The sequence below is a fragment of the Nitratireductor aquimarinus genome (assembly GCF_017255295.1).
GTDB classification, from domain to species: Bacteria; Pseudomonadota; Alphaproteobacteria; order Rhizobiales; family Rhizobiaceae; genus Nitratireductor; species Nitratireductor aquimarinus.
In genome coordinates this window covers 1-54,716 of record NZ_JAFKDE010000009.1, presented here as the reverse complement: position 1 = coordinate 54,716, position 54,716 = coordinate 1, and the positions used below count along the sequence as shown (strand labels likewise).

Genomic DNA, 54,716 nt, shown 5'->3' with positions numbered 1-54,716 from the left:
GATCAGCCCGTCAGCGCCCTTTTCGATCGCCTTGCGCGCATGGCGGTCGTGAATGATGTCGTGCAGCACGATGCCGCCATAGGAGTGGACGGCCTGGTTCACTTCCTCGACCGCGCCCAGCGAGGTGATGACGATTGGCACCTTGTGGTCCACGCAGACCCTCAGGTCATGCTCCAGCCGGTCATTGGACCGGTGAACGATCTGGTTGACCGCGAAGGGGGCGGAGGGACGATCCGGGTTCTGTGCGTCATGCGCAGCCAGTTCTTCGGTGATCTGCGAAAGCCACTCGTCGAGCTGCTCCTTGGGGCGGGCGTTGAGCGCGGGAAACGAGCCCACCACGCCGGCCTTGCACTGCGCCACCACCAGCGGCGGATGCGAGATGATGAACAGAGGCGCGCCGACCACGGGCAAACGCAATTTGTCGAAAACGGCCGGAAGCGCCATTGGCTATCTCCTCAATTGACGTATTCGTAAACGTCAAAACTTCTACAGCATCTCACCCCTTGTTGGGAACCCTTGATCTTGCGGGCTCCCGAAGCGTCCCGGGAACCCTTGTCGCATTTTTTGCGCCGGGCGTCTCCTCACCCGGCCGCAACACCGTTGTGACGGCGTTCGAGAAAGGCCCGCATCGCGGTCAGTCCCGCGTCGATGCCCCGGCGGCCAAAGCCGATGCGGAAGCGTCCGGCCGGCGCATCCATCAGCTCCGAGTGATAGACCGAGGCGGGCAGAAGCAGCACGCCCTGCTCTTCGACCAGATCGCGGCAGAAGGCTTCCACGCCGTCGGCGCCCCTGTAACGCGGATAGGCCACGCAGCCGCCATCGGGCCGTGTCCAGTCGAACAGGTCGGCATGGTCGGCGAAGAACGCGTCCATCTTCTCCAGGTTTTCGGCAATCAGCGCGCGGTTTCGCTCAAGAATGCGGTCGCTCACCGAAAGCGCCATCACCGCCAGACGCTCGCTGGGAGCGGAATTGCAGATCGAGAGGTAGTGCTTGTAGCGCTCGAATTTCAGCAGGAGCGCCGTGTCCGGGCTGGCGATCCAGCCAATGCGCAGGCCCGGCAGGCCGTAGGCCTTGGACATCACATTGAGCGAGATGCCTTTCTCATAGATCTCGGCGGCCTGCGGCAGGCGCTTGCTCTCGTCGCGCTCCAGAAGCCGATAGACCTCGTCGCTGAAAAGATAGAGATCATGCGCGCGGCAGATCTCCACCAGTTCCGCAAAATCGTCCTGCGGCATCAGCGCGCCGGTCGGGTTGTTGGGCAGGTTGACGGAAATGAGCTTTGTGTTGGGGCGGATCGCGGCGCGCACTGCGTCGAGGTCGAGCCGCCAGTTCTTGTCTTCCAGAAGCGGCACGCCGGTAACGGCGCACAGGCCGAGCGGCACGGTCTCGGCCGCCTGATAGTTGGGCACCGAGACGATGGCGTGGTCGTCGGGCGTGAGCATCACCCGCATGGCGGCGTAGATGCCTTCCTCCGCCCCGGCGAAGCAGAGAATGTTGCTGGCGGAAAGTCCGTCATAGGTGGCGGCGATGGCCTCGCGCAGATCAGGCGCGCCCCAGGTTTCCGTGTAGCCGAGCCAGAGACTGTCGAGCTGTTCGCGCGCCGCCGGCCCTGCCATCTGCGTCAGTTCGCCGAGCGTCATGCTCTCCATGTCCGAAGCGGTCATGTGATGCCGGGCATTGAACTCCCAGCGGGAAAAATGAACTTCGAGCGCGAAATCACGCATTTCAGTCTCCTCCGGCCTTGTTTTGAGCGGTTTGTGAACCGTTTTCCGCGCGTCGCGCCGGAAGGATGGATTGTTCACACCTTGTTATCACCGTTGATTGCATACTCACCAACGGTTAACCATGGGGCAAAGCAGGCAAAGAGGGCAGCCAGCCTTGGACGCAATAGAAAAAGCCATAAGAAAGGCGTTCGAAAAGGGCGACGCAGACAAGCGGTCCTTTCGTGAGAAGGTCTACCGCTCGGCGTTTGCCGCGCTGGAGCGCACGCTTGAGGCACGCGAGGATCTCTCGGACGAGGCGAAACTCGCCCGGCGTGAGAACCTGAAGGCGACGATCACCGAAATCGAAACGGAATTCGTTCCCGCAGCCGCGCCCCGTCGCCCGGCCGCGCCGGAACCCGAAGCGCCACAGCGGCAGGAGCCGAGGCCCGCGCCGCGTCAGGCGCCTTCGCCTCAGGTGACGCCCGAGGTGGCGCCCCAAGTGGCGCCCGAGCCGCGTCGCGCACAAGTGCGGCGCGCCGAAAGCGATTTCACGCCGCAGATCGACCGCGCAGACCGGCCTTCCGCACCCGACCAGCCGTCGGATGCGGAAACCAAGCGCCGCATTCGCGCGGCCCTGCCAAGGCAGCGCCGCCCCTACGCCATGCTGTTTCTCGTGGCGACCCTGGTGGCCTTTGTCGCCATGGGGCTCTGGTGGACGTTTTCCAGTGGCATCCTGATGTCCAGCGCCGAACGCGACACCAGCGTTCCCAATCCGCCGCTGGCGCTTGAGGAAGAAGAGTTCTCGACGGGCAGCGACGAGACCACGGGCACGCAGGGCGCATCGGGCACAAGCCGCGCTGCGGGCGAGTGGATCACCGTGTTCGATCCGACCGACCCGACGACGGTCGCCGCGTCCAATGGCGGCAATGTGGATGTCATGCGCAATGATGATCGTGTGTTCCTGCGCATCAGCACGGCGGGCAATGCCGGCGTCACCTTCGATGTGGGGCAGGGCATTCTCGAAACGCTGGCAGGCCGCAGCGCGATCTTCAGCATTGAGGCGCGTTCGCAGGATGGCGAGGAAACGCAGCTTTCGCTGTCGTGCAATTTCGGCGCGCTCGGCGGCTGCGGACGCACCCGCTATGTGGTTGGCCCCTCACGGGCGGATTATCTGTTCGAGGTCACGCTGCCGGATGAGCGGCCCAATGGCGGCGGCACAATCACCATCGTTCCCGATGTGACGGGCGGCGGCAAGGCGCTCGACATCTTCGCGATCCGGGCAGCGGTCGCAACGCAGTGACTGCCCGCTAGTCCGCCAAAAGCGCCATAAGGGTTTCCAGCCGGTCGGCCTCGGCCGCCGGCTTGTCCCAGCGCAGGCGCGAGATGCGTGGAAAGCGCATGGCGACGCCCGATTTGTGGCGCGTCGAGCGGTTCAGCCCTTCAAAGGCGACTTCGAGAACGAGGCCATGGCCGGGCTCCGCGCGCACCGAGCGCACGGGGCCGAAACGCTCCACCGTGTTGTCGCGCACATATTTGTCGATCAGCTTCAGTTCTTCATCGGTAAAGCCGAAATAGGCCTTGCCGACCGGCACCAGTTCGGGTGCGTCGTCCGGGCCTCTCCAGACGCCGAATGTATAGTCCGAATAATAGCTTGACCGTTTTCCATGGCCGCGCTGGGCGTACATCAGGACCGCATCGACGGTGAACGGATCGCGCTTCCATTTGAACCACGGCCCCTTTGGGCGACCCGGCACATAGGCGGAATCGCGCCGTTTCAGCATCACCCCTTCGATGACGGGATGCGGCGGATTGCGGCGCTTTTCCTCAAGCTCCTCCCAGCCTGAAAAGCCGACCATGGGAGACAGGTCGAACCGGTGTTCTGAAAGCGCCGGCAGTTCGTTTTGCAGAATGGCGCGCCGCTCGGCAAAGGGCAGGGCGCGCAGATCATCATCGCCGATCTGGAGAAGATCGTAGCAGCGCAGAAAAACGGGGTATTCGGCGAGCATCTTCTTCGAGACCGTCTTGCGATTCAGGCGCTGTTGCAGATCTGAAAACGTGCCGGTTTTGAGGCCCGGATTTCCGACCAGAAGTTCTCCATCCAGCGTCATTTCGGCATCGAATTCCGCCAAAAGATCGGGAAATGCGCCGGAAATATCGTCGCCCGTGCGCGAATAAAGCCGTTTCACACCGTCTTCGCACGCCGCCTGCACACGGATGCCGTCCCACTTCCATTCGGCGGCATAGTCGCCCGGATCGAGTTTTTCGAGATCGCCCTCGCCGACCGGGTGGGCGAGCATGACCGGGCGGTACAGCGCCCGTGCGGCGCTGACCGGCTTTTCGGCCTTGCCCTCAAGCCAGGCGAAAAGCGTTTCATAGGGCGGTTCGAGCCCGTGCCAGAGTTCTTCGATCTCACCCACATCCCTGTCGCCAAAGGCGGCAAGCGCCTGTTTGGCAAGCCGCGCCGAAACGCCGATCCGCAAGCCCCCGGTCGCCAGTTTGATGAGCGCGAAACGGGCGGAAGGGTCGAGCCGGTCGAGCAGGCCTGCAATGACCGTTGGCGCTTCGGCGCGGCCAAGCCTTGCGAGGGTTTCGACGATCTCGGAGAGCGCCGGCGGCGGGGTCTCACTGTCGTGGGAGGCGGGCCAGACCAGCGAAATGGTTTCGGCGAGATCGCCCACATAATCGTAGGAATAGGCGAAAAGCACCTCATCCATGCGCTCGGAAATCAGGGTGCGCAGCATGGCGGGTTTGACCGCCGGAAAATCCAGACCGCCCGTGAGTGCGGCCAGCGCGTAGCCCCGGTCGGGATCGGGCACGGTGCGGAAATAATCCGCCAGAAGCCGCAGCTTGCCATTGCGCGACGGTGTGAGGACGAGACGGTCGAGGAGATCGGCGAAACGCTGCATCATTCGGCCTCGTCTTCATAGCCGACAAGGTTGAGCGGGCGCGCGGCGATGCCGTTCAGCTCGCACCAGCGCACGATGGCTTCTTCGCGCCCATGGGTCACCCACACTTCGCCCGCCTCCGTTTCGCGGATGGTGGCGGTGAGTTCGTTCCAGTCGGCATGGTCGGACAGGATCAGCGGAAGCTCGACGCCGCGCTGTCTGGCGCGCTGGCGAATGCGCATCCAGCCGGAGGCGAAGACATTGAGCGGGTCGGCGAAACGGCGCGTCCAGCGTTCGCCGAAAACCGAAGGCGGGGCGACGATGATCTGGCCCGCGCCGCGATCGACAATGCCTTCCTCGTCGGTGGCCGGGGCGAGTTCGCCGAGCTTGATGCCCTGACCCTGATAGTAGTTGCAGAGCTTGGCCAGTGCGCCGTGAATGAGGATCGGCGCATCATGGCCAGCAGCGCGCAGGAGCCCGATGACGCGCTGCGCCTTGCCGAGCGAATAGGCGCCGACAATGTGGGCGCGCTCGGGGAACTGGGCAAGCGAGGCGGTCAGCCTGCGGATCTCGTTCAGCGGATCGGGATGGACGAAGACGGGGAGCCCGAAGGTCGCTTCGGTGATGAAGACATCGCAGCGCACCGGCTCGAATGGTGCGCAGGTGGCGTCTGGATGGCGCTTGTAGTCGCCGGAGGCGACGATGCGCAGCCCGTTGGCCTCGACCGCGATCTGCGCCGAGCCGAGCACATGGCCTGCGGGGTGAAACGAGACGGTGACACCATCGATGGAAAGCTTCTCGCCATAGGCAAGGGCCTGCCGGCTTTCGGCAAAATCCGCGCCGTAGCGCAGCTCCATGATGTCGAGTGTCTGCCCTGTCGCCAGCACGTGGCGATGGCCCGCGCGGGCGTGGTCGGCATGGCCATGCGTGATGAGCGCCCGCTCCACCGGGCGAACGGGATCGATGTAGAAATCGCCGGGCGGGCAATAAAGCCCTGCCGGACGCGGGTGGAGCAGATCGTGCGGCTTCATGGAACCACAAGATAGGATTTTTTTCTGATGGTGAAAGATATGCTTGTCAGGAGAGATTTCCGGGAGCATAAACGCCCACCGCCCGCGTGGGTCCTGACCCAGGGCACCCCGGAAAAATTCAAACTGTATGAACCCATTCATCTTCACCTCGGGTAACCTCCTGGCCGATCGCCGGGCGGAGTACGCCGAGATGTTGCTGGAAAACGGGGAGTTTGCAGCGGCAGCCGGCCTGATGGGCGAGGCGCTGGAACTCGCGCCGGACTGGATCGCAGGGCATTATCGACATGGCGAGATGCTGGCCGAGGCCGGCGAGATCGCGGCGGCGGTGGACGCCTGGCGCACGGTGCTGCGGCTTGATCGCGAAGACAGGCTGGGCGCGGCGCTCAAGCTTGAGCTGCATGGCGCGCTGGACGGTCTTGAAGCCGCTCCTTCCGCCTTTGTCGAAACGCTGTTCGATCAATATGCCGAAACCTTCGACGCTTCGCTGGTGGACAAGCTTGGCTACCGCGTGCCGCAATTGCTGGAAGAGGCGCTTCTGCGCCTTGGTCGCGACAGCTTTGCCCATGCGGTCGATCTTGGCTGCGGCACCGGCCTCATGGGCGAGCGCCTGCGATCCCGCGTGAGCTTTCTGGAAGGGCTCGATATCTCCGCCGAGATGCTGAAGCGGGCCGGGGGAAAGCACATATACGACCGTCTGGAGCGGGCCGATCTGGCAGCACTTTCGACCCTGCCGCGCAGGGCCGACCTGGTGACGGCGGCCGATGTGTTCATGTATCTGGGCGCGCTGGAGCGGCTTTTTGCGACGGCGGGCGCGTCGCTTGCGCCGGGAGCGCTCTTCGTCTTCTCGGTCGAACATCACGCGGGGCCGGAGGCAATGGTGCTGCGCGCCTCGCGCCGTTATGCCCATTCCGAGCCGCATCTGCGTGCAGCGCTGGCGGAAGCGGGGTTCGAGCCGGTCCTTTTGGAGAAGGCGGCGATCCGGATGGATCGCGGTGAGCCCATAGAAGGGCTGATCGTGGTGGCGGAGCGAACCGGGGCGGCGCGCAAGCTGGGCGATGCGGCGCTCGTTCCGGGTGCAAAACAGCGGCCAAGAGCGCATTGATCACGGGAGTGGAATGGCCGGGAGCGGGTGCTCGACCGGCCATTCCTAAGCCAGATTACTCGGCTTCGTCGGCAGAGCCGGCGTTCAGCTGGCCGTATTTGGCCTCGCCGATGGTCTCAAGAAGCTCAAGCTGGGTTTCGAGGAAGTCGATATGGCCTTCCTCATCGGCCAGAAGCTCTTCAAACAGTTTCATGGATACGTAGTCGCCGGCGGCGTTACAGTCGTCGCGGGCCTCTTTGTACAGCTTGCGGGCATCGTGCTCGCCAGCCAGATCGGCTTCGAGAACCTCTTTGAGGTTCTGGCCGATGCGCAGCGGTCCAACGACCTGCAGGTTGGGATGACCTTCAAGGAAGATGATGCGCTCGACCAGCTTGTCGGCGTGGTGCATCTCCTCGATGGATTCCTCGCGTTCCTTCTTCGCCAGTTTGGTGAAGCCCCAGTCTTCCAGAAGGCGATAGTGCAGCCAGTACTGGTTGACCGCCCCGAGTTCATGGGTGAGGGCTTCGTTAAGCCGCTCGATAACCTTTTTGTCGCCTTTCATTAAACCTGCTCCCGTAGCGCTCGCGCAGGGCGCGAACCTGGTCAAGATATGTCACGACTTCAGCGCCTTCGCTTTCGGCGTGACGGTGGTGGTATTCTTCCGTTACACGGATGATCGTTTCCACCACATTTGGGAAGCAGCCGCAACAGCGACCTCGTTTGGAAAGCGTGTGATAGACCTTGGCCGGCACGATGAGCTGCCAGGGGTCTTCGTCCAGCATCGAAACGATGGTGTCCTCGACCTCTTTCTGGGTGATCAGGTTGCACTGACAGACGAGCATGGCGACGTCAAACGCTCCGTGGCTTTGCAAGGTCAAGCCCACAGGCAAGGGTTGAACCTTCGTGCCGGAGTGTGTCGGAAAACGCGCCCGTATCAGCGAAAGACTGCCGGCAGGTTTTGTGGCAGGCAGGGCTTGCGGGCGACGACAGACGTCCTGCGATCGAAAGGGTTAAAGGCCCCAACACCATGGACGCATCGCGCAGATGCAGGCGCATAGAACACGCGGACGGGCGTTCCTGTCAATAAAAACATGACAATCATATTCAGGGAAAACTGCGACCCGTTGGCGCGGCGATGAGAGCATCGGACCGGAAAGCGATAACCGGCTTCCGGTTTCTCCGATGCTCCATCAATAAATCGGATCTTCTTTTACGCAATTCCGGACGGAAAACCGGTTCCCGCTTTTCCTGGAATTGCTTTAGCCGCCGTGCTTTTCCAGGAATTCCTCCGCGTTCAGCGAGCGGAAGTCGTCCAGTGCGGCGCGCAGCCGGTCATGGTCCCAGTCCCACCAGGCAAGCGCCTGATAGCGCTCGGCGGTTTTGCGGTCGAAACGCTCGCGGATCGGGCGGGCGGGAACACCGCCGACAATCGTGTAGGGCGCGACATCCTTCGACACGACCGCGCCTGCGCCGATCACCGCACCATCGCCGACGGTGACGCCGGGCAGGATCGTGCAGCCATGGCCAAGCCATGTGTCGTGACCGATCCGCACCATATTCTCCCGCCGCCATTCGAAGAACTGGGCGTCATGCTCGGCATCCGGCCAGTAATCGCCGGAGCGGTAGGTGAAATGGTGCAGGGTCGGCCGCCATGTGGGGTGGTTCGTGGCGTTGATGCGCACGGCGGCGGCGATGTTGGAGAACTTGCCGATCTGCGCGCACCAGACGCTGCAATCCTGCGTCATGTATGAGTAGTCGCCGAACGCCGTTTCCTGCACGCGGGACCGCTCGCCGATTTCGGTGTAGCGGCCGAGCGTGGATTCTACGACCTTTGCGGTGGGGTGAATGGCCGGCTTTTCCGAGAGCTGTTTCATGCCGCTTTCCTGCCTGGTGCGAAGTCGGTGACGTCGATGATGCGGTCGGCGACGATCTCGCGCACATCCTGATCGTGGAAGATGCCGAGAAGGGCGACGCCCGCCTTCTTCTTCTCGTCGATCATGGAAACCACGATTTCGCGGTTTGCCTTGTCGAGCGAAGCGGTCGGTTCATCGAGCAGCAGAACGGGGTGGTCGGTGATGAAGCCGCGGGCGATGTTCACGCGCTGCTGCTCGCCGCCGGAGAAGGTGGCGGGCGGCAGATCCCACAGGCGCTCGGGCAGGTTGAGGCGCTCGAGCAGCATCTCGGCCCTGCCGCGGGCGGTTTCCAGAACTTCGCCGCGCGCGATGAGCGGTTCGGCTACAACGTCGCGCGCGGAAACGCGCGGCACGGCGCGCAGGAACTGGCTGACATAGCCAATCGTGTCGCGGCGGATGGCGATGACGGTGCGCGGATCGGCGGTGGCGAGGTTCACCAGATTGCCGTCATGGCTGACGATCACCTGACCGGTGTCGATGGCGTAGCTGCCATAGATCATCTTGAGGATGGAGCTCTTGCCGGCGCCCGAGGGGCCGCCAAGCACGGCGCATTCGCCGGCGGAGAGCGAGAAGGAGACATCGGACACCACGGGCAGGCGGATGCCGCCCTGGAGATGCATGGTGAAGCTCTTGCAGACTTCGGAGACGACGAGGGGCGTTGCCATGATCACACCTGCAGGATGGAGGAAACGAGAAGCTGGGTGTAGGGCGCCTGCGGATCGTCGAGCACCCGGTCGGTGAGGCCGCTTTCGACCACGTGACCGTCCTTCATGACGATCATGCGGTGGGAGAGAAGGCGGGCGACCGCGAGGTCGTGGGTAACGACGATGGCGGACAGGCCAAGTTCGTGAACGAGGCCGCGCAGGAGATCGAGCAGGCGGGCCTGCACCGACACGTCGAGACCGCCGGTCGGCTCATCCATGAAGACGAGGCGCGGGCCGGTGACGAGGTTGCGGGCGATTTGCAGGCGCTGGCGCATGCCGCCGGAAAAGGCGCGCGGCTGGTCGTCGATGCGGTCGCTGGAGATCTCCACACGGCCGAGCCAGTCGGTGGCGGTGGCGCGGATGTCGCCATAGTGGCGCTGGCCCACGGCCATCAGCCGCTCGCCGACATTCGCGCCGGCGGAAACCGTCATGCGCAGACCGTCGGAGGGGTTCTGGTGCACGAAGCCCCAGTCGGTGCGCATCAGGAAGCGGCGTTCGGCTTCGCTCATGCGGTAGAGGTCGTGGAAGGCCCCGTCGCGCATGCGGTAGGACACGGTGCCGGAGGTCGGCAGGAGGCGGGTGGAGAGGCAGTTCAGGAGGGTGGTCTTGCCCGAGCCGGACTCGCCCACCACGGCCAGAACCTCGCCCGGCCACAGGTCGAAGGAGATGTCGTTGCAGCCGATACGGTTGCCGTAAAATTTCGAGATGGAGCGAACGCGAAGCAGCGGTTCGTCAGTCATTGGATTTCTCCGCGAATTTTCAAAAGTTTGCGCAGCCCCTCATCCGCCTGCCGACGCCTTCTCCCCGCCGACGGGGAGAAGGAGGAGGGCCGCGATCCGGGCGCTGTCATCGATGCGCTGTCGTTTCTCACGTTGCAGCCTCTTCGCCGGACAGATGTCCGCGATGGCCTTCGGCGCGGCGCGCCTCGCAATTGTCGGTGTCGGAGCAGACGAACATGCGCCCGCCGCGATCATCGAGAACCACTTCGTCGAGATAGACATCCGTGCCGCCGCACAGCGCGCAGGGCTCATCGAAGGTCTGCACCTCGAAGGGATGATCCTCGAAGTCGAGGCTTTCGACCCGCGTGTAGGGCGGAACGGCATAGATGCGCTTTTCGCGGCCTGCGCCGAAAAGCTGGAGCGCCTTCGACATGTGCATTTTCGGATTGTCGAATTTCGGCGTCGGCGAGGGGTCCATCACGTAACGCCCCTCGACCTTGACCGGGTAGGCGAAGGTTGTGGCGATGTGGCCGTGCTGGGCGATGTCCTCGTAGAGCTTCACATGCATGAGGCCGTATTCCTCAAGCGCATGCATCTTGCGCGTCTCGGTCTCGCGTGGCTCGAGGAAGCGCAGTGGCTCGGGGATCGGCACCTGATAGACGAGCACCTGACCGGCATTCAGCGGTTCCTCGGGGATGCGGTGGCGCGTCTGGATGATGGTGGCGTCGGCGGTGTGGGTGGTTACCTCCACATTGGCGACCTTCTGGAAGAAGGCGCGGATGGAGACGGCATTGGTGGTGTCATCCGCGCCCTGGTCGATGACCTTGAGCACATCGTCGGTTCCGATCACCGATGCGGTGACCTGCACACCGCCGGTGCCCCAGCCATAGGGCATCGGCATTTCGCGGCTGGCGAAGGGTACCTGATAGCCGGGAATGGCGATGGCCTTGAGGATCGCGCGGCGGATCATGCGCTTCGTCTGCTCGTCCAGATAGGCGAAATTGTACTGGGCGATGTTGTCGGTGTGGGCGTTCATTCGGCGGCCTCCCGGCGCTCGGTGTCTGCGGCTGCGCCCTCGCGGCGCTCCTCGTATTCGCGGCGCATCTGGCGGACCAGACCGAGCTCGGCCTGGAAGTCGACATAGTGCGGCAGCTTCAGGTGCTCGACGAAGCCGGTCGCCTGCACGTTGTCACAGTGCGAAATGACGAACTCCTCGTCCTGCGCCGGTGCGGTGATGTCTTCATCCAGCTCGTTGGCGCGCAGCGCCCGGTCGCACAGCGACATGGCCATGGCCTTGCGTTCCGACTGGCCGAACACCAGCCCGTAGCCGCGGGTGAACTGCGGCGGCACTTTCTGCGAGCCCTTGAACTGGTTGACCATCTGGCACTCGGTGACGCGGATGCGGCCGAGCGTGAGCGGGAAGTCGAGTTCCGGCACGTCGATCTCCACATCCACCTCGCCAATGCGGATCTCGCCGGCGAAGGGGTGGTTGCGGCCATAGCCGCGCTGGGTGGAATAGCCGAGCGCCAGAAGGAACCCCTCGTCGCCACGCGACAGGGCCTGAAGGCGCTGGTCGCGCTCCATGGGAAACTCCGGCGGCTCGCGGGTGATGTCGCCGGGCTCACGGTCTTCCGGCAGGGAGCCGTCTTCCTCGATCAGGCCTTCATTGGCGAGAATGTCGGACACGCGCGGCATGGCTTCTTCGGCCTCGCTGCGCGCCTCGGGCGCTGCCGGTTCGGCGTCTTCGGCCAGTTCCGGGTCAAGCAGACGGTGCGTGTAGTCGAAGGTGGGGCCGAGAAGCTGCCCGCCGGGCAGATCCTTGTAGGTGGCGGAGACGCGCCGCTCGACCAGCATCGCTGCCGTGTCGACGGGGCGCGTATAGCCGAAGCGCGGCAGGGTGGTGCGGTAGGCGCGCAGAAGGAAGATCGCCTCGATCATGTCGCCGCGCGCCTGCTTGACGGCAAGTGCCGCGAGGCCGGTGTCGTAAAGCGAGCCCTCGGACATGACGCGGTCGACGGCAAGCGAAAGCTGGCTGGCGATCTGTTCGAGCGTGATGGCGGGCAGGTTGCGGTCGCCGCGGCGACGGTCGGCCAGAAGCCGGTGCGCGTTCTGGATGGCGGCTTCGCCGCCCTTGACGGCTACATACATGGCTCAGGCCTCCTGGCTGGTAATGCGGGTGGAGCGGGGCAGGGCCGCAAGGCCCTCGCGGCTGACCAGGATCAGGTCGATACCGCGCGGAAAGCGGGCGTGGTTCTGCGCCCACTGGCGGGTGAAATGACGCGGCATGGGACGGGGCGCGAGGCGTGCCTCGTTTTCGATGCCGGGGCCGTCGAGAACCAGTTCCTCGCCGCCGGAAAGGTCGTTCACCTGAAGAACGAGTGTGGCCGAGCGGTCGGGATATTCCTGCGAGCCCTGGGCAAAGTTCTCCAGCCCGATCAGGTGCTCGGGATCAGCCGCCAGGATGAAATGCGCATCGGCCGGCGTGTTGGCGAGCGGCGCGCCGGTGTGGAAGGCGAGCCAGGCGCGGACCGCCTCATCGCCCGCAAGCGCGGGGTCGAGCCAGATCGGCGTGTCCTGATCGCAAAGCGCCAGCGCGACGGCTGCGGCCTCCGGCGTCAGCGGTGCGGGCGGTTTGGCGAGCGCAATGCCCTTATGGATCGTGCCGGGCTCGGCCATGGCCTGCATGACGGCGCGGAAAATGGTCTGGGCGTCGAAGACCGGGTTCTGGAAACCGCCTTCGATGGCGATGGAATCGAGCGTCATCAGTCCTCTCCGCGAACCATGGTGAAGAAGTCGACCTTGGTGGCTGCCGTTTCGGCGCGACGGATCGCGTCAGCCTCGATGCGGCGGGCGCGCAGCGGTGCGAGGATCTTTTCCTCGATCCGGGCTTCAAGGTCAGGTTGCTGGCGCAGCGCGTCGATGAGGGCGGCAACCCGCACCTTCATTTTCTCGCGGCCAAGCGCATAGGCGTGGCCAACCTCGCCGCCGGGAAGCTTGACGGTGGCGCGCGTGACGGTGGCTTCGCCGAAGTTGAACGGCGCGCCGCCGCCGCCCATGCGGCCGCGAACGGTCACAAGGCCGGTTTCAGGTCCGCGCAGCGTTTCGGCCTCGTCGGGCAGCCCGGCTTCGTTCCAGAGCTGCATGAGATCGGCGCCGCTCGCCATGGCCAGCACCGCCATTGCTTCGCGCCGCCGCTCGGTGACCGCCTGTCTTTCCTGTCGTGAGACCATGATGTCTCCTTCCTTGTTCGCCAATTTGTCTATTGTTCTAGACAACCAAACATATTATGGGTTTTGCCTAACGGGTGTCCATGACGCGTTGATGACAGCGCAGCCGGGGAGAACGGGATTTTGGCGCAGGCGAAGAAAAAGGAAGCGGTGATCGAGCGGCGCAGCGGCGTTGCGCTCTGGCGGCAGATCGCCGACCGCATGCGGCGCGAGATCAGTGAAGGTCTTCTGGGGCAGGGAGGGCGCATGCCGCCGGAAGTGGCGCTTGCGGAGCGCTTTGGCGTCAACCGGCACACGGTGCGCACGGCGATTGCGGCGCTTGTGCAGGAAGGCGTTTTACGCGCAGAGCAGGGGCGCGGCACCTTTGTCGAAGGACGCAGGCGGCTGGCCTATCCCATCCGCAGCCGTACGCGTTTTTCGGAAGGGCTGGCGGGGCAGTCGCGCGGGCTCGCCGCCGATCTGCTCGATCATGCGGTGGAGCCCGCGAGCCTTGATGTTGCAAAGGCGTTGTGTCTTTCGCCCGGCGCGCCGGTGATCCGGCTGGAGACGCTTTCGCATGCCGATGGACGGCCCGTTTCCCGCGCCCGTGGCTGGTTTGATGCGGAGCGCTTTGCGGGCATGGCGGAAATTTTTTCGCGAACGCGCTCGATCACGGCCTCGTTCCGGGAACTGGGCCTTGCCGATTATCTGCGCCACAACACCACTGTAACAGCCCGGCACGCAGAAGCGGGCGATCTGAAAGACCTGCAGCTTTCGCCCGGCGCGATCGTTCTGGTGACCATTGCCATCAATGTGGATGCGCAGGGACAGCCCGTGCAGTATTCCGAGACCCGCTTTGCCGCCGACCGTATCGAGTTGCACATACCCGGCGCGGACGAGACCGGCTGAGAGCGCACATCACCCACAACTCACCGCGAAGTGACCGCAACGCGAGGTGGTTTGCGTTGATTTGATCCGCCCTGACGTGCTCTATCCCAACGGGTTTCAAACAAGGGCAAAAGGGGTTTCGCTTGCGCGCACTGCTATTTTCGACTGCACTTCTGGCCATTGGCGCGGTTTCAGCCGCCGCCGATACGACGCAGCCCGATCCCTCGAACTGGGATGCGGTTCTGAAGGATGCGCGTGGCGAAACGGTCTATTTCAACGCCTGGGGCGGTTCGCAGAACATCAACGATTACATCGAGTGGGCGGGTGACGCGCTGAAAGAACGCTACGGCGTCACGCTCAGACATGTGAAGCTTGAGGATACGGCAAGCGCGGTCGCCACCGTGGTGGCGGAAAAGGCCGCCGGTCGCGATGCGGGCGGAACGGTCGATCTCATCTGGATCAATGGCGAGAACTTTGCCGCCATGAAGCAACAGGGGCTGATCCTCTCGCCGGGCTGGGCGGAAAAACTGCCGAACTGGGCCTTTGTGGATGTCGAGAACAAGCCGACCATCCGCACCGACTTCACCGTGCCGGTGGAAGGGCTGGAAAGCCCGTGGGGCATGGCGAAACTTGTCTTCTTCTACGACACCGCGCGCATCCATGTGGAAGACCTGCCGCAGGATGCCGACGGGCTGTTGAAATGGGCGCAGGAAAACCCCGGCCGCTTCTCCTATCCGCAGCCGCCGGATTTCATCGGCTCTTCCTTCCTGAAGCAGGTTCTGGCCGAAACGGTCGAAGACCCGGCAGTGTTGCAAAAACCGGTCGATGAAAGTGCGTTCGACCAGGTGGCAAAGCCGCTTTTCGACTATCTCGATGCGCTGAACCCGGCCATGTGGCGCTCCGGCCGTGCCTATCCGCAGAATTACCCGGCGATGAAGCAGCTTCTGGCCGATTCCGAACTCGACATCATCTTCGCCTTCAATCCGGCTGAAGCCTCGAACGCCATTGCCAATGGCGAGCTGCCGGACACGGTGCGTTCCTTCACCTTTCCCGGCGGCACGCTGGCCAACACCCACTTCCTGACCATCCCCTACAATGCTTCGGCAAAGGCGGGGGCGCTGGTCGCTGCCAATTTCCTGATGTCGCCCGAGGCACAGGCGCGCAAGCAGGATCCAGCCATCTGGGGCGATCCGACGGTGCTCGCGCTCGACAGGCTGGATGTGGATGACCGCGCCCGCTTCGACGCCATCGATCTCGGCGTCGCAACGCTGCGGCCCGACGAACTCGGCCCGGCGCTGGACGAGCCGCATCCGAGCTGGATGGAGCGCATCGAAACCGAGTGGAAACGGCGCTATGGGGTTGGAAATTAGCCAAGGCATGGGACCAGCCTGATGCTGACGCGCCTCGGTCCCTTTCTCGCCATCGGGCTTCTGACCGTTCCGGTCGCGTTCGGGCTGGCCGGCACATTGTTGCCGGCCTTCGGCTATCTGCCGGCGCTGGGTGGCATGGAGTTCGGGCTTGCGCCCTTCGCCATGCTGTTTTCCGAGCCGGCCATTTTCATGTCGGCGCTGATGAGCCTCGTCAGCGGGCTTGCGACGGCGGCGATCTCGCTTGCGGTGGTGATGCTTTTCACCGCCGCCTGGGGCGGCACGCGGCACTTTGCACGCATCCAGCATCTGATTTCGCCGCTGCTTTCCGTGCCGCACGCGGCCAGCGCCTTCGCGCTCGCCTTTCTCATCGCGCCATCGGGCATGATCGCGCGGCTGATCTCGCCGGGGCTGACCGGCTGGGAGCGCCCGCCCGACCTCCTGATCGTGCATGATCCGTTCGGCCTGTCGATGATGGCGGGCCTGATCGTGAAGGAAATCCCGTTCCTGCTTCTCGTCACGCTGGCCGCACTGCCGCAGGTGAAGCCGGCGCGCATGCGGGCACTCATTGCGTCAATGGGATATGGGCGCATCTCCGGTTTCGTGTTCGGCCTCTGGCCGTCGATCTATCCGCAGATCCGTCTGCCGGTTTTCGCGGTCATCGCCTTTGCCACATCGGTGGTGGATGTGGCCGCCATTCTGGGCCCGACCACGCCCGCGCCGCTGGCGGTTCGGCTGGTCGACTGGATGAACGATCCCGACCTCTCCATGCGCTTTCTGGCGTCGGCGGGGGCGGTGCTTCAACTGGGCGTCACGGCCGCCGCAATCCTGATCTGGATCGGCTTCGAGAAGCTCGGCGCGCGGCTGCGCGACCGGTTTTCCTGCGCCGGGCGGCGCTTTCGGCGTGACCGTGTTCTGCGCTGGGGCGCGCTGGCCGCGATGCTTGTGTCTGCCTGCGCAATCTTTGCCGGGCTTGTGGCGCTCGGCCTGTGGTCGGTGGCGGGCCTCTGGCAATATCCCGACCTGCTGCCGGCGCGCTTCGATCTGCGCAACTGGATGCGGGTTCTGCCCAATCTGGTGGAGCCGCTGGCAACCACGCTGTTCGTGGCGTTCATCTCCACATTCGTTGCGGCGGTGATCGCCATATTGTGTTTCGTGCGGGAGGATGAGATGGGGCATCCGCCGGGGCGGGGCGCGCTGGCGCTTCTCTATCTGCCGCTTCTGGTGCCGCAGGTGGCGTTCCTGTTCGGGCTCCAGCTTCTCTTCATCCTGACCGGTGTGGAGGCGACGCTGGCGGCGCTCGTCTTCGCGCATCTCGTCTTCGTGTTGCCCTATGCCTGGCTCGCCCTGAAAGACCCCTGGCGGGCCTTCGACCGGCGCTACGACCAGATTGCGGCGGGGCTCGGCAAGGGGCCGGTGCGGCGGTTCTTTCAGATCCGCCTGCCGATGCTGGCGCGGCCGCTTCTTGCCGTTGCGGCCATCGGCTTTTCGGTGTCAGTGGGGCTCTATCTGCCCACGGTGCTGATCGGCGCGGGGCGGCTGACGACGATAACCACAGAGGCGGTGGCGCTCGCCTCGGGTGGCAATCGCCGCGTGATCGGCATCTATGCCTTCATGCAGATGGTGCTGCCGGCCGCCGGCTTTGCCGTTGCCACAATCGTACCGGCGCTGATATTCCGCCGGTATCGCGACATGCATGTTTGAACGGACACGGGATTTGACGGAAGCCGGACTCTTCATCGACCGGGTGACGATTGCCCTTGAAGGGCGCGAGATCGTTTCGCTGACCAGACGGGTTGCGCCCGGCGGGGTGCTGACGGTCATGGGGCCGTCTGGTGCGGGAAAATCCACGCTGCTCGCCTATATTGGCGGGTTTCTCGATCCGGTGTTTTCGGCGCGTGGCAGGGTTTTCGTCGATGGAACCGAGGTAACGGCGCTGAAGCCTGAAGACCGGCATGTGGGCGTGCTTTTTCAGGATCCGCTTCTGTTTCCGCATATGAGTGTGGGCGGCAATCTGATGTTCGCGCTGCCGGAGGCGGTGCGCGGCCGCGCGGCGCGGGCGGCGCGTGTCGCACAGGCGCTTGAGGGCGTGGGCCTTGCGGGGCTCGAGGCGCGCGATCCGGCAACGCTGTCGGGCGGGCAGAAGGCGCGTGTGGCGCTGGCGCGTGTGCTGGCCTCTTCGCCGCGCGCCCTGCTTCTGGATGAGCCCTTTTCCAAGCTTGATGCTGAATTGCGTGCACAGACCCGCGAACTGGTGTTCTCCAAGGCGTGCGATAGCGGGCTGCCGGTGCTTCTGGTGACGCATGACGAGGCTGACGCGGAGGCCGCCGGCGGCGACATCGTGCGGATTGGCGCGTGATGGAGAGACCGAAACTCCCCGATCTTCCGGTAACGGAAGTGCTGCCAGTGCTGAGCGCGGCGCTGGAGACGCAGGGCAAGGCGGTGCTGGTCGCACCGCCGGGAGCGGGCAAGACGACGCTTGCGCCGCTCGCGCTTCTGGACGCCGAATGGGCGTCGCGCGGTCGCATCGTGCTTCTGGAGCCGCGCCGGCTTGCCGCGCGGGCTGCGGCCCGGCGCATGGCGGCAATCCTTGGCGAGGAGCCGGGCGAGACCGTCGGCTACGCCATGCGCATGGAGCGAAAGGTCTCCGCCAGAACGCGCATTCTCGTGGTGACGGAAGGCGTTCTCGCGCGCATGATCGTTGATGACCCGGAGCTTTCCGGCATCGCAGCGGTGCTGTTTGACGAGTTTCACGAACGCTCGCTCGATGGCGATTTCGCGCTGGCGCTGGCGCTCGATGCGCAGGCCGCATTGCGGCCGGACCTGCGGCTTCTGGTCATGTCGGCCACGCTTGACGGCGCGCGGGTGGCGGCGCTTCTTGGCGATGCGCCGGTGATCGAAAGCGAGGGGCGGAGCTTTCCCGTCGAGCTGCGCCATGCGGAACGGCCCGCCGGCGAGGCCATCGAGGAAACGATGGCGCGGGCGGTGCGCACGGTTCTGGCGGAGGAGGAGGGCAGCGTGCTCGCCTTCCTGCCCGGTCAGCGCGAGATCGAGCGAACGGCGGAGCGTCTTGCCGAACGGCTGCCCGCCGATGTGGACATCACGCCGCTTTATGGCGGTCTCGACGGGCGGGCGCAGGATGCGGCCATCCGCCCGGCGGATGCGGGGCGGCGCAAGGTGGTTCTGGCGACGGCCATTGCGGAAACCTCGGTTACCATTGACGGCGTGCGCGTGGTGATCGACAGCGGCCTGTCGCGGCTGCCGAAATTCGAGCCCTCAACGGGGCTGACGCGGCTTGAAACGGTGCGCGTTTCGCGCGCTTCCGCCGATCAGCGGGCGGGTCGCGCGGGGCGCACCGCGCCGGGCATTGCGCTTCGGCTCTGGCGGGCGGAACAGACGGCGGCGCTGCCCGCCTTCACGCCGCCGGAAATTCTGGAGGCGGATCTGTCGGGCCTGCTGCTCGACTGCGCTGCCTTCGGCGTGAGCGACCCGGCTTCTCTTTCCTTTCTCGACGCGCCGCCGGCTGCGGCGGTTGCCGAGGCGCGCAGCCTCTTGCAGCGGCTTGAGGCGCTGGACGAGGCGGGGCGGTTGACGGCGGCGGGCGAAGCGATGCGCAGGCTCGCCCTGCCGGTGCGGCTGGCGCATATGGTGGCGCGCGCGGCGGAAGATGGTCACGCGCTGGCCGCAGCCGAACTCGCCGTACTCCTTTCGGAGCGCGGGCTGGGTGGCCGGTCTGCCGATCTGGACGACCGGTTGCAGCGCTTCCGCAGGGAGCGGGGTGCGCGGGCGGAACAGGCGCGCCGACTGGCCGCGCGGCTTGCCAGGTCTGCCGGTGGCGAACGCGCCGGCGATGCGCCGCATGCGGGCGCTCTGCTCATCAACGCCTGGCCCGACCGCGTTGCAAAGGCGCGGGGCGCACATGGGCATTTCGTCATGGCGAATGGTCGTGGCGGCGTGCTTGCCCCGGAGGAGCGGCTTGCCGGCAGCGCCTTTCTGGTCGTCGCCGATCTGCAGGGGCGGGCGCAGAATGCGCGCATCGCCTCGGCAGCGGCGATTGACGAAGAAGAGATCGTGGCGGCACTCGGACATCTGATCGAGGAGGTTACCGAGACACGCTTTGACCGGAGCGCGGGCACGCTCAGGCAACGACGGGTGCGCCGGCTGGGCGCGCTGGTGCTGGCCGAGCAGGTTTTGCCGCCGCCATCGGGCGCTGCCGCCGACCGCGCGGTGATCGACGCCGTTCGGGCAAACGGGCTGTCGCTCCTGCCATGGGACAGGGAGGCGAAGGCGCTTCGGGGCAAGCTTGCCTGGCTTCATGCGGCGAAGGGCGATCCATGGCCGGACATGTCCGACGAGGCGCTTCTCGACCGGCTGGATGAGTGGCTTCTGCCCTTTCTCACCGGCGAGGCGTCGCTTTCCAGACTGGCGCCGCACATCCTGCGCGAAGGGCTGACTGCATTGGTGCCGCACGAGTTTCAAAGGCGCATCGGCAAGATGGCGCCCAGCCATTACGACGCGCCTTCGGGCAGCCATGTGCCCATTCGCTATGAGGCGGAGGGGCCGGTTCTGGCGATCCGCGTGCAGGAGCTTTTCGGCCTGACCGAACACCCGACGGTGGCCGATGGCATTCCGCTCAAGCTGGAGCTTCTGTCGCCGGCGCACCGGCCAATCCAGACTACCCGGGACCTGCCGGGCTTCTGGGCCGGATCGTGGGCGGATGTGCGCGCTGACATGCGCGGGCGCTACCCCAAGCATGTTTGGCCGGAAGATCCGGCGAACGCAGCCGCGACACATCGCGCCAAACCGCGCAAAAAATAATCCTTGGAGTGCGGGCGGACTTCCCCCATAACGCCGCCATGCTTGAGGATATCAGGGCACACGATCCGAGCCACGGCCTGCGGCTCAACACGCTCATCAAGCTGCGCTGGCTGGCGATCATCGGTCAGAGCGCGGCGGTGATCGTTGTCGCCTTCGGGCTTGACTTCCCGCTGCCGGTGGGCATGTGCTTTGCGCTGATCGCGGCATCCGCCTGGCTCAACGTGCATCTGGCGCTCAGATATTCCGTGGCGCACCGGCTTGCGCCGCTGCCCGCTCTCGGCATTCTTACATTCGATGCGTTTCAGCTGGCGGGCCTGCTCTACATGACGGGCGGTCTCACCAACCCGTTCTCGCTTTTGATGACGGTGCCGGTGGTGATCTCGGCCACATCGCTGCCGTTGCGCTGGACTGCGCTTCTTGGCTTTCTGGTGGTGGCGCTGACAACGGCGCTCGCCGTGTTCCATCGCCCGCTTCCCTGGTTCCCGGGGACGGAGCTGGTGATGCCCCTGATCTACATCATCGGCGTGTGGATCGCCGTGGTGTCGAGTATCGCGTTTACGGGTGTTTATGCCTACCGGGTGGCGAAGGAGGCGCGGCTTCTGGCCAATGCGCTCGCCGCCACCGAACTCGTGCTGCAGCGCGAACAGCATATTTCGGCGCTCGATGGTCTGGCTGCTGCCGCCGCGCATGAACTCGGCACCCCGCTTGCCACCATTGCGCTGGTGGCGCGCGAGATGGAGCGTGCGCTCGGCAATGACGACCGCTTCAGCGAAGATGTGACGCTCCTGCGCACCCAGAGCGAGCGCTGCCGCGAGATCCTGCGCCAGCTCACAAGCCTGTCATCGGAGGGCGAGGCGCATATGGCGCGGCAGCCCTTCACCTCGCTGATCGAGGAAACGGCGGCCCCGCATCGCGATTTCGGCATCGATATCCGCCTGGAGCCCGGCGTGACCGACGGGCCGGAGCCCGTGGGGCGGCGCAATCCCGGTGTGATCTACGGGCTTGGCAATCTGGTCGAGAACGCGGTCGACTTCGCGAAAGAGAGCGTGACGATCCGCTGGCACTGGGATTCCTACAAGGTCGGCCTTCTGGTGATCGATGACGGACACGGCTTCCCGGCTGAAATCCTTGACCGGATCGGCGAACCCTATATGTCCAAGCGCGCGCCGGGCTCCAGCAGTGGCGGCGGGCTCGGGCTTGGTCTGTTCATCGCCAAGACGCTGCTTGAGCGCTCGGGCGCACAGATTCGTTTTGGTAACCTCGCCGAAAGCGGAAAAGGCGCTTATGCCGAGGTTATCTGGCCCAGAGCCGTATTTGTTGCTCCGGATAACAATCTGGAAATGGGCGAAAATAGTCCTAAATTGGAAAGCTGACAGATTTAGGCTAGAAAGATTCTAGGAAGAGTAACGTGCTGAACGTGTTGGATATGACAAGCGACACCGTGGAAGACCCGGACGCCGCTCTGGGCGAAGACCGCTCCCTTCTCATCGTTGACGATGACAAACCCTTTCTGACGCGTCTGGCGCGGGCGATGGAAAGCCGTGGTTTCACGGTGGAAACGGCCGAGAGCGTGGAAGAAGCCGTTGCGCGCGCAAGGGCCACGCCGCCGGCTTTCGCCGTGGTCGACATGCGCCTTGCCGATGGCAATGGCCTCGACGTGGTGGCCACCATCCGTGAAAAGCGCAAGGATGCGCGGACGGTCATTCTGACCGGTTATGGCAACATCGCCACGGCCGTGACGGCGGTGAAACTTGGCGCTGTCGATTATCTGGCAAAGCCTGCCGATGCCGACGACATCTACGCCGCCCTGACGCGGCAGTCGGGCGAAAAGGTTGCGCCGCCGGAAAATCCGATGTCCGCCGACCGCGTGCGCTGGGAGCATATCCAGCGGGTTTACGAGATGTGCGACCGCAACGTTTCGGAAACGGCGCGGCGTTTGAACATGCATCGCCGCACACTGCAGCGTATTCTGGCCAAGCGCGCTCCGCGCTGACCGTGACGTGATGCCCCCTGCATGGTGCAGGGAAGCCCGCAATGTCACTTGATAGTAAGTCGGCTTAATTTGCGGGTGTGGCGCGTGTGGCGGCAAGCATGGGTTTGTGGACAAGCCCTGCCGCCGGCGCTAAAAGCAAAAGACAGGTATATTTTCCTGTCCCTTTGATACCGGAAGGATGTGTCGCGTGCTTTCGCACGACAAGGTCTGGGCAGCCATAGACGCGCTGGCGGCGCGTCACTCGCTTTCCGCCTCCGGTCTGGCCCGGAAGGCAGGCCTGGATTCGACTGCCTTCAACAAGTCGAAGCGCCTTTCAGCCGATGGACGCCCGCGCTGGCCGTCAACCGAATCCCTGTCGAAGATCATGCTTGCCACGGGCACGACGCTGTCGGAGTTCTTTGCGCTTCTGCAGCGTGACGCTAGGCCCACCGAACCTTATGGAAATCCACCGTCCAGCGTGCCTCTGATCGGCTTTGCGCAGGCGGGCGCCGGCGGTTTCTTCGACGATGCCGGGTTCCCGCTCGGCGAGGGCTGGGAGCAGGTGGATTTGCCGGGCGCGGCGCGCGAAGGCGCTTATGCGCTTCAGGTGCAGGGTGAATCCATGATGCCGCTCTATCGTGACGGCGACACGCTGATCGTCGATCCCACGGCCCGCTTACGGCGTGGCGATCGTGTGGTGGTCAAGACGGCGGGCGGCGAGGTCATGGCCAAGGTTCTGCTGCGGCAGACGAGCGAGCAGGTCGAACTGCTTTCGCTGAACCCCGAACATCCCAATCGTGTGATCGAGATAGCGCAGATGGAATGGATGGCGCGTATCGTGTGGGCGAGCCAGTAATGAAGAGGGCAGGCGTTCTTTCACTGGCGCTTCTTTCTGGCGCTGCTGCACTCCTGACGCCCGGTTCCGCGCAGGCGCAGGAGCGCCGGCAGCCGCGTGTCATCGCGCCGGAGCTTGTCGCGCCGCCGCTGATCGATTCCACCGGGCTTGAACGGGCGCAGCCCCGCGAGCCGCTCAGCGTGCTTGCAGGCCCCGCTCCCGAGCCCAAGCCGCAGGACACGCTCTATTATCGGCCTGTCGCCATTGCGGCGGGCATGTTCGAATCCGAAGGACGCACCATCACGATTGCCGGCATCCGCGTCATCGGCGCGGACCAGTCCTGTGATGCGAGCAGCGGCGGGGCCTGGCTTTGCGGCAAGCGGGCGCGCACGGCGTTTCGCTATTGGCTTCGCGGGCGCGCGCTGGAGTGCCATGCGGAAGGCGGGGCGGCGGGCGAAGCTGCTTCCGATAATGAGAGCGATGCGCCGATGCGCTGTTCGCTCGCCGGTTACGATGTGGGCAGCTGGCTGGTGGAAAATGGCTGGGCGCTCGCAAGCCCAGATGGCCCTTACGCCGAAGAGGCGAAGGCGGCCCGCAATGCCGGCAAGGGCATATTCAGCGGCGGGCCTTCCGGCTCGTAATCCGAGATCTTGAAGGGACTGGCCTCTTCCCGCTCAAGAAGCGCGACTCAGGGAGCGCGAAAAGGCCAGATCCGTTTGTCAGGCCGACAGCTCGTCGTTGAGCGCGGCAGTGATGAGGCCGCGCGTTTCGGCGATGCCGTAAAGCGCTGCGAAGGAACCGAAGCGGGGGCCGCGTTCCTGGCCCAGAAGCACCTGATAGAGCATCTGGAAGAAGGCGACCGAGACACCCGGCCCGCCATTCGGGCTCTTGCGCTTGTGATCCTGATACCGCTCGATGCCGCGCGCCACATCCAGAATGGCGTTCTGGATGGCTTCGCCATCGGCGTCGGCCGGCAGTGCGCCAAGGGCTTCGTTGATGCCGGCAAGCGCCTCGCGCTCGACCTCGTCGGGCGCGCGGAACGCCTTGGACGGCTTCACGAAATCCTCGAAGTAACGCAGCGCATAGCCGGTGAGACGGTCCAGCTCGGGATGCGTCTGCGGCGTGACGCCGGGCGCATAGCGCGAGATGAAGCCCCACAGAACGTCCGTGTTCTGCGCGTTGGAGGCGCTGACCAGATTGAGCAGCAGCGCAAACGGCACCGGCAGTTCGATTTCCGGCGGTGTGCCGTCATGGATGTGCCAGACCGGGTTGCCCAGACGGTTCTTCCAGTCCTGACGGTCATAGGCCGACAGGAAGGTGTAATACTCGTCCACCGCGCGCGGGATCACGTCGAAATAGAGCTTCTTGGCCGCTTTCGGCTTCTGGAACATGTAAAGCGAGAGGCTCTCGGTCGGGGCATAGGCGAGCCACTCGTCGATGGTCAGGCCATTGCCCTTGGACTTGGAGATCTTCTGGCCGTTCTCGTCCAGGAACAGTTCGTAGTTGAAGCCTTCCGGCGGCTTCTTGCCAAGTGCTGCGCAGATCTGCGCTGCCAGCTTGACGCTGTCGATCAGATCCTTGCCGGACATTTCGTAATCGACGTCCAGCGCGGCCCAGCGCATGGCCCAGTCGGGCTTCCACTGCAGCTTGCAGTGGCCGCCGGTCACGGGCGTCTCGAACAATTCGCCGCTTTCGGGATCGCGCCAGACAATGCTGCCTGCGTCGAGCTTGCGCTCTTCCAGAGCGACCTGCATCACCACGCCCGTCTTCGGGTGGATGGGCAGGAAGGGCGAATAGGTCTGCGCGCGCTCCTCACGCAGCGATGGCAGCATGATGTCCATCACCGCATCGTAGCGCTCGAGCATGGTGAGCAGCATTTCGTCGAAGCGGCCGGCGGCGTAGTACTCGGTCGAGGAGGCGAACTCGTAGTCGAAGCCGAACCGGTCGAGGAACGCGCGAAGCCGCGCATTGTTGGCCGCGCCGAAGGATGGGTATTCGTTGGAGAACGGGTCCGGCACCTTTGTCAGCGGCTTGCCCAGATGCGTTCGCAGCATCTCCTTGTTGGGCACATTGTCCGGCACCTTGCGCAGGCCGTCCATGTCATCGGAGAAGCACAGGATCTTGGTCTTGATCCTGTCTTCGGTGAGCACGCGGAAGGCATGGCGCACCATGGAGGTGCGGGCCACTTCGCCGAAAGTGCCGATATGCGGCAGGCCCGAGGGGCCGTAGCCCGTCTCGAAGAGCACGGTTTCGGGGAAGCCGCCTTCGTAGCGTTTGACGATTTTGCGCGCCTCTTCGAAGGGCCACGCCTTGCTCTCGGCTGCGGCCTCAATCACTTCGGGCGTCAATTCAAGCGCGTCCTGGCTTGCCGTCGTCATGTCGCTTTCCAGAATTTCGTTTCGATCAAGGGCCAAGCCTGTAAGGCGGCTCAGCCGGTGCGTCAATCGAAGCGACGATTTTTCATTGCGGCATGACGCCCGGCTACCTACTTTCAGGCTCCCTTATTGTGATAGCGGAGAACAAGATGGCGCAGCCGTCCGCCCACGAAGCCCTGATTTACCTGATGGTCGTCATGTCGGCCGCCGACCGCGACATGACCGATGCGGAACTTGCCATTATCGGCGACACGATCCGCTCCTGGCCGGTTTTTCAGGAGTTCGACGACAACCGGATTATCGAGGTGGCGCGGCAGTGCCAGCAGATCCTTCAGGAAGATGACGGGCTTGAGCGTATTCTGAACGCCGTGCGCGACACCGTGCCTGCCAGGCTGCACGACACCGCCTATGCGCTGGCTGTCGAGGTTGTCGCAGCAGACCGGCATGTGGAACCGGAAGAAAAGCGCCTGCTGCACATCGTGCGCAGCAGGCTGCATCTGGAGCCGCTGGTCGCCGCCGCCATCGAGCGCACGGCGCAGGCGCGCAAGCGGGCGCTCGGCTGACACATATGGCCGTTCAAGCGCATGTGACTGGCGTTTGAACGGCGCTACGGAATAATGGCGGCATGACTTCTTTTCTCTTCTCCGAAGCGGCCATCCGCCTCTTCGCCTTTGTCGGCATCTTTTCGATCATGGCGCTTTACGAGTTGTGGTCGCCGCGGCTCGAGCGACCCGAAATGGTCGGCGCGCTGAAATCGCGCCGATGGTTTGCCAATCTTTCAATGGTGTTGATCTCGTCTGCGATGATGCGGGTGGTGTTTCCCGCCGCCGCCGTGGGGGCCGCCATGTGGGCCGAGGCGGAGGGCTGGGGGCTTTTTCATGCCCTTGGCGTCCATCCGCTTCTTGCCGGCGTCATCTCATTCATCATTCTGGATTTCGCCGTTTGGCTGGAGCATGTGGCAAGCCACAAGATCCCGCTTCTATGGCGCATCCACCGCATGCACCACGCCGACAATGGTTTCGACGTGACCACGGGGCTGCGCTTCCATCCGCTGGAGATTGTCGTCTCCATGCTCTGGAAAGCGGCGATCGTGGTGCTGCTGGGCGCGCCGGTTCTGGCCGTTCTCCTGTTTGAGATCGTGCTCAACGGCACGGCCATGTTCAACCATTCCAATGTGAAAATCCCGCTCGGTCTCGACCGGATCCTGCGTCTTGTGCTGGTGACGCCGGACATGCACCGCGTGCATCACTCGACCATAAGGCGGGAGACGGATTCCAATTACGGGTTCAATTTTCCGTTCTGGGATCGCCTTTTCGGCACCTATATCGCGCAGCCGAAGCGCGGGCATGACGACATCGAGATCGGCCTGTCGGACTATCGCGGCAGTTTCACGGCGCAGCTCGTGTGGATGCTGGTGCTGCCGTTCCGCAGCCTTCGCCGACGTTAGATCACAATGCACCCCTAGTAGAAGTCGACCGGGAAGTATCGCAGATAGGTGTGGGTGAAGCCGCCGGTCGCATTCATGCTCTGCAATGCGAAGTCGATGGCTTCGACGAGTTGCGGCATGTCCTTCGGAACCGCCACGGCAAGGCCCTGACCGAGATATTCGGGTGCGAAATAGGCGCCTCCGGAAAAGACGCAGCAGTCCTGCGCATCCCTGCTCGCCAGCCAATAGCCCAGCTTCACCCCGTCGCCGAATATGCCATCGATCTTCCCGGATTTCAGATCTTCGTGGAGCCAGTCGTTTCGCGTGTAGACGACGCTTTGCACCTCCGTGAAAAGGTCGCGCAGCATGAGTTCGTGGGCGGTTTCATCCATGACGCCGATGCGCTTGCCCTTCAGCGCTTCATGGAGCGGTTCGGCCAGAGGGGCCGAGCGAAGCGTCACAAGCCTTGCCGGAAAACGCAGATAGGGGCGCGAGAAAAGATAGCGCTCGCGGTTCTCCTCGGTGATCGCCAGTCCGGCGATGACGGCTTCGGCGCGACTGTTTTCAATCGCCGGACCGATTTCATTCCATGGCAGCGCCTGTATCTGGCATCGTTCCGAGATGCCGAGCACGCCGCATATCTGTCGAACGAGATCGATGTGAACGCCACTGATCCGGTTTTCCTCGTCCAGATAATTGAACGGATAAAAATCGACCGTTGTGAGAAAACGCAGTCTGGAAAGCGATGAAATATCCGGTTTTGACAGCTGCTGCTTTGGATCCGTGAAGGCTGGTGGCGTCGCTTCTTCTGCCGCTGCAGGTATTGATGCAAGCGTCAAAATGATTGCAAGGATTGCCTTGTTGCGGTGCAGCATTTTTCTCATAGAATAGTAGCCGACGAATTATGTTTTGTTGCTTCTACTGATTTTTTTTGTCTATGGAACAATTCCATTGTTATTACCGATAGGCTTTATTGTTTAAGACAAAGGCGAATTGTCCGCATTCTGGGGGTGAGTCGCGAGGAATGTGGGGCAGGGACAGGCATGTATGGGTGATTTCCGGGAAACGCGGGTTTTTGTTGACGCTATCCAGAAGGCGCAGACACCGGCGGCGATTTGCAACGTCCTGATCGCTTTTACGCAGCGTTTCGGGCTGCATACGGTGTGTGCGGGGACGCTGCCGCCCAGAGGAGCCGCACCCGGAGATCAGGTTGGGCACCTCGTTCTGAGCAGCTGGCCCCAGGAATGGATCGACCGATATGTCTCGCGCGGATACATTTTTCATGACCCGATCGTAAAACATGTCCGCGAAAGCGGAAATGCCGTTTTGTGGCGCGATATCCTGAATGATGTCGAGGAAACCCGTCAGACATCGAAAATGATGAGCGAGGCCAAGGGGTTCAAGCTGGTTGACGGCATTGCGATGTCTTTTCCTACCCTCGAAGGCAGCCAGATCATCATGTCTTTCGGAGGGGAAGAGGCCGAGCTTTCCAAGAAGGATCTCGGTGTCGTCTCTTTCGCGGCAACCTGTGCCGTTGCCCATGCGCTCGGATTGCGCGGCGCGGATCGATATGGCGACCTGGACATGCTTGAAAAGGAATGCCTTCAGCTCGCCGCCCGTGGTCGCTCTCATTGTGAAATCTCCGAGCGGTTGTGCATCGATCATGACGAGGTCACGCATCACATCGAGCAGGCCAAGAGAAAGCTTGGTCCCGGTCACACGCTTTATCGCCTCGGGGAAGCGCCGCGCCTGACGCCGAGAGAGAAAGAATGTCTCGAATGGGCGGCTTTCGGAAAATCCGAATGGGAGGTTTCGCAGATACTCGGTATTTCCGAGCATACGGCGGAAAAACACCTGCTGAATGCCAAGACAAAGCTAGGTGCAGCCAATCGCGTGCATGCGGTTGCCGAAGCCATTCGCTGCGGCGTCTTCGACTAGGGCGTGCCTTTCTTTCAGAGTGCTATTTCTGGTTGACTGTGATTGGTGATTTATCCAGACTGAAATGCGGGGAAATCGAATTGATGGATTAATCATTCAATGGTGAGGTGAATGGATCGTTCGATTGTTGGGAGCGTTTTCGTATCGCTACTGTGTTTTGAATTTTGGCCTTTTGGGCCCGGATTTCATAGAAAACGAAGTTTCAGTTTTGCCGAGAGCAACGCGTCCACATTGAATTAGGTGGTTGTCATGGACCATCTGATGAACACATCAAAGACAGACCGGGCCTCTGGCCATTTATCTGGTTCAGATCGTTCTGGTGGGGCAGGCGAAATGCCTGACGCTACAACACCATCGCCAGCCGCTGACTGGCTGCCCATTCTCAAGACACTTTCGATCACCGAAGCGGAAGCGCACGGCATTGAGGCGCGGGCGAAGCTTGCCGGCGTTTCGTTTCAGACGGAGCTGCTTGCGTCCGGTCTGGTGCCTGAACATGCGCTTTTTCGGGCGCTGGCAGACAATCTGGGGCTGGCCTTTCTGGCCAATCCCGATGCTGACGCGCTTGTCATGCGTGGGTGGCAGGGGCTGGCGGCGCTGGCGCAGCGTGGTGGCGCGCGGGTCAGCCTTTCCGTCGATGCGCGGGGGCAGTCCGTTGTCCTGATCGCGCCCGACCAGCTCAACATTCCCGCATTGCACTCTTTCGTGGAGCGGTATCCGCGCGCATCGAAGCGCATTCGCGTGGTGCAGCCCAGCGCATTGCGGGATGCGATCACCAGGCGCTCGCGGGGCAGACTGATGCGGGTCGCCACGGAGCGGCTTTTCAGGGAAGCACCGGAGATGTCGGCGCGCATTGTGGTCAATGCCTGGCAGGGGGCGGCGCTCGGGGCTGCGGTGGTGTCGCTGCTTTTTGCGGCCGTCTTTGCGCCTTCTGCCACGCTGCTGGTGCTCCATGGCGCGTTTTCGCTGGCGTTCCTTTCCTGCGTCTTGCTGCGGGTGGTTGTCGGTTTTGGTATCAAACGTTCGCCGGGGCCGCGCTTCACCACGATCGGGCCGGCTGACATGCCGGTCTATTCGGTTCTGGTGGCGCTTTACAAGGAAGCCGAGATCGTTCCCGATCTTCTGATGTCGCTTGGCAAGATCGTGTGGCCGCGCGCCAAGCTGGAAATCAAGCTGGTCTGCGAGGCGGATGACCATGAAACGCTTGCAGCGCTTCGGGCGCAGGAGCTGCGCCCCTATATCGAAGTGATTGAGGTGCCGGCGGGGGGGGCCGCGCACAAAGCCAAAAGCGCTTTCCTACGCCCTGCCGATGACCTCCGGCGATTTTGTGGCGCTTTATGATGCGGAAGACAGGCCGCATCCGTTCCAGCTGGTGGAGGCCTGGAACGCTTTCGAGACTGCCGACGAGAAGCTGGCCTGTGTACAGGCGCCGCTGACCATATCCAACAGTCGGGAGAGCTGGATTTCAGCAATGTTCGCGCTGGAATACGCTGCGCTGTTTCGGGCGGTCCTTCCATGGCTGGCGCGGTCCGGCTTGATGCTTCCGCTGGGTGGAACTTCCAATCATTTCCGGCGTGTGGCGCTGGAAGCGACGGGCGGCTGGGACCCTTACAATGTCACCGAGGACGCCGACCTCGGGGCGCGCCTCAGCCGCTTCGGCTATCGTGCGAGCGTCATCTGGAACCCGACGCAGGAAGATGCGCCCACGGATGTGCGCACATGGCTGCCGCAGCGCACGCGCTGGTTCAAGGGGTGGGCGCAGACATGGCTCGTCCATATGCGCAATCCGCAGTTGACCGCGCGCGAGCTGGGGCTGGGTTCTTTCGTGATCATGCAGGTTCTGTTCGCAGGGATGGTGCTCTCGGCGCTGGCTTATGGCTTTTTCTTCCTGACCGCATTCGGCGTCATCGTCTATCTGATGCTGGGCGGCGAGTTTCAGGCCTTCCAGCAGTCGCTGCTCTATATCGATATAGTGAACGTGGTTCTCGGGCATGGTGCGTTTCTGCTGCTCGGCTGGATGACCTTGCAGAAGACCGAGCGACCCGCCTTCTGGAAGCGGATCGTATGGACGCCGGCCTATTGGTGCCTGATGTCGGTGGCCGCATGGCGATGCATCTGGCAGCTCTACTGGACCCCGCATCACTGGGAGAAAACACCGCACAGGCGGCATAGCCGCGGTCATTTGCCGGTTGGAAAGGTTCAGGAGCGTCAGGTGTGATCCTGAAGCGCCGGTGTGCCGTAGCCTGGCTGCGGCGGTGTTTTTGAAACGGGCGTTCAGGCAGGGGGCGAAAGGTCGTGTGTCGGGCGTCTCCGCCCGACATTGCCGTTCCTGAATGCAGCTGGCCGTTAATCCAGGAAGCCGGGACCTGTGCCGATGATGAGCTGGTCTTCGGGGCCGATGGCGTCGAGATCACGCCCGTCATAGGCGATGGCGAGCAATATGCGCCGAATGACCGCCAACCGTGCCCGGCGCTTGTCGTTGGCGCGCACCACCGTCCAGGGCGCGTGGGCGCTGTGGGTGCGTTCCAGCATGGTGTCGCGGGCGCGGGAGTACGCGTCCCACTTTTGAATGCCGGCTACGTCCATGGGAGAGAATTTCCAGTATTTGAGCGCGCTGTGACGACGGTCATGAAAGCGCTCAAGCTGTGTTTCCTGGCCGATGTTCAGCCAGAATTTGAAGAAATGGATGCCGTCATTGACGATGGCCCGCTCGAAGTCGGGCGCTTCGTTCAGGAACTGCTCATGCTGCTCGGGCGTGCAGAAACCCATCACTGGCTCGACGCCGCCGCGATTGTACCAGGAGCGGTCGAAGGTCACCAATTCGCCGCTCGTCGGGAAATGGGTGACGTAACGCTGGAAATACCACTGCCCGCGCTCCGTCTCGGTGGGCTTGGGCAGCGCGACATTGCGGGCATTGCGCGGATTGAGATAGGTGCGAATGCGCGCAATCGTGCCGCCCTTGCCGGCAGCGTCTCGCCCTTCGAAGAGCGCCATAACCCGCGCGCCGCTTTTCTGCATCCATGCCTGCAGCTTTACCAGTTCGATCTGCAGCGTTTCGAGCTGCTTTTCGTAGTCGTCACGGTCCATTTTTTCGTCATATGGAAAACCGCCGGCTGTGAGTTCCCGCTCCTTGACCCAGTCAGGAAGGTCCGGTTCGTCAATGTCGAAAGTCCTTTCCTCGCCTGCAATCGTGAGCTTGAAAGGTTTGATTTTTTCGAGGGCAGGGTTTTCCAAAGGCTTGTTCATAAAACCGATCCTGAATCATGAGAGTGTCAATGCTATTTGCAGCTTGATACAAGGTCCAGCAGTGAAGACGGAATGACAATTCTTCTTCATAACAAGAGACCCTGAAGCGGGCGTGCCTGACGATCGCGGGAATGGACTTCGTAATGAGTGCGAATGAGAACAATGGGCAGGAAAATCAGGACGGCGTTGAGCGCGGTCTTGTTGCTCGTATCGGATCGGCCCTGAAAGCCGCTGGCGCCCTTTTTGCGGGCGCACGCAGCAATGGCAAGGCCGAGAAGCCGCGCCCGAAGAAGGGCGACATCAATTCATTGCCTGCCGTCTATCTGGCGGCGGCGGTGCTTGACCCGCTGTACATCTTCGACAGCAATGGCGGCATACTCTATGCCAATGAGGCGGCTGATCTTGCGTTCGGCCCTGTGTCGAAGAGCGTGTCGCTGCGCCTGAAATTCCGTGCGCCTGAAATGCATGAGCTGGTCGCCAAGGTGATCTCGGGTGCGGAGGAGTCCGTCGCGATCAATTATGCGGAGCGGGTGCCCGTCGAGCGCGCCTACCGGGTGGTAGCGAGCCGCATTGGCAATGATACTGGCCTTTATGTCCTGCTCTTCAAGGATCAGAGCGAAGCGCGCCGGATCGACCGGATGCGGGCGGACTTCATCGCCAATGCCAGCCATGAGCTGCGCACGCCGCTGGCCTCCGTTGCGGGCTTCATTGAAACGCTGCGCGGCCCGGCCCGCGATGACCCGGCGGCGCGGGAAAAGTTCCTGCAGATCATGCAGAACCAGACGCAGCGCATGGCGCGGCTCATCGATGATCTCCTGTCGCTGTCACGGCTGGAGATGAAGCCCTATCAGAAGCCGAGCACGCAACTCGATGTGGTGGAGCTCGTGAAGGGCGTGATGGAGTCCATGCGTCACATTGCCGGCGAGAATGATGTCGAGTTTGTTTCGGAGCTCGGTGTCAAACCGATGCTGATCGCAGGGCATTCCGATGAGCTTGTTCAGGTTTTCGAGAACCTGATCGAAAACGCCTGCAAATATGGCAGTGACGGTGAGCGTGTTATCGTATCGGCCGAGCAGGCAAGCCCGATGGATGAGGTGCGGATCACGGTGCGCGACTTCGGTCCCGGCATTCCCGAAGAGCACATCCCGCGCATCACCGAGCGCTTCTATCGCGTGGATATCGAAACGAGCCGGATCCAGAAGGGGACGGGCCTCGGCCTTTCCATCGTGAAGCACATTCTGACGCGGCACGATGCGCGGCTTTCCGTGAAATCGGCGCCGGGAGAGGGCTCTTCGTTCACCGTTCATTTCCCGCCCGTGCCGCCGGCAGGGTAAGGCAGAACAGTCCGGGCGCAGATTGCGTCACCACTTTCATTTTACCGCCATCACAATAACTTAGTAGGGATGGCAGGCAACGAGGCCGACCGGGCTGAGAAGGCCGGGCTGAGAAGGATTGAAACCATGCAGACACAGCACACGATGCGGTCATTCGACGATGAGTTGAACTATCTGTCGGACCAGATTGCAGCCATGGGTGGCTATGCTGAGCGCATGGTGGCGGAATCCGTCGCTGCGCTCGTGCAGTCGGATGCCGCACTGGGCCGCAAGGTGGTCGAGGATGATCTGTTCCTTGATGAGAAGGAGCGGGAGATCGGTGAACGCGCCGTCATCATCATCGGCAAGCGCCAGCCGGTCGCCGACGATTTGCGCGAGATCGTGGGCGCCATTCGTATTTCATCGGATCTGGAGCGCATCGGCGATCTCGGCAAGAACATCGCAAAGCGCGTTGTTGCGGTGACCGAGGGCAGTCAGCCGATCCGTCTTTTCCGCGGGCTGGAGGCGCTGGCGAGCCTGGCGCTGACCCAGCTCAAGGAAGTGCTCGATGTCTATGCCTCCCGTTCCGTGGAGCGCATCGGTTTCGTGCGCGACCGGGATGAGGAAATCGACGCCATGTACACGTCGCTCTTTCGGGAGCTGCTCACCTACATGATGGAAGACCCGCGCAACATCACGGCCTGCACCCATCTTCTGTTCTGCGCCAAGAACATCGAACGCATCGGCGACCATGCGACCAATATCGCGGAAACGGTGCATCACATCGTGACGGGCCGGCAGTTACCGCTCGAGCGTCCAAAGGAAGATCAGAGCCACCGGGTTGTCGCGGCGCCCGAAAACTAGCCACGAGAGCGGGCAAGCAAGCCGGTAGCCGTTGATTGAGGCGAGGGCGAGGGGCTTCTCGCGCCCTCGGCCCGTGCGGTGCTTCAGATTTCACTCAGGCAAAGAAAAACCCGGCTGCGCATGATGCGAGCCGGGTAGTGCAGAGGAGAAGTCTTTCGCGATCAGCGCGCCCGGCGCCGCTCCGAAGCGGGCTGGTAGGCGATGCGCGAATGGTAGGCGCAGTAGGGGCCGCTCTCGCCGGCTTCGTTGCCGCAGAAGCTGAACTCTTCCGACAGCGGGTCGCCGTTCGGCCATTTGCACGTCGTTTCGGTGAGCTGCACCAGCTCCAGCTTGCGCGAGATCGGCACAACCACGTCCGAAACCGGACGGATATAGGTCTGGGCCACCGGCTCCTGGTCGAACTGCGCCTGAAGCGCGGTTGCGCCGATGGACACCGTGGTCGGCCGCGTGGCGCGCGGACGACGCGTGGTGGTCGTCGTCGTGGTCGGCGCTGCGGTGGCTGCCTTCTTCTGGCGCGTGCGCGGGCTCGTTGCGCGACCGCGGCTGGAGAGTTTGAGGCGGTGCACCTTGCCGATCACGGCATTGCGGCTGACGCCGCCAAGCTGGGCTGCGATCTGGCTTGCGCTCAGTCCTTCCGCCCAAAGTTTCTTTAAGGTTTCGACTCTTTCGTCAGTCCAGTTCATCGGGACACGCTCCTGTCCAGCGTGCGGAATCCGAATCCAGTCTCGCTCAGCCAAAGCCGAGGGAGCACCATATAATCATGGTAGAAGTGGTCCGCCGCACAAAATGTAGTCTTTTTGCTTGACCAGAAACTACCTTATCGTCTGACTCCGTGACAAGAGTCCTTACCGTAAGCTGATTCGCTTTTTAGGGTTTTCCCCAATTTGCTGGTTTTCGGTGTCACCTGGCTGTCGTGCCGCGTGCGTTGACACTTATGCGGAAACAACCGATAAATCCCGTAGTGCCGCCCTTGGGGCGGCATTTTGATTTCACCCTTCTGCACGCGCGTCCGCGCGAGGCAGGAACCAATTCTCAGGCTCAGCGGAGACCGTGTGGATGCGTGAATCTGCGCTTTATGGAACTTATGCCCGTCAACCCCTCGCATTCGAGCGCGGCGAGGGCTGCTGGATCGAAACGGCTGATGGCGAGCGTTATCTCGATTTCGCTGCCGGCATTGCCGTCAATTCACTGGGGCATGCGCACCCGCACCTCGTAGAGGCGCTGACGGAACAGGCCGGCAAGCTCTGGCATGTCTCCAATGTCTATGAAATTCCCGGTCAGGCCCGTCTGGGCGAGCGCCTTGCAGAGAGCAGCTTTGCCGAGAAGGTGTTCTTCACCAATTCGGGCGCAGAGGCGCTGGAATGCGCGATCAAGACGGCGCGACGCTATCACCATGTGAACGGCCAGCCCGAGCGTATCCGTATCATCACGTTCGAGGGCGCGTTCCACGGTCGCACGCTCGCTACCATCGCTGCCGGCGGACAGGCGAAGTATCTTGAAGGTTTCGGCCCCAAGGTCGAAGGTTTCGATCAGGTGCCGTTCGGTGACGAAGATGCGCTCTTAAAGGCAATCGGCCCGGAAACGGCGGCTATCCTTGTGGAGCCGATCCAGGGTGAGGGCGGTGTGCGCCCGGTTCCCAATGCCTTCATGCGTCGTCTGCGCGAGCTTTGCGACCGGCATGGCCTGCTGCTCATCCTTGATGAGGTGCAGAGCGGCGTCGGGCGCACGGGCAAGCTGTTTGCCCATGAATGGGCCGAGATCACGCCGGATCTGATGGCGGTTGCCAAGGGCATTGGCGGCGGTTTCCCGCTCGGCGCTTGCCTTGCCACGGCCGAGGCTGCCAAGGGCATGACGCCCGGCACCCATGGCACGACATTTGGCGGCAATCCGCTCGCCATGGCGGTCGGCAATGCTGTGCTCGATGTGGTGCTGGAGGACGGTTTCCTCGAGAACATCGCCGCGCGCGGCCTGCAGCTCAAGCAGGGGCTTGCCGCCGTTGCCGACGAGTTCCCCGATGTGATCGAGGGTATTCGCGGTGAAGGTCTGATGATCGGCATCAAATGCAAGGTGCAGAACCTGCGCCTTCTGGACGCCCTGCGCGACCAGAAGATGCTGGTGGTGCCGGCCGGCGACAATGTGCTGCGTCTGTTGCCGCCATTGATCGTGACCGAAGACGAAATTCGCGAGGCGGTGAAGCGCATTCACGATGCCGCTGCCGCGGTGAACGCGACCGAAAAAGCCGATGCTTGATAAAACCAGGGAGACGGGCATGGCCAGCGGTCTTCGCCACTTCATTGATCTTTCGACCGTGGACGCGCAGGACCTGCGTTTCATGCTGGACGATGCGCGTGCGCGCAAGGAACGTCTGAAAGCCGGCGAGCGCGAGAAGCCGCTCGAGGGCAAGGCGCTTGCCATGATCTTCGACAAGCCGTCGACGCGCACCCGCGTGTCGTTCGATGTCGGCATGCGTCAGCTGGGTGGCGAGACCATCATGCTGACCGGCGCGGAGATGCAGCTTGGCCGCTCGGAAACCATCGCCGACACGGCGAAGGTTCTGTCGCGCTATGTCGATGCCATCATGATCCGCACCACGGCGCATGAGCGCCTGCTGGAACTGGCGGAAAATGCGACGGTCCCGGTTATCAATGCCCTGACCGATGATACGCATCCCTGTCAGATCATGGCCGATATCCTCACCTTCGAGGAGCATCGCGGCCCGGTGAAGGACAAGCTGTTCGCCTGGACCGGCGACGGCAACAATGTTCTGCACTCGCTCATCGAGGCATCGGCGCGCATGGATTTCCGTCTCAACATCGCGGTGCCGAAGGGCAGCGAGCCGGACGCGAAATATGTCGAGTGGGCGCGCGCCAATGGTGGCCGCATCACCTTCACCAAGACCGCAGAAGAAGCGGTGGCGGACGCCGACTGTGTCGTCACGGACACCTGGGTTTCGATGGGCCAGGAGCATCGCGCACGCGGCGGCAACGTGTTCATGCCCTACCAGGTGAACGAAGCGCTGATGAAACACGCCAGGTCCGACGCGCTGTTCATGCACTGCCTGCCGGCGCATCGCGGCGAAGAAGTGACCGACGAGGTTATTGACGGCCCGCATTCAGTGGTGTTTGACGAGGCTGAAAACCGTCTTCACGCACAGAAAGCAGTCCTTGCATGGTGTTTAACCCGGTGACGAGCGAAGCGAGAAAATTGGGCGAGTTCGGCTTCGCCGGCGACGATCACGTCGTGCCCTTCGATGTGGAGCCTCTGGATGTGCGCGGCCGCGCGGTCCAGCTCGGGCCGATGCTCGACCAGATTCTCGCCCGTCACACCTATCCCGAACCGGTGGCGCGGCTGCTTGCCGAAGTGATCGTGCTCACGGTGCTTCTGGGCAGCTCGCTCAAATTCGAGGGCAAGTTCATCGTTCAGACCCGTTCCGACGGGCCGGTGGACATGCTGGTTGCCGATTTCGCGACGCCGAGCTCGGTGCGCGCCTATGCGCGGTTCGATGAGGACCGTCTGGCGGAAGCCGTGGAAGCAGGCAAGGATTCGCCTGAAGATCTGCTCGGTGCCGGCGTTCTGGCTCTGACGGTGGATCAGGGCTCGGACATGCAGCGCTATCAGGGCATCGTTCAGCTCGACGGCACCAATCTCGAAGACGTGGCGAAGACCTATTTCCGCCAGTCCGAACAGATCCCGACCGAGGTGCGGCTTGGCGTGGCCAAGATGGTTCTGCCGGGCGCCGATGGCGGCCAGGAACACTGGCGCGCGGGTGGCGTTCTCCTGCAGTTCCTGCCGGCTTCGCATGAGCGCATGCGTGGCGCGGATCTGCACGGCGGTGACGGCGACGAGAACCATGACGGCTCGACGCATCCCGAAGACGATGCCTGGCAGGAAGCGCGCATGCTGCTTTCCACGGCCGAGATGACCGAGCTGGTCGATCCCACCGTGGGATCGGAGCGGCTTCTCTATCGCCTGTTCCACGAGCATGGCGTGCGTGTCTATGAAGGCACGAACGTGCTGGACGACTGCTCCTGCTCGCGCGACAAGATCAAGGCGGTTCTGGACGGTTTTACGCCGGAAGAGCTGGCTGAGAGCACGGATGAAGGCTCCATCCGTGTGACCTGCGAGTTCTGCTCGACGGAATACGTGTTCGACCCCGCCGACTTCAGTTGATCCGTGCGGCCGCGCCCGGCAGGTCGAGCGAAAAGGCCGGGATGTCCACATCGAAGAATGCACCATGCGGACCGCGCATGGTGTAGCGTCCGACCATGATGCCCGAGGGTGCCGTAAGCGGGCACCCGGAGGTGTAGGTGTAACTGTCGCCGGGCTGCAGCACCGGCTGTTCGCCGACCACGCCCTCGCCACGCACTTCCTGCACCCGTCCCGTTTCATCGGTGATGTGCCAGTAGCGCGAAACCACCTGAACGGTTTCGGGCGAATGGTTGGTGATGGTGATCCGATAGGCCCAGACGAAATGACGGCTTTCCGGGTCCGACTGGGACGACAGATAGCTGGGCTCGGCGCACACTTCGATGGATTGGGTGACGGTTCGATACATTGGGGCAAGCTCTTGCTGGACGCGCCACGCGAGCATCGCGTTGCGCGTCTTCATGAAAGACCGCGACTATAGCAGAAATTACGGCAGAGCTCATGGCGTCTTCGCTCAGGAAGGCCCCGTAATGCTCCCCAGTGACGCTCCCCATAACGTTCCCATGACGCCATTGTGAGCGGCATGAGAGCAGGAAAGACGCTAATCATGGGCCGTTCAGCAGGGAAACAGTGGTGAAACATGCTTGACGGTTGGGCGCACCGAAAGATCGATCCCGGATTGTCGGCCATGGCGACGCAGCTCGCGGCGGCGGGAGTGCGCGCGAACGCCATCACTTATGCAGGTCTGGTTCTGGGGCTGGCGGCAGCGGCGGCCATCGCATTCGGTGGGTACTGGGCCGGACTGGCGCTTATTCTCGCCAGTCGGCTGTGCGACGGGCTGGATGGCGCTGTGGCGCGCATCAACGGCAAAACAGATTTCGGCGGCTATCTCGACATTGTGCTCGATTTCGCCTTCTACGGCGCGGTGCCGCTTGGCTTCATCATTGCAAATCCGGAAGCCAACGCCATTGCCGGCGGGGTGCTGCTTCTTGCGTTCTACGTCAATGGGGCGAGCTTTCTCGCCTATGCGGTGATGGCCGAAAAACACCGTCTCAAGAGCAGGGCGCGGGGCGAGAAATCGCTGTTCTTCACCACAGGGCTGGCCGAGGCCAGCGAGACGCTGGCCGTGTTCGTGGCCATGTGCCTTTTCCCGCAATGGTTCGCGATCTTTGCCTACGCCTTTGCTCTCATCACGCTCTACACGACCGTGTCGCGCATCGTGCTGGCGGCAGGCCGGTTCGGCTGAACCGGCCCGGAGCGCGGGGCTGAGGTTTAGACCGCGTCCAGCGCGCGCTCGACATCGGCGACAAGGTCATCGCCGTCTTCGAGGCCCACCGAAAGGCGCAGCGTGCCATCGCCAATGCCAAGCTCGGCGCGCGCCTCGTCCGACAGGTTCTTGTGCGTCGTCGTGGCGGGATGCGTGATAAGGCTCTTGGCGTCGCCCAGATTGTTGGAAATCTGGAAGATTTTCAGCGCATTCTCAAACGCAAAGGCTTCCTTCTTGCCGCCCTTCAGTTCGACGCAGAGAAGCGTCGAGCCACCCTTCATCTGTTTGGCGATGATGTCGGCCTGCGGGTGGTCCTTGCGGCCGGGATAGATGACGCGTGCGATCTTCGGATGCCCGGCGAGCAGATCCGCGATGCGGCCGGCGCTCTCGGTCTGCTGGCGCACGCGCAGCGGCAGTGTCTCCAGTCCCTTGAGCAGCGTCCAGGCGTTGAACGGCGAGAGGCTCGGCCCGGTGTGACGGAAGAAATCCTGCAGGTGCTCGTCCACCCACTCCCGGTCCGAAAGCACGACGCCGCCAAGGCAACGGCCCTGACCGTCAATATGCTTGGTGGCGGAGTAGACGACCACGTGTGCGCCAAGCTCCAGCGGCTTTTGCAGGAGCGGCGTGGCGAACACGTTGTCGACCACCAGTCGCCCGCCGATTTCGTTGGCAAGTGCGGCGACACCGGCGATGTCGGCCACTTCCAGCGTCGGGTTGGTGGGGCTTTCAAGGAAGAACAGCCTGGTGTTGGGCCGCACGGCGGCTTTCCAGTTCTCAAGCTTTGCGCCATCGATCAGCGTGGTTTCGATGCCGTAGCGCGGCATCAGCGTCTCGACCACCCAGCGACAGGAGCCGAACAAAGCGCGGCCGGCGACCACGTGATCGCCCGCCTTGAGAGAACAGAGAAGGGCGGCGGTGACGGCAGCCATGCCGGATGACATGGCGCGGGCTTCTTCTGCACCCTCCAGCGCACACATGCGGCGCTCGAACATGTCCACGGTGGGGTTTGCATAGCGCGAGTAAACGAAACCGGGCTCTTCGCCCTTGAAGCGCGCCTCGGCGGCTTCCGCGCTGTCATAAACGAAGCCCTGAGTCAGATAGAGCGCTTCTGAGGTCTCGCCGAAATGCGAGCGGGTGACCCCGCCATGCACGAGGGCTGTCTGTGGTTTCCAGTTGTCTTCGAAATGATCGGTCATCGCTTCTTTACCCAACAAAAAAACCGGCCGCGAAAAGTCGCATGCCGGTTCGTCCATCGAGCGCGGCCTTTTAGCGACTTCTTTAACGTGGCTGCAAGCCGACCGGCCAAATCACCACGGGATAAAGGTCCATTAGACCCTCAAGCGCCTTGCGTCAACGACAAGCGGCGCTAAACCTCGTTCAATTAAACCCTGTGCAAGGAGAAGGGGCGTTGGCAAAAGCGGGAATTCTGCCGGACAAGGACATCGCGGCACTGTTCGACAACGGGGCGCTGGCCTCGGCCCGCCCACTGGACCCTGACCAGATCCAGCCGGCCAGTCTCGACCTCAGGCTTGGCGCTGTGGCGTATCGCGTGCGCGCCAGCTTCCTGCCCGGTCCCAACCATCGCGTTTCGGAAAAGCTCGACCGGCTCAAGCTGCACGAGATCCAGCTGGGCGAGGGGGCGGTTCTGGAAACCGGCTGTGTTTACATCGTGCCGCTTCTGGAAGGGCTCGACCTGCCGGATGGCATCTCGGCTTCCGCCAATCCGAAAAGCTCGACCGGCCGGCTCGACATCTTCACGCGCGTGATGACCGACAATGGCCAGGAGTTCGACAAGATCCCCGCCGGCTATTCCGGCCCGCTCTACATGGAAGTGAGCCCGCGCACCTTCCCCATCGTTGTGCGCACCGGCTCGCGCCTGTCGCAGATCCGCTTTCGCACCGGCAAGGCGCTGCTTGATGAAAGCGCGCTTTCTGACCTGCATGCGCGTGAAACGCTGGTCGCGGCGGAAGAGCCGAACATCACCAAGGGCGGCATTGCGCTTTCAGTGGATCTGAGTGGCGACGCCAACGGGCTGATCGGTTACCGCGCGAAGCATCACACGGCGCTGATCGACGTGGACAAGCGCGACCAGCACGAGGTTGCCGATTTCTGGGAACCGCTCACCGGCGATGGCGCTGGCGGCCTGATTCTCGATCCGGACGAGTTCTATATTCTCGTGTCGCAGGAGGCGGTGCATGTGCCGCCCTTCCATGCCGCCGAGATGACGCCTTTCGATCCGCTGGTGGGCGAATTCCGCGTTCACTATGCCGGCTTCTTCGATCCCGGCTTCGGCCATTCATCGGCAGGCGGAACCGGCAGCCGCGCGGTTCTGGAAGTGCGCAGCCACGAAGTCCCGTTCATTCTCGAACATGGACAGATCGTTGGCCGGCTCGTTTATGAGCGGATGCTGTCGCGGCCGAGCGCGCTCTATGGCGCGGACCTGAAGTCAAACTATCAGGGCCAGTCGCTCAAGCTCTCCAAGCATTTCCGGATGCGCTGATCGTTCCGATCAGCGCTCCACCTTCTGCTTCTCGGCATTCATCGCCTGCACTTCTTTGCGCAGGGCGCGGATTTCATCGAGGATGACTTCCTGTTCGGCCTGTAGCGCCGTGCGCTCTGCCGATGCTTCCTCATCATGCTCGGCCTGCATGGCCGAGACGATGATACCGATGAAGAGGTTGAGCACCGTGAAGGTGGTGGAGACGATGAAGGGGATGAAGAACATCCAGGCAAGCGGATAGACTTCCATCACCGGTCGCACGATGCCCATCGACCAGCTTTCCAGCGTCATGATCTGGAACAGCGAATAGGCCGAATGGCCGATCGTGCCGAACCAGTCGGGGAAGGACGCGCCGAAAAGCTTCGTCGCCATCACGGCGAACACATAATAGACGAGGCCGAGCAGCAGCATGATGGAGCCCATGCCGGGCAGCGCCGCGACAAGGCCGCCAACGACCCGGCGCAGCGACGGCACCATGCTGACCAGCCGCAACACACGCAGAATGCGCAGGGCGCGCAGCACCGAGAGGCCGGCCGTTGCCGGCACCAGCGCGATGCCCACGATCAAGAGATCGAAGATGCGCCAGGGATCGCGGAAGAAATTCTTCTGGTAGACCGCGAAGCGCGCCATGAGTTCCAGCACGAAGACGCCGAGGATTGCCCGGTCGATCGTCAGCAGCAGCGGGCCAAGGGCGGCCATGGCGCGCTCTGAGGTTTCGAGCCCGAGCGTGACGGCGTTGATGACGATGAGGACGGTGATGACCGCCTCGAAACGGCGGGATTCAATCAGGCTCTTGAGCGCTTGCACGGTGTGGTGATCCGGTTGGTGAATTGCATTATGCGGGGCGGCTGACAGGTGGGGTGGAAATGTGTCTGCGTCAAGCCGTCATAAACGGCTCGTTTTGAAACGAAAAGGGCTGGCCGCTGTGCGGGTCAAGAGAGTGAGCGGGATGGTGCGCCATCTCCGAATTCGCCCCCGCATGCAAAAGGGGACGCCCCGCAGGACGTCCCCTTTCTGATCTGCGGCGGTGGGCAATCAGCCGATGGCCTGGCCATCTTCGCGCCAGACCGCGATGACCGCCGAGCGCGGCTTGCCGTTTCCGTCCGGCCAGTTGCCGCCCGGATGCTGGATGCCGACAAAGGCGACCTTGCCGTCCGGCGACCAGCTGAGGCCGGTCACTTCCGCGCCGTTCGGCGCGGTCAGGAAGCGGGCGATCTCGCCGGTTTCGGGATTGCCGACCAGCATCTGGTTGTTGCCCTGGCCAGCGAACTCGCCTTCATTGCTGTCGTCGCCGTCGGTCTGGATCCACAGCATGCCATCGGAGGAGAAGGCCATGCCGTCGGGCGAGTTGAACATGTTGCCTTCGTTGACGTTTTCCGAGCCGGCATAGACGTTGTCGTAGACGGTCGGGTTGCCGGCCATGACGTAGAGATCCCAGGTGAAGCCGTCTGCGCCATGGTCTTCGCCAGCCGGGCGCCAGCGCACGATCTGACCGTAATTGTTTGTCTCGCGCGGGTTGGGGCCGCCCACCGGCTGTTCATCACCGCCGGCATTGGCCTTCACGCCACGGTTCTTGTTGTTGGTGAGAGCGCAATACACCTCCACGCGCAGCGGGTTTGCGGCAACCCATTCGGGGCGGTCCATGGTGGTCGCGCCGACCTTGGAGCCCGCCATGCGCGAGAACACCAGAATGTCCGCCAGTTCCATGCCCGTGCTTTCCGGGGTCAGCGGCAGCCACTCGCCGGTCATGTCGTCATTGAACTTTGCGACATACAGCGTGCCGTTCGACAGCAGGCCATCGGTCGGCTGGCCTTCGGCCCAACTCTTGTCGGAGACATATTTATAGATGAACTCGCCGCGCTCGTCGTCGCCCATATAGACCACGATGCGACCGTCGGCGGCCTGCACCATCTCGGCGTTCTCGTGCTTGAAGCGGCCGAGCGCCGTATGCTTGACCGGGGTGGAGGACGGGTCGCGCGGGTTGATTTCCGTGACCCAGCCATGGCGGTTCGGCTCGTTGGGCTCTTTTGCGAGGTCGAAGCGCTCTTCAAACTTTTCGTAGGCGTAACGGCCTTCGCCGCCGATGCCGTAGCGCTTTTCTCCTTCGGTGGCTTCACGCTTGGCGGTCGTACCGAAATAGCCATTGAAGTTTTCTTCGCAGGTCAGATAGGTGCCCCAGAGCGTCTTGCCGGAGCCGCAATTGTTCATCGTGCCCTTGGGCGAAACGCCTTCAGGATCTGCGTTGGTCTTGACCAGATCGGAGCCGGCGGCGGGGCCGTCCATCGTCATCTGCGTTTCATGGGTGATGCGACGGTTGTAGGGGCTGTCGAGCACGACTTCATAGCCGTCGCCGCTGTCGGCGATCTCGAGCACGGTGACGCCCTGCATGTTCTTGAGAAGACGCACTTCATCGGCGTTCTGCGGCATGCCTTCGGAGGCGGCCGGCAGGTTGATCTTCGGATTCACATATTCCGAATTGATCGCGAGGATCGTCTTGTCGCCATCGACAAAGGTTTCCATGCCGTCGGTGTTCTCACCGAACACCTTGTCGGACATGTCGACGGACACGCCCGTTTCCGGCGAATAGGCGCCCTCGGCTTCCTTGAAAAGCGGATCGCCCCAGCGCACCAGCGTCTTCCAGGCGTAGCCTTTCGGGACGTGAATGTCGTGGTCGGTGGCGATGCCAATCGGCTCGAACGCGAAGGCCGAGACTTGCGCCTTTGCGGAGGTGGTGGAGGAGAGAACTCCACTCCCCATCACGGCTGCGGCAGAGCCGAAGGCAAGCACGCCGCCCAGAAAGCCACGGCGCGAAATGGCGCGCTCGACAACCGCATCGAAGCCATTGGCATCGGGGCGGGGATCGCGCATTTCATCGAATTCATCCCAGGAGAGATTGACGATATCCTGCTTTTTCATGACGGCATTCCTCTGGCTTTGTGCTGGACCGAGCCGACCTGTCTCGGCAAATGCCCAGACTCCTAGCGGAGGCGTGCGACGGTGATTTGACAGCCGGTGGAAAGTCGCGGGCCTGAGGGGAAAGTGGATATCGGCGGGTGAGGAGCCGTGGGATTGGCGGGTGCGCGCATGGTTGGCGGCGCGCACCCGCACCCGGATCAAACAATCGTCATGCTGTGCGACACGTTCTTGACGACCATGTAGTTGTGCAGGCCCTCGGTGCCGCCTTCGCGGCCATAGCCGCTGGACTTCACGCCGCCGAACGGGGTTTCCGGCAAGGAGGCCTCCAGCGTGTTGAAGGAGAGGTTGCCCGCCTCCACGCCGTCGGTCATGCGGTCGATATAGTCGGCGCGGTTGGTGAAGCCATAGGCTGCGAGGCCGTAAGGCACCGAGTTGGCCTTCTCAATCGCCTCGTCCAGCGAGCTTACCGGATTGATGACGGCCAGCGGGCCGAACGGTTCTTCCTGCATTACCCTGGCATCGTCGGGGACGTTCACCAGCACGGTCGGCTGGAAGAAATACCCGGCATTGCTCATGCGTGCGCCGCCGGTGCGCACCTCGGCGCCCCTGGCGCGGGCGTCCTCGACCAGAGCACTGAGCGCGGGGAGGCGGCGCTCATTGGCCAGCGGCCCCATTTCGACACCCGGCTCGACGCCGTTTCCAACCAAGGTTTGAGCAGCGCGTTTCACGAAGGCATCGGCATATTCGTCGAAGATGCTTTCATGCACGAAGAAGCGCGTGGGCGACGTGCAGACCTGTCCGGCATTGCGCATCTTGCGAACTGCACCGCTGATCGCGGCCTTCTGCACATCCGTGTCTTCGCAGACGATCACGGGCGCGTGCCCGCCGAGCTCCATCAGCACCGGGGTCATGTGTTCGGAGGCGAGCGTCGTCAGCTGCCTGCCCACCGCCGTCGATCCGGTGAAGGCGACAAGCCGCACCGCGTCGTGCCGGATAAGGTGATCGGAAATCATGGCGGGCGTGCCGAAGACGAGGTTCAAAACGCCTTTGGGAAGGCCGGCATCATGAAACGCGCGGGCGATGTGCAGCGCGCCGGCCGGCGTCTCTTCCGCAGCCTTGAGGATGATCGAGCACCCCGAGGCGAGCGCGCCTGCAACCTTCCGCGCCGGCTGGCTCATCGGAAAATTCCACGGCGAAAGACCGGCAACCACGCCGATGGGCTGGTGATGAACCATGTAGCGCACGCCCGGAGCAGACGGGATGACACGGCCATAGGTGCGCACTGCCTCGCCCGCATCCCACTCCAGGAACTCGCAGCCACGAATGACTTCCAGCCGCGCCTGAGAGAGCGGCTTTCCATGTTCGGCGGTGATCGACTGTGCGATCTCTTCCTGCCGCTCGCGCATGAGCGCGGAGGCCCTGAGAATGATGTCCGCACGGTCTCTGGGCGCGGTCCGGCTCCACACGCGGAAGCCCTCCTGCGCGGCGGCCAGCGCATCGTCCAGATCGGCAATGTCGGCATGCGGCAATCGGCCGATTTCCTGTTCGGTTGCGGGGTTCACGACCGGAAGGTCATCTGCCGTTTTGCGCCACTCTCCACCGATATAGAGGTGTAGTTCCGGATAGGTGCTCATCATGCCCTCGTAAGACTGTATTTCGGGGCAAAGGTCTCATTCGGGCAGGTATGTTCTCAAGGAAATTGACCAAATACGGATATCCGATTGCGTGATAGCAGGCGTCTGCCGGCCAGCGCTCAGATATCCGTGGCCACCTTTCGCAGAACGTTCAGAAAGGCGGCGCCTGCGGGCGAAAGGCTTTGCTCGCCGCGGTGCGAAACGCCCACCGGACCGGCGCCGAAGGGAACGGCCCAGTCGATGCGGGCCAGAAGCCCGTGTTCGATGTCGAGTGACGCCACATGGGCTGGCATGAGGCCGACGAAATCATGCGTTTGCAGCAATGTGCGGTTGGCGAGGTAGGAGATCGACTCGATGGCCGTGGGCGGGGTGTATTGCCCCTGCCGCACGAAATACTGATCTGTCTGCCGCCGCAGGGTCGTCTCAAGCGGCGGGAGTATCCAGCCGAAGGGCATGAGCTGCTCGAAGGTGACGGAACTCTGCTGCGCCAGCGGATGCTGTGTCCCGGTCACGGCCACGACGCGTTCATCGAAGAACTTTTCCTGCTCGACCTTTGAGCGATGCCTGTGGCTGGGCAGGCGACCGACCACCATGTCGATCTCGCCGGAGAGCAGTGCGGGCATGAGAACTTCGTTGGTGCCCTCGACGATCTTGATCGCCACTTTGGGCCGTTCCTGCAACAGCTTCTCGATGGCGAAGGGCAGGAGGGTCGGCGAGGCTGCCAAAAGCGTGCCGACCACGACGCGCCCGCTGTTGCCCTCGTTCAGATCATCGAGTTCCTGCGCGGCGTTTGAAACCTGCGCGAAGATCAGCTTGCCGTGCCGTATCAGCGATGCGCCGAAAACGGTCGGAACCACGCCGCGATTTGTGCGCTCGAAGAGCTTCACCTCGAAGTCGAGTTCCAGGTCCTGAATCATCTTGGTGGCGGCGGGCTGCGAGATGCCCAGATGGCGCGCCGCGTTCTGGATGTTGCCGTGTTGTCCCACAGCGATGAGAAGCCGGAGCTGACGCAGCTTCAGGCGGGTCAAAGCGCGCTCGACGATGCGGGAATGACGCGTGATCACGAGACTCGCCTCCCTGCCTAGAGCGTAACGGTCTGCCGCTGCCGCATGATCGCGGCCACGACGCTCATGGCGGCAAGGGCTGAGCTACGGGGATTGTCAGGCAGCGCGCGGCCCTCGATGTGGAAGGAAAACTGTCCGAAGCCACCCTCGGCGTGAACCTCGTGAATGTTGGCGGACACTGCCGGGTCGGCAATGAGCCTGACCTTCGTGGCTTCGAAACCGAGCCCGGCAATCGCCACTGCGGCTGCCACATTGGCATTCTTCGGGTAGCGCATCGCTGCCTCGCCTGCCGTTCCCTCGAAATGGATCCCGGCGCTTTGAAGCGCATCGAGGTCGAGCACGTTTTCGGCGGGCGATCCCTTCCACCCCAATGGCGGTTTCCTTCCGACATAGGTGACGGCATCCAGCCCGCCAACCGACGCCGCCTGAAGGCAGTCGAGCGCGCCAATCGCACCGCTTGCAAGATGAAGCCGGGCAGAGCCCTGCGCGCCGGCGGTTTCCAGTGCCCGCAGCAGGGCGGTGTCAGCCAGTGCGCCAAGCGACACGGTCACCAGATCGCGGCCACTGCGGAGTATTGCGGGGCCGTGTTCGCTCAGCGCCGCGTGTCCCGCGCAATCGACCATCAGATCGACATCCGCCGGCAACGTCTCGACGCTGGCCACACGGAGAATCCCGTCATCGGTGGCCTCGTCCAGGCGCGCCGGGCGCACCATCAGGATACTGGTTGTGATCCCGCGTTCATCAAGTTGCCGGCGCACATACCGTCCGATTGCACCGTCGCCGATTATGCCGATCTTCATCCAAGCCTCCTGAAACCAGTGATCACGTATAAAGTAAATGCACGCGGCCTTGATATAGATTTTTTGAATATCCAATTCGGCGCAATGCGTTTGGTTTCGCGGCCAGTTCAGGATTGTGTTGGCAGCATCTTCCGCCATCTCGGGCGGTTTCCAAACTGCATGCCAGCCAGGAACGACAGCAAATGAAATACGCCAAACATGAAGCCAAGGCCTATGCGCGCGAAACAATGCGGGGCATCTGGGCCGCTGCGCTGAACCCCTTTGATGCGAACCTGGCTATGGATGAAGCCGGACTGCGCCGGAACATCCGGCACTGGATCGATGACCTGGAGATCAAGGGGCTGTTTGTGGCTGGCAAGCAGGGCGAATTCTGGTCCATGTCGCTTGAAGAGCGCAAGCGCAACATGACGGTGGCCGCCGACGAATGCGGCGACAAGGCCGGTACGATCATGTCCATTTCGGATCAGAATGTGGACACTGTCGTCGAGCTTGGCCGTCACGCGGAAGCGTGTGGCGCCGATTATGTTGTCGTTCATGCGCCGATGCTGAGCTTCTGCCACGACCGCGATGAGGTTCTCTACAACTATTACAAATATCTCTGCGACCGGCTGGATATCGGCATCGCCATGTGGAGCCATCCCGACAGCGGTTATCTCATGGAGCCGGAGACCTGCGCACGCGTGGCGGAACTGCCCAACATCATGGCGATCAAATATTCGGTCCCGCGCGAGATGTATGTGCGTCTGACGCAGATGGTCGGCGACAAGATCCTCGTTTCCACCTCGGCCGAGGATGAGTGGCTGGACAATATCGAGGAGCTGGGCTGGCAGCTCTATCTCTGCTCCTCTCCGCCCTATCTGCTCCAGACCGCCAATGACCGGCGGATGCATGAATACACGCAGCTGGCCTTTGCCGGAAAGTTCGCCGAGGCGCGCCGCGTGCGCGACAGCCTCAACCCGGTGCGCGAAGCGATCCGCAGCACCAAGCCGGGCGGCAAGCCCACTGCACACGGCAAATATTGGCAGGAACTTCTCGGTCAGGTCGGTGGGCGCGTGCGTCATCCGATGCTCGAACTGACGGAAGCCGAGAAAGCGGCAACCAGCGCGGCGTTCGAGAGCAGCGGGCTGCTGCTTTAAACCTTTGGGCATCTGGCCGGGGCGCGTCCCCGGCCCCTGGCTTCATCGCTGCACTGCGGTGGCTGTCGAAAGCCAGGAGCGGGCCGGGTATGCCCATTTTCGATAGCTGCATAGCCGGTTCACGTTTGAGGCGCTGCCGGCTTTGCAGCAAGCTGAGGGCAAACAGGGAGGTTTCCATGTCGAGACTTAAAGCGTTCAACTTCAAGGCCTGGATCGACGAGCACCGCCATCTGCTCAAGCCGCCGGTCGGTAATCAGCAGATCTGGGAGGATGCCGATCTGATGGTCACCGTCGTTGGCGGGCCGAACAAACGCACGGACTATCACGACGATCCGGTGGAAGAGTTCTTCTACCAGCTCGAAGGGGATATGGTTCTCAAGATCTATGACGGCGAGGAATTCTACGACGTTCCGATCCGGGAGGGCGAAATCTTCCTGCTGCCGCCGCATGTCCGCCACTCGCCACAGCGGCCCCAGGAGGGGTCCATCGGCCTTGTGGTCGAGCCCAAACGGCAGCCGGGAGAGCTGGACGCGGTCGAATGGTACTGTTTCGATTGCGGAACGCTGGTCCATCGCGCCGAGCTGCAGCTTCAGTCCATCGTCGAAGACCTGCCGCCGGTCTACAAGAAGTTCTACGCTTCGGAAGAAGACCGCACCTGCCCGAACTGCGGAACGGTGCATCCCGGCAAGGAGCCGCCGGAAGGCTGGGTCACGCTCTGACGCGCCCCCGGCTGCCCGAGCCCCTTACCGGGCGTGGGCGTCAAAACAACCTGCCCGGCCAGTCGGGCAGGTTTTTGGCCGGAGAAAAGTTTTCAGCGCTCCAGCCGGTCGATGAACCACTGTGTCAGACGGGTCCAGACTTCGTCTTTCTCTCCGGCATCCTCGCAGCCGTGATCCAGATTGGGATTGTCGTTGACCTCGATGACGTGAATGCCCTCCGGTGTCGCCTTGATGTCGACGCCGTAGAGGCCGCTTCCGATGCAGCGGGCGGCGCGCACTGCGGTATCGAGAACGTCAGCCGGTGTTTCGGTCAGTCGGAACGAGCGGAAGCCCCCTTCGTCGGGACGTCCCTGCCGCTCGTGATTGACGATCTGCCAGTGCTTCTTCGCCATGAGATACTGCACGGAGAAGAGGGGCTCGCCATCGAGAACCCCGATGCGCCAGTCAAACGCGGTCGGCAGGAATTTCTGCGCGATGAGAAGATCGGAATCTTCCAGCCATTTCATCGCCAGTGTTTTCAATTCGGCCATGTTCGAGGCCTTCTTCACGCCGCGCGAAAACGAGCTGTCCGGCGTTTTGAGCACCAGCGGAAAACCCAGCAGGTCAGCCGCGCGTTCAAGATCGGCGGCGCCGGCAATCATCACGGTCGGCGGAACCGCCACGCGGTGCGTTGCCATCAGCTCGTTCAGGTAGACCTTGTTGGTGCAGCGGATCATCGAGAGAGGATCGTCGATGACCGGCATCCCTTCCTGCTGCGCGCGGCGTGCAAACCGATATGTGTGGTTGGAGATGGACGTTGTCTCGCGGATGAAAAGGGCGTCGAAATTTGCCAGCCGCGGCAGGTCCTTCCGGGTGATCGGCTCCACCTCCACTCCCATCCGGGCAGCAATGCGCGACCAGTGCTTCAGCGAGGCCACGCTCGATGGCGGCAGTTCCTCGCGCGGGTCGATCAGCGTTGCGAAACTGTAGCGTGCCGGAACGCGGGTGCGGCTGTCGCGCCACTGCCGGCTGGTATAGCTGTGCAGGGAGGCGGTGAAGCGTTCTTTCTCCGCCGCGCTCATGCGCGATAGCGGGCGAAAGCCGATGCGCGTGATCGTCGCCCATTCTCCGTCCTTGATGGCGACTTCGAGCGCGGGGGCGCGAAACCAGTCGAACAGGAGTTTTGCAAACCGCTCCCAGCCCCTGTCGGGACCAATGCCAAAGAACACGCTGACGCTTGCAGGAAAGACGCCGCCTGTCTCCGCCCGGCAGCGATTGAGCGCCTGCTCCAGTTCGGGAAGTGCGTTTTCATAGAGTTTGCGCGCCGACAGGTCGATCATGGTTTCGACCGAGGGAATGACGCGATGGCCGCGAGAGCTCGCCAGCAGCGATGCATAATATCCGCGGCTCTGATAGGCGTAGCTGGACGACAGGTTGATGATTTTCGGCCGCTGGCCCCGAAACAGGGCTGGATGCGCCAGGTAATCGCGATTGGTGATGATCTTGTAAGGGGTGGCGGTCTCGTCGAGGTCGCCTTTCTTGCCTGTCAGGATGACCCAACTCATCTGGGGCCGCTCTCCGTGTTGAAAGCGCGTAACGCCTTTTCGTAACGAAGCGCGCTCATGCCGTCTTGATAGTAATTCTCGTATCGGCCGAATGGGTGATAGCCGGCGCGCTGATAGAGCCGGATCGCCCCTTCATTGTCTTCCCGCACTTCCAGCCGCACCGCGCGTAGGCCCCTGTCCAGCACCCGGCGTTCGAGTTCCAGAAGCAGAGCCGCCGCCACGCTCCTGCCGCTTTCGGCAGGATCAACCGCGATGGAATAAAGCCGCGCAATGGTGCTGGTGCGCCGCGTCAATGCCAGCGCATAGCCAATGATGCGCCCGTCTTCCTCGGCCGCACAGATGACGGCGCTCTTCGCCTCCATCAGGCGTCTCAAGGAGCGGCGCGACAGCCTGTCGCCGGGGAACGCTGCATTCTCAATCGCAAGCAGCGCTTCGAGGTCGCGCGCATGTGGCGTTCGAATATCAAACGGCATGCCACCGTCGCCCTGACGCGAAAAATGTGCCTGTGCGGTCAAGACCGTCCGCAGGGTCCGGCAAGGCGTATTTGATGCGAAGACATTCCCCGGAATGGAAATGCAAAGTGAGAACCTCGAAATGACCGCGCTGGCGGCCTGGGCCCGGATCAGTGAACAGGCCGCATCTTACGCCTTCTCACTTCTCCGCGCCATCGTTTCTCATCGATGCGAGACCGATTGTGCGAACCTGGGTGGTGCGGTCGTGGTCGGTCAGGTTGAAAAGCGAGATGCCGCTCCGGCGAGGCGGGGCACGTTGCATCAAAGCTCTGGACGTGGGCTTCATGTAACGGCCCGGACCGGACGGATGCTGTGCGGTGCATCCCCGTGCATGAGATGAACCGCATGTATGCATGCATGATGAGTTGGCTTTCACGCTTGCCGATGAGCGCGCGGTGATCGTCGCCAGCGATCAGGGAAAGCAAAATTGCGCATCCTCTGGACTCTGAGGTTGCGCCGTATATTGTTTAATTAGCCGTTTATATTAGCGAAACCGTGTTGCGCCTTGGGGTGGCACCGGTTCAGGCCGGAGGGAGGGGTTAGATGTCCAGAAACCGCAGCAGTCGCGTGTCCGGTCTGAGGTTTGACAGAGGGCGCAACGCAACGGGGGCATTGCTCCTTTCCGCGCTGTTCCTGATGGGCGGTTCTGCAAACTCGGTCGCTCAGGACATGCCGCCGCCGGCGGTGGTCGTGGAACCCGTTGCATTGGTGGATGTCGGGGAGACCGCTGTCTTCAACGGTCGCCTTGAGGCGGAGAAGCGTGTGGCCATCAGGCCGCGTGTCGCCGGAACCCTGGAGAGCATCGATTTTCAGCCGGGTGATCGGGTGAACAAGGGCGATATCCTTTTCCAGATTGATGATGACCTTTATGCCGCCGCCGTTAAAGAAGCGGAAGGCGCTGTGCGGTCTGCAGAGGCGCTGCAAAAGTCTGCCGAGCTTGAAAGGGAGCGGCAGGCGGAACTGGTCAAGCGGCAGGCCACGTCGCAGGCCATGCTGGACAACGCCATTGCAAATCTCGGCAATGCCGATGGCGCGCTCATTCGGGCGCGTGCGGCTCTGGAGCGGGCGGAGCTCAATCTCTCTTACACCAGTGTGGAAGCGCCTTTTGCGGGGCGTCTTAGCGCTGCAACAGTTGATGAAGGTGCGCTCATCGGTCCTGAGGGCGGCCCCCTTGTCGCGCTCACGCAGCTCGATCCGATCCACGTTATCTTTCCCGTGCCAACCGCGATCTATCGTGACTATTCCGAGCGCGTTCAGGCAGGGGAAGCCAGCACCAAAGCGTCTGTAAACCTGGTGCTCGCAAACGGGTCGGAGTATTCGCTGCCGGGAGATCTCGACTTCATTGAAAGCACGGTCAGTCCCGGCACGGACTCGATCAATCTCCGCGCGCGCTTTGACAATGCCGATGGCGTTTTGCTGGATCAGGAACTGGTTCGCGTCGTTCTCGCGTCAAGCGAGCCGGAACCCCAGCTCACTGTGGATCAGCGCTCCGTGCTTCACGATCTGAGCGGCACCTATGTGATGGTCGTGAATGGCGAGAATGTCGTCGAGCAGCGCAGGGTCGAGATCGATCGAACCGTTGGCGGGCGTTCCGTTATCAGAACGGGGGTCACAGAGGGTGAGAATGTGATCACGGATGGTCTGAACAAGGTTCGGCCAGGAATTGTGGTGGATGCAGCTTTAGCTTCGGGGAGCTGATCCATGATTGCCAATGTATTCATCTCCCGGCCGCGCCTCGCTGCGGTCATATCGATCGTTCTTTTCCTGAGTGGTCTGCTCGCTCTGGCGCGCATGCCCGTCGAGCAGTTTCCCGATATCGTTCCGCCGCAGGTTTCCGTGATCGCCAGCTATCCTGGGGCGGGTGCGGAAGTGACCGAGCAAACGGTTGCGCAGATCATCGAAGACAAGGTCACCGGTGTCGACGACATGATCTACATGCAGTCGACGTCTGGCGCGGACGGGACGTACATCCTGTCCGTGAGCTTCGAGGTCGGCACGGATCCGGATATCGCCACCGTCAACGTGCAGAACCGCGTGGCTCTGGCAGAGCCGCTTCTGCCGGCGGAAGTCAATCAGATTGAGAACGGCGGTGGAAAACTAGACCACGGTAGCGGCTGGATTGTCCTGCTGCGGGCGGCTGAAAAGTCGTCCACTTTTTCCCTTTTCTGCTTGGCGCAGGGAGGGACGAGGGATCTAC

General features: G+C 62.7%; 53 protein-coding genes and 1 riboswitch (1 of these 54 running past the window's edge). Of the genes, 27 read left to right on the top strand and 26 right to left on the bottom strand.

Annotation, left to right across the window (positions count from 1 at the left end; all coding sequences use genetic code 11):
* Both JYP46_RS16165 and JYP46_RS16160 read right to left on the bottom strand, forming a co-directional pair.
* Positions 1-444, bottom strand: partial view of an NAD(P)H-dependent flavin oxidoreductase gene (locus JYP46_RS16165; protein ID WP_113153978.1) — the start only. It extends 513 nt beyond the left edge of the window; only the first 444 of its 957 coding nucleotides appear in the window; the start codon lies at positions 442-444; its stop codon lies beyond the left edge, outside the window.
* A 137-nt stretch (positions 445-581) separates the two neighbouring features.
* Positions 582-1,724 carry an aminotransferase class I/II-fold pyridoxal phosphate-dependent enzyme gene (locus JYP46_RS16160; protein ID WP_206548695.1) on the bottom strand — a complete coding sequence of 381 codons (1,143 nt, stop codon included), beginning with the start codon at positions 1,722-1,724 and terminating at the stop codon, positions 582-584.
* A 154-nt stretch (positions 1,725-1,878) separates the two neighbouring features.
* Here JYP46_RS16160 and JYP46_RS16155 point away from each other — a divergent pair, with 154 nt between their 5' ends.
* Entirely contained in the window at positions 1,879-3,003 is a 1,125-nt protein-coding gene (locus JYP46_RS16155) for a hypothetical protein (protein WP_206548694.1), read from the top strand.
* A gap of 7 nt (positions 3,004-3,010) precedes the next feature.
* On the opposite strand, the gene JYP46_RS16150 is transcribed toward JYP46_RS16155, so the two are convergent.
* Positions 3,011-4,609, bottom strand: a complete 1,599-nt coding sequence (locus tag JYP46_RS16150) for a cisplatin damage response ATP-dependent DNA ligase (protein WP_206548805.1) — start codon at positions 4,607-4,609, stop codon at positions 3,011-3,013.
* Positions 4,609-5,619 carry a ligase-associated DNA damage response exonuclease gene (locus JYP46_RS16145; RefSeq protein ID WP_206548693.1) on the bottom strand — a complete coding sequence of 337 codons (1,011 nt, stop codon included), beginning with the start codon at positions 5,617-5,619 and terminating at the stop codon, positions 4,609-4,611. Before JYP46_RS16145 ends, JYP46_RS16150 begins: the two co-directional genes overlap by 1 nt.
* Positions 5,620-5,746: 127 nt before the next feature.
* Here JYP46_RS16145 and JYP46_RS16140 point away from each other — a divergent pair, with 127 nt between their 5' ends.
* The gene (locus JYP46_RS16140; protein WP_206548692.1) at positions 5,747-6,721 is read left to right on the top strand and encodes a class I SAM-dependent methyltransferase; all 975 of its coding nucleotides are present in this window, start codon (positions 5,747-5,749) and stop codon (positions 6,719-6,721) included.
* 55 nt (positions 6,722-6,776) lie between these two features.
* Here the strand turns inward: JYP46_RS16140 and bfr are convergent, their stop codons facing one another.
* The 9 genes from bfr to phnG form a co-directional block, all read right to left on the bottom strand.
* The gene (bfr, locus tag JYP46_RS16135; protein ID WP_113153984.1) at positions 6,777-7,262 is read right to left on the bottom strand and encodes a bacterioferritin; all 486 of its coding nucleotides are present in this window, start codon (positions 7,260-7,262) and stop codon (positions 6,777-6,779) included.
* Positions 7,228-7,542, bottom strand: a complete 315-nt coding sequence (locus tag JYP46_RS16130) for a (2Fe-2S)-binding protein (RefSeq protein WP_113153985.1) — start codon at positions 7,540-7,542, stop codon at positions 7,228-7,230. Before JYP46_RS16130 ends, bfr begins: the two co-directional genes overlap by 35 nt.
* A 417-nt stretch (positions 7,543-7,959) precedes the next feature.
* Positions 7,960-8,574, bottom strand: coding sequence for a DapH/DapD/GlmU-related protein (locus JYP46_RS16125; protein WP_206544489.1), 615 nt, complete (start codon positions 8,572-8,574; stop codon positions 7,960-7,962).
* Positions 8,571-9,278: a phosphonate C-P lyase system protein PhnL gene (gene phnL, locus JYP46_RS16120; protein WP_206548691.1), complete on the bottom strand. Its 708-nt coding sequence runs from the start codon at positions 9,276-9,278 to the stop codon at positions 8,571-8,573. Before phnL ends, JYP46_RS16125 begins: the two co-directional genes overlap by 4 nt.
* A 2-nt stretch (positions 9,279-9,280) precedes the next feature.
* Positions 9,281-10,057 carry a phosphonate C-P lyase system protein PhnK gene (gene phnK, locus JYP46_RS16115; protein WP_206544491.1) on the bottom strand — a complete coding sequence of 259 codons (777 nt, stop codon included), beginning with the start codon at positions 10,055-10,057 and terminating at the stop codon, positions 9,281-9,283.
* Positions 10,058-10,184: 127 nt separating this feature from the next.
* Complete coding sequence (locus JYP46_RS16110) at positions 10,185-11,072, bottom strand: alpha-D-ribose 1-methylphosphonate 5-phosphate C-P-lyase PhnJ (RefSeq protein ID WP_113153989.1); 888 nt, start codon at positions 11,070-11,072, stop codon at positions 10,185-10,187.
* Positions 11,069-12,184: a carbon-phosphorus lyase complex subunit gene (locus JYP46_RS16105; protein WP_113153990.1), complete on the bottom strand. Its 1,116-nt coding sequence runs from the start codon at positions 12,182-12,184 to the stop codon at positions 11,069-11,071. The genes JYP46_RS16110 and JYP46_RS16105 overlap by 4 nt, the downstream gene beginning before the upstream one ends.
* 3 nt (positions 12,185-12,187) lie before the next feature.
* The gene (gene phnH, locus JYP46_RS16100) at positions 12,188-12,799 is read right to left on the bottom strand and encodes a phosphonate C-P lyase system protein PhnH (protein ID WP_206548690.1); all 612 of its coding nucleotides are present in this window, start codon (positions 12,797-12,799) and stop codon (positions 12,188-12,190) included.
* Positions 12,799-13,266 (bottom strand): phosphonate C-P lyase system protein PhnG, encoded by a 468-nt coding sequence (phnG, locus tag JYP46_RS16095; protein WP_206548689.1) that lies wholly within the window; start codon positions 13,264-13,266, stop codon positions 12,799-12,801. Before phnG ends, phnH begins: the two co-directional genes overlap by 1 nt.
* Before the next feature lie 120 nt (positions 13,267-13,386).
* Between phnG and phnF the strand changes: the two genes are divergently transcribed.
* The 9 genes from phnF to JYP46_RS16050 all read left to right on the top strand — a co-directional run bounded on the left by phnF (position 13,387) and on the right by JYP46_RS16050 (position 23,763).
* Positions 13,387-14,151 (top strand): phosphonate metabolism transcriptional regulator PhnF, encoded by a 765-nt coding sequence (gene phnF, locus JYP46_RS16090; protein WP_206548688.1) that lies wholly within the window; start codon positions 13,387-13,389, stop codon positions 14,149-14,151.
* A 122-nt stretch (positions 14,152-14,273) separates the two neighbouring features.
* Entirely contained in the window at positions 14,274-15,500 is a 1,227-nt protein-coding gene (locus JYP46_RS16085) for an ABC transporter substrate-binding protein (protein ID WP_206548687.1), read from the top strand.
* Positions 15,501-15,521: 21 nt separating this feature from the next.
* Positions 15,522-17,201, top strand: coding sequence for an ABC transporter permease (locus JYP46_RS16080; RefSeq protein ID WP_206548686.1), 1,680 nt, complete (start codon positions 15,522-15,524; stop codon positions 17,199-17,201).
* Positions 17,194-17,856, top strand: coding sequence for an ATP-binding cassette domain-containing protein (locus JYP46_RS16075; RefSeq protein ID WP_206548685.1), 663 nt, complete (start codon positions 17,194-17,196; stop codon positions 17,854-17,856). Before JYP46_RS16080 ends, JYP46_RS16075 begins: the two co-directional genes overlap by 8 nt.
* Entirely contained in the window at positions 17,856-20,315 is a 2,460-nt protein-coding gene (gene hrpB, locus JYP46_RS16070; RefSeq protein ID WP_206548804.1) for an ATP-dependent helicase HrpB, read from the top strand. The genes JYP46_RS16075 and hrpB overlap by 1 nt, the downstream gene beginning before the upstream one ends.
* A gap of 38 nt (positions 20,316-20,353) precedes the next feature.
* Positions 20,354-21,688: an ActS/PrrB/RegB family redox-sensitive histidine kinase gene (locus JYP46_RS16065; protein ID WP_113153998.1), complete on the top strand. Its 1,335-nt coding sequence runs from the start codon at positions 20,354-20,356 to the stop codon at positions 21,686-21,688.
* Positions 21,689-21,741: 53 nt separating this feature from the next.
* A complete protein-coding gene (locus JYP46_RS16060) occupies positions 21,742-22,308 on the top strand; it encodes an ActR/PrrA/RegA family redox response regulator transcription factor (protein ID WP_113153999.1) in 567 nt (188 codons plus the stop codon).
* A gap of 187 nt (positions 22,309-22,495) precedes the next feature.
* The gene (locus JYP46_RS16055; RefSeq protein ID WP_206548684.1) at positions 22,496-23,143 is read left to right on the top strand and encodes a S24 family peptidase; all 648 of its coding nucleotides are present in this window, start codon (positions 22,496-22,498) and stop codon (positions 23,141-23,143) included.
* Positions 23,143-23,763, top strand: coding sequence for a thermonuclease family protein (locus JYP46_RS16050; RefSeq protein WP_222474189.1), 621 nt, complete (start codon positions 23,143-23,145; stop codon positions 23,761-23,763). The genes JYP46_RS16055 and JYP46_RS16050 overlap by 1 nt, the downstream gene beginning before the upstream one ends.
* Positions 23,764-23,841: 78 nt before the next feature.
* Here JYP46_RS16050 and JYP46_RS16045 read toward each other — a convergent pair whose 3' ends face one another.
* Positions 23,842-25,500 carry a lysine--tRNA ligase gene (locus JYP46_RS16045; RefSeq protein ID WP_206548682.1) on the bottom strand — a complete coding sequence of 553 codons (1,659 nt, stop codon included), beginning with the start codon at positions 25,498-25,500 and terminating at the stop codon, positions 23,842-23,844.
* 146 nt (positions 25,501-25,646) lie between these two features.
* Here JYP46_RS16045 and JYP46_RS16040 point away from each other — a divergent pair, with 146 nt between their 5' ends.
* Complete coding sequence (locus JYP46_RS16040) at positions 25,647-26,060, top strand: tellurite resistance TerB family protein (RefSeq protein WP_113154002.1); 414 nt, start codon at positions 25,647-25,649, stop codon at positions 26,058-26,060.
* Between the two features lie 62 nt (positions 26,061-26,122).
* On the top strand, positions 26,123-26,944 hold the full coding sequence (locus JYP46_RS16035; RefSeq protein ID WP_206548681.1) for a sterol desaturase family protein: 822 nt from the start codon (positions 26,123-26,125) through the stop codon (positions 26,942-26,944).
* A 14-nt stretch (positions 26,945-26,958) separates the two neighbouring features.
* On the opposite strand, the gene JYP46_RS16030 is transcribed toward JYP46_RS16035, so the two are convergent.
* Positions 26,959-27,798, bottom strand: a complete 840-nt coding sequence (locus JYP46_RS16030) for a transporter substrate-binding domain-containing protein (RefSeq protein WP_206544501.1) — start codon at positions 27,796-27,798, stop codon at positions 26,959-26,961.
* 172 nt (positions 27,799-27,970) lie between these two features.
* On the opposite strand from JYP46_RS16030, the gene JYP46_RS16025 reads away from it, so the two are divergent.
* From JYP46_RS16025 to JYP46_RS22110, 3 genes are all read left to right on the top strand, one after another.
* Positions 27,971-28,861, top strand: coding sequence for a helix-turn-helix transcriptional regulator (locus JYP46_RS16025; RefSeq protein WP_113154005.1), 891 nt, complete (start codon positions 27,971-27,973; stop codon positions 28,859-28,861).
* A 333-nt stretch (positions 28,862-29,194) separates the two neighbouring features.
* Positions 29,195-30,199 (top strand): glycosyltransferase family protein, encoded by a 1,005-nt coding sequence (locus tag JYP46_RS22115; RefSeq protein ID WP_222474188.1) that lies wholly within the window; start codon positions 29,195-29,197, stop codon positions 30,197-30,199.
* Positions 30,168-31,076, top strand: coding sequence for a glycosyltransferase family 2 protein (locus JYP46_RS22110; RefSeq protein ID WP_236042246.1), 909 nt, complete (start codon positions 30,168-30,170; stop codon positions 31,074-31,076). Before JYP46_RS22115 ends, JYP46_RS22110 begins: the two co-directional genes overlap by 32 nt.
* Before the next feature lie 128 nt (positions 31,077-31,204).
* On the opposite strand, the gene ppk2 is transcribed toward JYP46_RS22110, so the two are convergent.
* Positions 31,205-32,104 (bottom strand): polyphosphate kinase 2, encoded by a 900-nt coding sequence (gene ppk2, locus JYP46_RS16015; RefSeq protein ID WP_206548680.1) that lies wholly within the window; start codon positions 32,102-32,104, stop codon positions 31,205-31,207.
* Positions 32,105-32,247: 143 nt separating this feature from the next.
* On the opposite strand from ppk2, the gene JYP46_RS16010 reads away from it, so the two are divergent.
* Both JYP46_RS16010 and phoU read left to right on the top strand, forming a co-directional pair.
* Positions 32,248-33,438, top strand: a complete 1,191-nt coding sequence (locus JYP46_RS16010) for an ATP-binding protein (RefSeq protein ID WP_113156144.1) — start codon at positions 32,248-32,250, stop codon at positions 33,436-33,438.
* A 126-nt stretch (positions 33,439-33,564) separates the two neighbouring features.
* The gene (gene phoU / locus JYP46_RS16005; protein ID WP_113156145.1) at positions 33,565-34,281 is read left to right on the top strand and encodes a phosphate signaling complex protein PhoU; all 717 of its coding nucleotides are present in this window, start codon (positions 33,565-33,567) and stop codon (positions 34,279-34,281) included.
* A 161-nt stretch (positions 34,282-34,442) separates the two neighbouring features.
* Here phoU and JYP46_RS16000 read toward each other — a convergent pair whose 3' ends face one another.
* Positions 34,443-34,964: a GcrA family cell cycle regulator gene (locus tag JYP46_RS16000; protein ID WP_113154008.1), complete on the bottom strand. Its 522-nt coding sequence runs from the start codon at positions 34,962-34,964 to the stop codon at positions 34,443-34,445.
* A 373-nt stretch (positions 34,965-35,337) separates the two neighbouring features.
* Here JYP46_RS16000 and JYP46_RS15995 point away from each other — a divergent pair, with 373 nt between their 5' ends.
* The 3 genes from JYP46_RS15995 to JYP46_RS15985 are packed head-to-tail and all read left to right on the top strand — an operon-like array spanning position 35,338 to position 38,451.
* Positions 35,338-36,531, top strand: a complete 1,194-nt coding sequence (locus JYP46_RS15995) for an aspartate aminotransferase family protein (RefSeq protein ID WP_206548679.1) — start codon at positions 35,338-35,340, stop codon at positions 36,529-36,531.
* Between the two features lie 19 nt (positions 36,532-36,550).
* Entirely contained in the window at positions 36,551-37,468 is a 918-nt protein-coding gene (gene argF / locus JYP46_RS15990; RefSeq protein WP_113154010.1) for an ornithine carbamoyltransferase, read from the top strand.
* Complete coding sequence (locus tag JYP46_RS15985; protein WP_113156146.1) at positions 37,450-38,451, top strand: Hsp33 family molecular chaperone; 1,002 nt, start codon at positions 37,450-37,452, stop codon at positions 38,449-38,451. Before argF ends, JYP46_RS15985 begins: the two co-directional genes overlap by 19 nt.
* Here JYP46_RS15985 and apaG read toward each other — a convergent pair.
* Entirely contained in the window at positions 38,444-38,836 is a 393-nt protein-coding gene (apaG, locus tag JYP46_RS15980) for a Co2+/Mg2+ efflux protein ApaG (protein ID WP_113154011.1), read from the bottom strand. The two genes, JYP46_RS15985 and apaG, sit on opposite strands and share 8 nt — an antisense overlap.
* A gap of 231 nt (positions 38,837-39,067) precedes the next feature.
* On the opposite strand from apaG, the gene JYP46_RS15975 reads away from it, so the two are divergent.
* Entirely contained in the window at positions 39,068-39,673 is a 606-nt protein-coding gene (locus tag JYP46_RS15975) for a CDP-alcohol phosphatidyltransferase family protein (RefSeq protein ID WP_206548678.1), read from the top strand.
* A 26-nt stretch (positions 39,674-39,699) separates the two neighbouring features.
* Here JYP46_RS15975 and JYP46_RS15970 read toward each other — a convergent pair whose 3' ends face one another.
* Positions 39,700-40,890, bottom strand: coding sequence for an O-succinylhomoserine sulfhydrylase (locus tag JYP46_RS15970; protein ID WP_206544507.1), 1,191 nt, complete (start codon positions 40,888-40,890; stop codon positions 39,700-39,702).
* Between the two features lie 50 nt (positions 40,891-40,940).
* Positions 40,941-41,018, bottom strand: a riboswitch (SAM riboswitch).
* Positions 41,019-41,102: 84 nt separating this feature from the next.
* Here JYP46_RS15970 and JYP46_RS15965 point away from each other — a divergent pair.
* Complete coding sequence (locus JYP46_RS15965) at positions 41,103-42,194, top strand: 2'-deoxycytidine 5'-triphosphate deaminase (RefSeq protein WP_113154013.1); 1,092 nt, start codon at positions 41,103-41,105, stop codon at positions 42,192-42,194.
* Positions 42,195-42,203: 9 nt separating this feature from the next.
* On the opposite strand, the gene JYP46_RS15960 is transcribed toward JYP46_RS15965, so the two are convergent.
* The 5 genes from JYP46_RS15960 to JYP46_RS15940 form a co-directional block, all read right to left on the bottom strand.
* Entirely contained in the window at positions 42,204-43,001 is a 798-nt protein-coding gene (locus JYP46_RS15960; protein WP_206548677.1) for an ion transporter, read from the bottom strand.
* Between the two features lie 228 nt (positions 43,002-43,229).
* Complete coding sequence (locus tag JYP46_RS15955) at positions 43,230-45,110, bottom strand: PhoX family protein (RefSeq protein WP_206548676.1); 1,881 nt, start codon at positions 45,108-45,110, stop codon at positions 43,230-43,232.
* A gap of 197 nt (positions 45,111-45,307) precedes the next feature.
* Positions 45,308-46,744 carry an NAD-dependent succinate-semialdehyde dehydrogenase gene (locus JYP46_RS15950; protein WP_206548675.1) on the bottom strand — a complete coding sequence of 479 codons (1,437 nt, stop codon included), beginning with the start codon at positions 46,742-46,744 and terminating at the stop codon, positions 45,308-45,310.
* 119 nt (positions 46,745-46,863) lie between these two features.
* A complete protein-coding gene (locus JYP46_RS15945) occupies positions 46,864-47,808 on the bottom strand; it encodes a LysR substrate-binding domain-containing protein (protein ID WP_206548674.1) in 945 nt (314 codons plus the stop codon).
* A 17-nt stretch (positions 47,809-47,825) separates the two neighbouring features.
* Positions 47,826-48,608: an aspartate dehydrogenase gene (locus JYP46_RS15940; RefSeq protein WP_206548673.1), complete on the bottom strand. Its 783-nt coding sequence runs from the start codon at positions 48,606-48,608 to the stop codon at positions 47,826-47,828.
* 182 nt (positions 48,609-48,790) lie between these two features.
* On the opposite strand from JYP46_RS15940, the gene JYP46_RS15935 reads away from it, so the two are divergent.
* Together JYP46_RS15935 and JYP46_RS15930 are read left to right on the top strand one after the other, a co-directional pair.
* Positions 48,791-49,744, top strand: a complete 954-nt coding sequence (locus tag JYP46_RS15935; RefSeq protein ID WP_206548672.1) for a dihydrodipicolinate synthase family protein — start codon at positions 48,791-48,793, stop codon at positions 49,742-49,744.
* Between the two features lie 176 nt (positions 49,745-49,920).
* A complete protein-coding gene (locus JYP46_RS15930; protein ID WP_206548671.1) occupies positions 49,921-50,463 on the top strand; it encodes a 3-hydroxyanthranilate 3,4-dioxygenase in 543 nt (180 codons plus the stop codon).
* A 92-nt stretch (positions 50,464-50,555) separates the two neighbouring features.
* Here the strand turns inward: JYP46_RS15930 and JYP46_RS15925 are convergent, their stop codons facing one another.
* A complete protein-coding gene (locus JYP46_RS15925) occupies positions 50,556-52,007 on the bottom strand; it encodes a RimK family protein (RefSeq protein ID WP_206548670.1) in 1,452 nt (483 codons plus the stop codon).
* A complete protein-coding gene (locus tag JYP46_RS15920) occupies positions 52,004-52,480 on the bottom strand; it encodes a GNAT family N-acetyltransferase (protein WP_206548669.1) in 477 nt (158 codons plus the stop codon). The genes JYP46_RS15925 and JYP46_RS15920 overlap by 4 nt, the downstream gene beginning before the upstream one ends.
* Positions 52,481-53,062: 582 nt before the next feature.
* On the opposite strand from JYP46_RS15920, the gene JYP46_RS15915 reads away from it, so the two are divergent.
* Complete coding sequence (locus JYP46_RS15915; RefSeq protein ID WP_206548668.1) at positions 53,063-54,217, top strand: efflux RND transporter periplasmic adaptor subunit; 1,155 nt, start codon at positions 53,063-53,065, stop codon at positions 54,215-54,217.
* A 3-nt stretch (positions 54,218-54,220) separates the two neighbouring features.
* A partial coding sequence (locus JYP46_RS15910; RefSeq protein WP_206548667.1) for an efflux RND transporter permease subunit occupies positions 54,221-54,716 on the top strand: 496 nt, incomplete at its 3' end.

What these genes read in the sequence shown, in the direction of transcription:
- JYP46_RS16160 (WP_206548695.1), bottom strand. Translation starts at nt 1,724, where the DNA reads ATGCGTGATTTCGCGCTCGAAGTTCATTTTTCCCGCTGGGAGTTCAAT.
- JYP46_RS16150 (WP_206548805.1), bottom strand. Translation starts at nt 4,609, where the DNA reads ATGCAGCGTTTCGCCGATCTCCTCGACCGTCTCGTCCTCACACCGTCG.
- JYP46_RS16145 (WP_206548693.1), bottom strand. Translation starts at nt 5,619, where the DNA reads ATGAAGCCGCACGATCTGCTCCACCCGCGTCCGGCAGGGCTTTATTGC.
- JYP46_RS16140 (WP_206548692.1), top strand. Translation starts at nt 5,747, where the DNA reads ATGAACCCATTCATCTTCACCTCGGGTAACCTCCTGGCCGATCGCCGG.
- bfr (WP_113153984.1), bottom strand. Translation starts at nt 7,262, where the DNA reads ATGAAAGGCGACAAAAAGGTTATCGAGCGGCTTAACGAAGCCCTCACC.
- JYP46_RS16130 (WP_113153985.1), bottom strand. Translation starts at nt 7,542, where the DNA reads ATGCTCGTCTGTCAGTGCAACCTGATCACCCAGAAAGAGGTCGAGGAC.
- JYP46_RS16125 (WP_206544489.1), bottom strand. Translation starts at nt 8,574, where the DNA reads ATGAAACAGCTCTCGGAAAAGCCGGCCATTCACCCCACCGCAAAGGTC.
- phnL (WP_206548691.1), bottom strand. Translation starts at nt 9,278, where the DNA reads ATGGCAACGCCCCTCGTCGTCTCCGAAGTCTGCAAGAGCTTCACCATG.
- phnK (WP_206544491.1), bottom strand. Translation starts at nt 10,057, where the DNA reads ATGACTGACGAACCGCTGCTTCGCGTTCGCTCCATCTCGAAATTTTAC.
- JYP46_RS16110 (WP_113153989.1), bottom strand. Translation starts at nt 11,072, where the DNA reads ATGAACGCCCACACCGACAACATCGCCCAGTACAATTTCGCCTATCTG.
- JYP46_RS16105 (WP_113153990.1), bottom strand. Translation starts at nt 12,184, where the DNA reads ATGTATGTAGCCGTCAAGGGCGGCGAAGCCGCCATCCAGAACGCGCAC.
- phnH (WP_206548690.1), bottom strand. Translation starts at nt 12,799, where the DNA reads ATGACGCTCGATTCCATCGCCATCGAAGGCGGTTTCCAGAACCCGGTC.
- phnG (WP_206548689.1), bottom strand. Translation starts at nt 13,266, where the DNA reads ATGGTCTCACGACAGGAAAGACAGGCGGTCACCGAGCGGCGGCGCGAA.
- JYP46_RS16080 (WP_206548686.1), top strand. Translation starts at nt 15,522, where the DNA reads ATGCTGACGCGCCTCGGTCCCTTTCTCGCCATCGGGCTTCTGACCGTT.
- JYP46_RS16075 (WP_206548685.1), top strand. Translation starts at nt 17,194, where the DNA reads ATGTTTGAACGGACACGGGATTTGACGGAAGCCGGACTCTTCATCGAC.
- hrpB (WP_206548804.1), top strand. Translation starts at nt 17,856, where the DNA reads ATGGAGAGACCGAAACTCCCCGATCTTCCGGTAACGGAAGTGCTGCCA.
- JYP46_RS16065 (WP_113153998.1), top strand. Translation starts at nt 20,354, where the DNA reads ATGCTTGAGGATATCAGGGCACACGATCCGAGCCACGGCCTGCGGCTC.
- JYP46_RS16060 (WP_113153999.1), top strand. Translation starts at nt 21,742, where the DNA reads ATGACAAGCGACACCGTGGAAGACCCGGACGCCGCTCTGGGCGAAGAC.
- JYP46_RS16050 (WP_222474189.1), top strand. Translation starts at nt 23,143, where the DNA reads ATGAAGAGGGCAGGCGTTCTTTCACTGGCGCTTCTTTCTGGCGCTGCT.
- JYP46_RS16045 (WP_206548682.1), bottom strand. Translation starts at nt 25,500, where the DNA reads ATGACGACGGCAAGCCAGGACGCGCTTGAATTGACGCCCGAAGTGATT.
- JYP46_RS16040 (WP_113154002.1), top strand. Translation starts at nt 25,647, where the DNA reads ATGGCGCAGCCGTCCGCCCACGAAGCCCTGATTTACCTGATGGTCGTC.
- JYP46_RS16035 (WP_206548681.1), top strand. Translation starts at nt 26,123, where the DNA reads ATGACTTCTTTTCTCTTCTCCGAAGCGGCCATCCGCCTCTTCGCCTTT.
- JYP46_RS16030 (WP_206544501.1), bottom strand. Translation starts at nt 27,798, where the DNA reads ATGCTGCACCGCAACAAGGCAATCCTTGCAATCATTTTGACGCTTGCA.
- JYP46_RS16025 (WP_113154005.1), top strand. Translation starts at nt 27,971, where the DNA reads ATGGGTGATTTCCGGGAAACGCGGGTTTTTGTTGACGCTATCCAGAAG.
- JYP46_RS22115 (WP_222474188.1), top strand. Translation starts at nt 29,195, where the DNA reads ATGCCTGACGCTACAACACCATCGCCAGCCGCTGACTGGCTGCCCATT.
- JYP46_RS22110 (WP_236042246.1), top strand. Translation starts at nt 30,168, where the DNA reads ATGACCTCCGGCGATTTTGTGGCGCTTTATGATGCGGAAGACAGGCCG.
- ppk2 (WP_206548680.1), bottom strand. Translation starts at nt 32,104, where the DNA reads ATGAACAAGCCTTTGGAAAACCCTGCCCTCGAAAAAATCAAACCTTTC.
- JYP46_RS16010 (WP_113156144.1), top strand. Translation starts at nt 32,248, where the DNA reads ATGAGTGCGAATGAGAACAATGGGCAGGAAAATCAGGACGGCGTTGAG.
- phoU (WP_113156145.1), top strand. Translation starts at nt 33,565, where the DNA reads ATGCAGACACAGCACACGATGCGGTCATTCGACGATGAGTTGAACTAT.
- JYP46_RS16000 (WP_113154008.1), bottom strand. Translation starts at nt 34,964, where the DNA reads ATGAACTGGACTGACGAAAGAGTCGAAACCTTAAAGAAACTTTGGGCG.
- JYP46_RS15995 (WP_206548679.1), top strand. Translation starts at nt 35,338, where the DNA reads ATGCGTGAATCTGCGCTTTATGGAACTTATGCCCGTCAACCCCTCGCA.
- argF (WP_113154010.1), top strand. Translation starts at nt 36,551, where the DNA reads ATGGCCAGCGGTCTTCGCCACTTCATTGATCTTTCGACCGTGGACGCG.
- JYP46_RS15985 (WP_113156146.1), top strand. Translation starts at nt 37,450, where the DNA reads ATGGTGTTTAACCCGGTGACGAGCGAAGCGAGAAAATTGGGCGAGTTC.
- apaG (WP_113154011.1), bottom strand. Translation starts at nt 38,836, where the DNA reads ATGTATCGAACCGTCACCCAATCCATCGAAGTGTGCGCCGAGCCCAGC.
- JYP46_RS15975 (WP_206548678.1), top strand. Translation starts at nt 39,068, where the DNA reads ATGCTTGACGGTTGGGCGCACCGAAAGATCGATCCCGGATTGTCGGCC.
- JYP46_RS15970 (WP_206544507.1), bottom strand. Translation starts at nt 40,890, where the DNA reads ATGACCGATCATTTCGAAGACAACTGGAAACCACAGACAGCCCTCGTG.
- JYP46_RS15955 (WP_206548676.1), bottom strand. Translation starts at nt 45,110, where the DNA reads ATGAAAAAGCAGGATATCGTCAATCTCTCCTGGGATGAATTCGATGAA.
- JYP46_RS15950 (WP_206548675.1), bottom strand. Translation starts at nt 46,744, where the DNA reads ATGAGCACCTATCCGGAACTACACCTCTATATCGGTGGAGAGTGGCGC.
- JYP46_RS15940 (WP_206548673.1), bottom strand. Translation starts at nt 48,608, where the DNA reads ATGAAGATCGGCATAATCGGCGACGGTGCAATCGGACGGTATGTGCGC.
- JYP46_RS15935 (WP_206548672.1), top strand. Translation starts at nt 48,791, where the DNA reads ATGAAATACGCCAAACATGAAGCCAAGGCCTATGCGCGCGAAACAATG.
- JYP46_RS15930 (WP_206548671.1), top strand. Translation starts at nt 49,921, where the DNA reads ATGTCGAGACTTAAAGCGTTCAACTTCAAGGCCTGGATCGACGAGCAC.
- JYP46_RS15925 (WP_206548670.1), bottom strand. Translation starts at nt 52,007, where the DNA reads ATGAGTTGGGTCATCCTGACAGGCAAGAAAGGCGACCTCGACGAGACC.
- JYP46_RS15920 (WP_206548669.1), bottom strand. Translation starts at nt 52,480, where the DNA reads ATGCCGTTTGATATTCGAACGCCACATGCGCGCGACCTCGAAGCGCTG.
- JYP46_RS15915 (WP_206548668.1), top strand. Translation starts at nt 53,063, where the DNA reads ATGTCCAGAAACCGCAGCAGTCGCGTGTCCGGTCTGAGGTTTGACAGA.